We start from the raw sequence: 55,008 nt of genomic DNA on the forward strand, positions 1-55,008 counted from the left end.
ACAGGTGACCGCGCACGCGGCACACTTCACCACCACGTGCTGGTTCCCCGGGAAGGTGAGGGCGGGTAAGGGGTTTTCCGTGTCAGGGCACCGCCAGGCGGTCGGGTGCCGCGATTCGGTTCCACGGTCATCTGACTCCTCTTCAGGGACGGGGCTACGCATGGTGGCGGCCTCGGCGACGCGGCATGGTGCATGGATCAGCGACTCCCCGAGGGAAGGCAGGGCTTCTCCAGCTGCCCTCCCCGGCTACAACTGCCGTGTCATACGTCGATCTGCTCGAAGATGTGCGGGTACGACACGATGTCGTCGGGGAACTCGGCCGCCATGCGCTGGAATTCCGGGCTGCCGAACGCCTTGGCGAGGGCATCGGTCGACTCCCAGACCGCGACGTTCATCAGAAGCTGGCTGTCCGCCGTTCCCTTGTGCATCTGCAAGGAGACGAAACCCGGCTGAGCCTTCATGAACTCCGCCTGCCTCCGAAAGAGGGCCAGGAACGCTTCAACCCCCTTCTTCGGAACCAAGAAGGTGTTGGCCAGGACGATGGGCCCGCGGGCTCAGGTGAGAGCCGCGACCAGCAGGGTGAAGGCGGCGATGATGATGGCGACGCGGACGTAGTGGTAGCGGTCCCAGCGGTTCATCTGCTTCTTCCAGTCGGCGGGCCGGTTGTCAGGGGTCCACGTCTTGCCCCGGTTGTTGATCGGGACGAGCAGCAGCAGCGACATGACCACGCTCACGATCAGCAGCGCGGCGGCGATGACGACGAGGCCGGTTCCAGGGTGCTGCCATCCGGCAATGGCCCAGACCGCGCTCAGGACCAGCGAGCCGATGTACCAGAACGGCATGAGCGCGCCGAGCATCCGGCCCCCGTGGGAGCGGGCGGCCTGGTTGCTGTCGTCGGGGAGTCCGCTGAAGATCCGGTTCATGACGAAGGCGACGGAGAACTCCACCCCCACCATCACCCCGACCACCACGATGGTGACGACCTCGAGCGTGCCGAGCATGATGTCCCTCCAGAAATCTAGTGTTGCTAGCTGTTGAGGCAACGCTAGTACTACTGCCGCTCGGTTGTCTAGCGGTGCTAGACTCCAACCATGTCGGTACAGGAACGCAAGCAGCGCGAACGGGCGGACCGCGAACGCCTCATCGTGGCGACGGCCCGCGAACTCGCCGAGCAGCAGGGCTGGGACGCGGTCACCACCCGCCTGCTCGCCGAGCGCATCGAGTACAGCCAGCCCGTCCTCTACAGCCATTTCCGCGGCAAGCGCGAGATCATCGGCGCCGTCGCCCTCGAGGGGGCCACCGAGATGGCCGCGGCGCTGCGGGCCGCGACCTCCGCCGCGGACGGCCCGCGCGCCCGGGTCACCGCACTCGCCCGCGCCTACCTCGACTTCGCCGAGCGCAACCCGGCGGTCTACGACTCCATGTTCCAGCTCGACGGCGGCCTGATGTTCGCGAACGAGGACACCCCGGAGCCGCTGAAGGACGCCTTCGCCGCCCTGCTGGAGACTCTCGGCGAGGTCGCCGGGGACGGCGTCCACCCTGGACTGTTCACCGAGGTGTTCTGGGCGGCTCTGCACGGGCTGGCCACCCTGAGTCGAGCGGGACGGCTGCCGCCGGAGGACACCGAGCCGAGGGTGGAACTGCTGGTGGACCGGCTCGCCATGCTCTGACACACCGTCCCGGCGGACGGGCGGCCGGGTGGTAAGTCCCCGCAGGAATCGCGGCTTGCCTGTGCCACGTCTTCCGGATCACTCCTGCAGTACGAAGTCGGACAACCCGACGACGTACCACGCTGATCAGGCTCCGCTCGGCCAAGCGTTGTATTTTCGGCGCCTGCTACCGGAAGGCCGAACGGGTGTGGTGGTCACTTGCTCTCCAGCCGACCGATCGCGTCGAGGCGCGCGAACGCGGCCGTTGCCGCCGGCCACGCCGAGGTGTCGGACGTGAGGGTGTCGCGCAGGAATGCCCAGCTCATCCGCTGGATCACGGCCACGCGTTCCGGATCCTCGTCGGTTGTCTCGACGGTGTCGTAGCCGGTGACGCCGCCGAGCATGTGCTCGCCACCGTGCAGGGTGAGCAGCGACTTCGGTCCGGGCGCCTGGTGGTAGGCGTCGGCGTGGTAGTCCGGCCCTCGGTCGGTGAGCTCGGGCGAGTCGTCCTGGTCGCCGACGATCACGAGCGTGGGCGTCGTCATTTCCTCGAACCCGGCCGTCCGCAGTGCGGTGAACCGCTTCGCCAAGTCCGTGAGGTGATCGTCCCCGGCGCCTGTCGATGCGAGGAGGACGCCCGCCTTGACCCGGTCGTCAAACGCGCGGACGGTGTCGCCGTCCTCCACCACGCGTGCGCCGAGGAGCATGCTCGCCGTCTGCCCGCCCATCGAGTGCCCGGCGACGGCGACCCGGCCGCGGTCGACGCGCCCGGCCAGCCCCGGTACGGCGGCCTCGACGAGGTCGAAGTGGTCCAGGACGGCGGTAAGGTCCTGTACGCGCGACTCCCAATACGCGCGTGCGTCGGGCGCGGACCGTGGCAGCCCCAGGGACTTCCAGCTGAGGTGGGTGGGCTGCACGACCACGAACCCGTGGGCCGCCCAGAAGTCCGACAGCGGCGCCAGTCCGCGGTTCGATGAGACGTAGTTCGTGACCCCTCCGCCGTGGGAGAGCAGCACGACCGGCAACCGGTCTCCCGAGGTGGGTGCGGAGACGCGGACCTGCAGCGGGGTGGGCCGTCCGGGTGCCGGGAGCACGACCGGGCTCACCGACAGGAAGGGCGTCGAGCCGGAGACCGGAATCGTGCGTGCCCGGCCGACGAGCGCGTCGGCGCGGTCCCAGAGGTCGTCGTGCACGGCGGTGCCGTCAGTCATCTGCTGTCCCGTCGGCTAGATGGAATCGGATTCCGGTTGTCACTTCGCTACTATATGGAATCAGATTCCGCTTGGCAAAAGAGGTGCCCATGACCAGCAGGAACGACGCCGTGCCGCAGGCGCCCCTTCGTGCGGACGCCCGGCGCAACGTCGAGGCGCTCATCGAGGGCGCCCGCGCCGTATTCGCCCGCGACGGCGTCGACGCGCACGTGAAGGACATAGCCCTGGAGGCCGGAGTCGGAGTCGCGACCCTGTACCGCCACTTCCCCAAGCGGACCGATCTCGTAATCGCAGTGCTGCGGCATGACGTCGACGAGTGCGTCGAAACGGCCCAGGAGCTCGCCGCGGCTCACCCGCCGATGGATGCCCTCACACTGTGGCTCGACCGCTATTGTGCATTCGTCCTCACAAAACACGGTCTCGCAGTGGCGCTGCAGTCGGGCGAAGCGACCTTCGCCGGACTCGGCGCACAACTGCTGGAACGGCTCGAGCCGGCACTCGACGAGCTTTTGCAGGGCGCGCGAGTCACGGGGGCGATCGGGGACGGAGCGAGCGCGATGGATCTCCTCCGCGCAGTCGCACACCTGTGCACGCCCGGCCCGTCGCACATCGACTACACCCGGCGCATGATCACACTGTTGCTCACCGGACTGCGGCAGGACCCGGCGACACAACGGGCCAAAAGGAGTATCTCTGAGCCTCACCGACGTACCCGCGATTGATTCGAGGGCTCGTCGGCCGCCGTGCGCCTGGCCGCCTTGTACTCGCACGCGGCAGGGAAACACCTCAGCTCTTGATGAACTCCAAGATATCGGCGTTGAGTTGTTCAGCGTGGGTGACGTACAGGCCGTGCCCGGCAGAGGGATATTCCCGGTAGACGGCATGGGGCACCAGCTTCCGGGTACGACGGCCGGTGACGTCGATGGGTGCGGACTGGTCGGCCACTCCGTGCACAACCAGCGTCGGAATGGTGATGTGACGCAGGTCAGGGCGGAAATCGGTGTGGAAGTTCGAGTGGAACATCGCGGCCGTCGCGAACGGCGATGGCGACAGGCAGCGCCGGACCTCGTGCTCGATCAGTGCCGGTGAGACGTCGTTGCCCAGATGCGTGGCGAAATAACCCTGCGCTCGATCGGCGAACCACTTCGGCCGGTCCTTGCGCAATTGTGCCAGCGTTGCCTCGTTGACCGCCTCGGGAATTCCTTCGGGATTGTCCTCGGACAGTTTGAGGTACGGCAACGTCGACGCCAGGAACGCGACGCGGGAGACCCGCTCCTCACCGTGCCGGGACAGATAGCGTGCGGCCTCGCCACCGCCGGCCGAGTGGGCGACCAGCGTGATGCCACGGAGGTCCAGATGCTCGATCAACGCGGCCAGATCATCGGCGCTGGTGTCCGCGTCGTAACCGGAGGAGGGGCGGTCCGAGCGGCCGTGCCCCCGCCGGTCCAGCAGGACACACCGGAATCCCTGCTCGACGAAGAACGGGACCTGATATTCCCACATTTCGGCGTTCAGCACCCAACTGGAGACGAACACCATCGGCGCGCCCGCACCGTAATCCTCATACGACAAACGCGTCCCGCCACCGACCTCGAAGAAAGGCATTTTCAGCTCCTCACCATTGTGTTATGACCCAATATTCGCTGAAGCCGAGAGGCCAGTCGATTACCTGTCAGGTAATGAGTCCTGCGGCTGATCGCGGGCGAGCGCGCGGGCCTGGCGAGTACTGCGGGGTCGGTCGAGCGGCTGCAACGGGCCAAGGCCGCCCGCGCCGGAATCGGTCGGGCGGTTTTCTGCTTACGCTCGGCCTGGTTTGAGTGGGGTGAGCTGCTCGATGTCGTGGCGGATCCGCAGCGCTGCGATGGCGGGCTGATCGGGAGGCCCGTCGGCGGTGAGCAGCTCGGCGAGTTCGCGCAGGTACCGCTCGTGGCCGGCCGGCGTAACGAGGAAGAGCATCCTGGCTGGTGCCGCGCAGGGGTTGGCGAAGGCGTGCGGACAGCCGGCGGGCACGTACATCAGGCTGCCCGGACCGCCCCGAACGACCCGTTGACCGCCGGCGGACTCCCAGCGTTGCCAATCGCCGGCGGTGCGCATTCGCGGCTCGAATGCGAGCAGGTCGAGTTCGCCCTCGATGATGTAGAACAGCTCTTCAGCCTCACCGTGCCGGTGTGCGCCCACGTCGAACCCCGGCCCAACGTCCGCTTCGAACACCGACCACCGGGCCGACCGGTCGGCACCGACTTTGAGTGTCATCCCAGCGGAAGTGATCGACTGCCCGGATCCGGGTAGCAGTACCAGTCCATCCGTCATCTCGTCTCCCCCCACCCCTGGAAACGTCGAGGTCGCACGCCTGCTTCGCGCTAGCCGCCCGACCGTACGGAGTCGGCAAAGACAGCGCCGTCGTTACGCCACCACTTACAACGCACTCCTGCGCTGTGCCCTCGGCACCAACCTCCCGGTGACCAGCAAAATCTCCAAAGCCGGGGTCATGCACGACGCATGACAGCCCACCAGCCAGTCGAATTCACGAGCCTGCCCGCGCCCGGCGGCCGCGATCGCTGGGCCGGGTTCCTTGATCCTTCTCCGTGGCAACGGCGGAAGCGGAAATGAGCGTCGCGGCGGCGAGGCTGCCCCAGAGGGCGGCCGAGCCGTGGGAGGCCAGCGCGGTGATCGCCGCAGGGGAGACGGCGAGGCCGAAGCCCGTGGAGAGCTGGAAGCGGGCGAGGGCGCGTCCCAGGACAGGGGCCGGGGTGAGGGCGGTGACCAGCGCGGTGGCGCTGCCGGCATAGCTGATCTCGCCGATGGTGTAGACCACGGACACCGCGGCGATGGCAGGGGCACCCCAGCCGTGTCCCAGTGAGGTGGCGGCGAGGAAGCCGAGGTAGGACGCGGTGAGTACCGCGCCGGCGAGAGCCAGCACGGTCCGCCGGGGAAAGCGGGACAGCAGGACGGTGACCGGAACCTGCAGGGCGACCACCAGCACCGTGTTGGCCACGAAGATGGCTGCCGACCACACCGGGGATGCGTGCAGCTGGGTCACCAGAACCAGCGGCAGCGCGATTTCGGGGACGTTGAGACAGAAGACGTAGACCACGTTGGCGGCCAGCAACGCGCGCATCCGAGGTGCGGGCTCGTCGGCTCTGTCCTCGGCCGGAACAGCGGCCGGATGCGTACGAAGGTGGACCGACCACGCCAAGGCCGCCGCGGCGAGATAGGCGAGCCCGGTGGCGGCTGCCAGCGCCTGCAGTGCGGTGGTACCGCCCGTCAGGCATGCGGTGGCGAGGAGGCCACCCACGCCCAGGCCGGCGTTGCGCAGAGCGCGGCCTCCCGCGAGCGCCGCGTCCCGTTCCCGGCCGTGGGCGACCGTGGCCACCAGGGCCGCATGGGCGGCCGGCCACGCCTGGTTGCCGATGCCGAGGAAGAGCGCCGCCGTCGCGAACAGCCCGACGTGCCCTGCCGGGGCGGCCGGCAGCAGCGCCACGCCCAGCACCCGCACCAGCATCGACGCTGCCACGACCGTGCTGCGTGCGCCCCGGTCCAGCCAACGGCCGACAGCGGGCATGCACACCAGACCCGCGACGGCGCCGACCGTCATGGCGATCCCGGTGACCGGCGGGGAAAGCCTGAGCACCGTCACCCCGTAGAGAAGGAGAAAGGGCCGCAGCAAGCCGGTGCCGAGCGCGTCCACGGCCAGGGCGACGGCATAGCGCGGCCCTCCTGAAGCCCGGACGAGGGCACGCGGCTGGATCTTGGTGGTGGTTCCCATGGCGTCAACGGTGCGTCGCGTCTCCCAGCTCGCCACGTCGGTTGACGGACACCGTCAATCGACGCTGTCGTCGGCCATCCGACCAGCGATGATGGGGGGATGACGTTGAGGATCGACATCGGTGGTCTGCCGTCCGGGCGACTGCGGTTCGCTGCCTCCCCGTTGGCCGAGCTGACCGCGATGCTCCACGTGCTGGCCGAACCCGGGCATCACCCGCGGCTCGCCGGCTGGGCCGGGGACGTCTGGGCCGGGCTGCGGCCGGAGCTGGCCGAGCGGCTCAGGGAGGCGGAATTCCTCTGGCGTTCCTCACGAGCCGACTTCCTGGTCCCCGCCCGCCCCCGGCCGACCCTCGCCGAGGAGTTGGACGAGGTGGACCGGATCGACGACGAAACCTATGTGACCGCCGCGCTCATCACCACGTGCGGCAGCAACCGGGTCCACTTTGCCGCGCCGTCACCGCTTGCCGACGCGACGGCGCGACGGCAAGCCCTGGACCGCGCCCAGGCCCGCGGCGCGCTCCAAGAAGCCTTCGCGGAACGGCTTCTCGCGGACCCCGCAGCCGTTCGGGCGCGGGTGCGTCACACCCTCGAACAGTGCGGCGAGGCCTTCTTCGACGCCGCCTGGGCGGGCATCACCGCGCGGCTCGCCACCGACCTGCGCCTGAAGAACGACCTGCTGAAGCGCCAGGGCATCGGGGCGGCACTCGCGGCGGTCTCCGGCGCCGTGACCTTGGCCCCGGACGGCACCTGCATCATCGTGGACAAACTGCAGGACAAGACGACCACCGCCCACGGCACCGGGGTCACCTTCCTCCCCAGCGTCTTCGGCCGCCCGCACCTGGTGGCGATCCACGCGCCCGGGTGGCAGCCGGTGGTGCAGTACCCCGTGGCCGAGGCGAGCCCATCGGAGCCGGTGTCGCTGGAAACGGTCACGCTACGGCTGGAGGCACTCGCGCATCCGGTACGGCTACGGCTGCTGCGCACCCTGGCCCGCGGCCCGCACACCACCGGCGAGCTGGCCCACGCCTGGGAACTGTCACCCCCGGAGGTCTCCCGCCACCTCGCTGTCCTGCGCCGCGCGGGCCTGCTCACGACCCGCCGGCACGGTCGTTACGTCCGCTACACCCTCAACCTGCACGACCTGACGGCGCTGGGGGCCGACCTGCTGGCGGCCGTGCTGCGCTGAGCAACCGAGGTGCGGGAGCTCGAAGTCGAGGAGCCGGAAGCCTCCACAAAGGATGGTCAGGGCACGAGTTCCGCGTCATGGCCGTAGATCCAAGCGTTGGCGGCCAGCGGATCCTGACCGGACAGCGACGCGTCGCGGGCTTGCTGGTCCGGCCCGTCGGGCAGGTGGTTGAGGTGCGCGCGCTCGTGCGACACCGTCTGGAGCCGGGCGGTGCGGGTACGGCGGGCGGACTCGTAGCGGCGCAGCGCGCGGGCCGGCGCGGTGGCGTCGGCAGCCAGGTAGAGCGCGAGAGCGGCCGCGTCTTCGACCGCCTGCGCGGCGCCCTGGGCGAAGAACGGGAACATCGGGTGCGCGGCGTCGCCGAGCAGGGTCACGGAGCCGTGGCTCCACTGCGCGAGCGGGGCGCGGTCCAGCAGTGCCCAGCGGCCCGGGGCGCCGGCCGCGTCGATCAGCTCTCGCAGCCGCGGGTCCCAGCCCTCGAACTCGGCGGCGAACTCCGCGTGGGTCGCGGTGGCACTCCAGGATTCGACGACGTCCTCGCCGGCCGGGGCGAACGCGACGATGTTGATCAGCCCGCCCGCCGAGATCGGGTAGTGGACGAGGTGGTGGTCGGGGCCGAGCCAGAGCGTGTGGGCGTTGCGCAGCGCGAACGCGGGCGCGTCGGCGGCCGGCACGAGGGCACGGAAGGCGCACAGGCCCGAGAACGTCGCGGGTGACGGCCCGAGCAGGGCGTTGCGGATGGTCGAGTGCACGCCGTCGGCACCGATCACGACGTCGGCGGTCGTGGTGGTGCCGTCGGCGAAGGACAGGACCGCGCCGTCGTCGGTGATCTCGACGCCCGCGCACTTCGCGCCGAGCCGCAGCGCGTCCGTCGGCACCGCGGCCTGGACGACGCTCACCAAGTCGGCACGGTGCACGGTGTATGTGCGCTCGCCGTAGAGCCGTTCGCACGACTCGGCGAGGTTCTCCGCCGACAGTACGGTCCCGTCCGCCCAGCGGCGGAACTCCCACCCGACGTCGATCGCCACGGCTCGCGCGAGCAGTTCGTCCAGGACACCGAGGCGGCGCAGCAGGCGCACGAGGTTCGGGCCGGCGACGAGCCCCGCCCCGACCTCGCCGAGCTCGGCGGCCTGCTCGTAGACCGTGCACGCGAGCCCCGCCCGGCCGAGGAACGCGGCGGCGGCCAGTCCCCCGATTCCTCCGCCGACGATGGCGATCCGCAGTTCGGACATCGGCGTTCCCCCTTCGTTTCGGGTGCCGGGAGCATGGCCGCCCGCGCGGCCGGTCAGGAACATCGATGTTCATCCAATGGACACCGACGTAGGCTGCGCGCACCATGCCCCGCACGAACGAACCCGGCCGCAGCGTCAGCTCGCGGCTGTTGCGGGTGCTGTTCACGTTCACGCCCGAGGACAGCGCCCTGACCCTCGCCGACCTGACCCGCCGCACCGGGCTCCCGCACGCGACGGTCCGGCGGCTCGTCCACGAGCTCCTCGCCGCGGGCGCGCTCGACCGCACTCCGGACGGCCGGTTCACCGTCGGCCTGCGCCTGTGGCAGCTGGGCACGCTCGCGCCGCTGTCGGTTCCGCGGCGCACGGTCGCGCTGCCGTTCCTGGAGGACCTGCACGCCGCGCTCCACCAGCACGTGCAGCTCGCCGTCCTCGAAGGGCACGAGGCCGTGGTGATCGAGCGCTTCTCCGCGCGCGACGCCGTCGACCTGGCCTCCCACGTCGGCGGGCGGCTGCCGCTGCACAGCTCGGCCGTCGGCAAGGTATTGCTCGCGCACGCCGGCCGGACGCTGATCGAGGCCTACCTCGCGGCCGGGCCGGCGCGGTTCACCGCACGGACCGTGACCGACCCGGCGGACCTGCGGGCCGAGCTGACGGCGTGCCGGCGGTCCGGCACCGCCACGGTGCGCGGCGAGATGACCGAGGGCGCGGACTCGGTGGGCGCCCGCATCACCGATGGCCACGGCCGGGTCGTCGCGGCGCTTTCGGTCGTCGTGCGCACGGGCTCGCTCGACCTGGCCACGGTCGTCGCACCGGTGCTCTCCAGCGCGTTCAGCATCTCGCGCCGCCTGGGCTGGCGGCCCGGGATCGGCCTGCGCGACGCCGACCTACCCCTGCCGGGCGCCGGGCAGCCGGCCCTTCGAGACGCCGATCAGCAACCCGGTACCGTGCCGTACCGATGACCGCCAACCTCGCCCGTCCGGTGCTGTCCGGCAGCCGTGCCGCTGTGCGTGAGAACTGGGCCGGCCGGCAGGTGCGGTTGCGCGAGATCCGCCCCGACGACCGGCGAGCCCTGGTCGGGTTCGATCGCGACGGTGGCGGTGGTTACCGGCACTGGGCGACGCACCGGGCGGAGGTGGCCGGGTCCGGCGGGGATCGCCACCTGGCGATCGAGACGCTGCACGGCCGGACGCTCGTCGGGTCGATCTGGGTCCGGACGGATCCCGCGGCGAGCCGGTTCAGCTACGGCGTCGGGATCGGCGCGCAGCACCGGCGGTGCGGGTACGCCGAAGACGCCGTCACGACGCTGCTCGCCGTGATGTTCGGGCCGGCCGGCTACCGCAAGTGCGAGGTCAGTGTGCACGGCCGCAACTTCGCCTCGCTCGCGTTGCACGCCAGGCTCGGGTTCCGCGAGGAAGGCCGGGTGCGCGACACCGAGGCGCTTCACGGACAGATCACGTACCCGGTGCTGATGGGTCTCGGCGCGGACGCCTTCGCCGCCCGGCGCCTGGACGTCGCCGACAGCCCGTGGACCGGGCGACACTCGCGACCGCGGCGACGCGGGCGGCACTGGCGTACTCGCGTCCGGCACTGATCCCGGCCGCAGACCGGGCCGCCGGGAAACTCGACTCACACCGAGTAATCGCATCTCGTCAGAACCACAAGTGAACCCCTCTCCTCGCTCGGCGAGGACGACGTGGCCGGCCCGGCCGCCGTCGGACGGCGGCCGGGCCGGCAATCACGTCAGCGGCCGCCCGTGTCCGCGAGGTAAATCTGCTGCGTGGTGTCGCGTTGGCCTCGAACAGCGTCACGGTCCGTGACGAAAGCCACGAGGCCGGCGGACACCGCGGGGTAGGTCGCGTTGCCCGTTTTCGTGAGCTGCACCGGAGCCGACCAGCCGGCCGGCGTGAGGCGCGCCGTGAAGACCTTCCAGCGCCAGTCAGTGGCGCGCGAGTCGTACCAGACGGCGCGGACGGTGCCGTCCGGGTCGTGGCTCAGGCGGGGGCGCTGGCTCATCGCCGCCGGCTCGAGAGCGAACGGCGTGCCGGCCGACCAGGTGCGGCCGTCGGCGGAGCGGGCCGAGCGCAGGGACAGGTTCACGCCCGAGCTCTGGAGGGCGCCGCTGTCCCAGGCGACGACGAAGGCGCCCGAGTGGTCGACGGCCGCGCTCGGGTGGCGGTCGGCTCGGTCGGTGGCGGCGCTGACCTGGGCCGAAGCACCCCAGCCGCCGCGGGTGCCCGCGCGGGTGGTGGCGAGGATCTGCCAGTTGTCCGGGTCCGTGCCGCCGGACGCGGCCTGGCCGGCGGGCGGGGTGTGGCCCGTCCACAGTGGATCCGGGTCGAAGCGGTCGTCCTGCCATGCAACGAGAATGCGGTCGCCGTGGCCCACCGCGACGGTCGGGAACACCGAGGCCGGGTAGCGCGGCGAGCGGGCGTCGACGGCGCGGTTGCCGGCGCTGACCGTCTTGCCGGCGGCCGAGAGGTTGACCGGCTTGCGGTCGACGCCGACCACCTGGGCGAATACGTCGAACGCGCCGACGGTGTTGTCAGCCCAGGTGACGACAGGCTGTCCGCCGGACAGCAGCGCGATCGCCGGGTGCACGGCGCGGCCGGTACCGGCGTCGAGCCGCACGGCAGGGCCGAAGAGCAGGCCGCCGGTGCTGCTGTGGCGCAGGTAGATCGCGGGACGGTGGGGCTGCTCGTGGCCGCGCTCGTCCTGCCAGACCACCCACACGTCGCGCCCGGAAGCGGCGACCCGCGGCGCCGTGGCCGTGCCCGAACCGCTGGAGAGCTCGACCTCGAAGAGACCGAAGCCGCGCCGGTCCACGCGCTTGTAAACGACCCTGCTGCGGCCGTCGGAATGCCGCTGCGCGACCACGTGCACGTCGTTGCCGGTGACCGCGACGTCGGCGAACCCCGTGAACTCACCGGTCCCGCCCAGCACCGCCGTCGCGTTGTCGTGCCCGGACTGCATGGCGGGCAACGGGATCTCCGGCGCGGGCGTGGCCACGCGGCCGACGGAGACGAACACGGGTGACGTCGCCGCGCGCAGCTGGTCGGGCAGCGTCGGGTCGGCGTCGGCGCCGGACGCGCTGCCGGGCGAGCGCACTTCGGCGCGGAACCACACGTGGTCGCCGGACAAGGTCAACGGCAGGGTGCGGGTGTCGTCGTTGCCGCGCACGGTGGTGTCCAGCAGGGCCTTGGCCGAGCGGCCCGGCGTGCCGTACACGAGCAGGCGCGTCCCGGCGCCCTGGCGGACCCGCACGCGCAGCGCCGCGCGCCGCGGCAGTTTCCGCGAACCGACCACCGTCTCGTCGCCGCCGATGGACTCGAACCGGCCGTCGCCGTCGAGGTCGGCCTCGATCGTCACGAACGGTCCCGACACGCCGGAGGACACCGTGGTCCGGCCGGCCTTCAGCGCGTCGAGGATCGAGCGGACGCTGCGGTCGCCGGCGAACACGCGCGTGGCCGGCTGGCCGGGGCCCGCGATGTCCCACAGCTCACGGAAGTGGCAGTCGCTCGCAGCGGTGACGCCGGTGACGTAACCGCGGTTCCAGCGCGTCTCGGCGAAGTCCATCTGCGCGTCGGGGTTCGTCGAGACGTTGAGCACCTCGATGTTGTGGATGCCCTGCACGCTGGCGTTGTCGTTGGGCCCGGCCTCGCGGGTGTACTCACCGTCGTCGGGGTGCGCGATGTGCCACACCGCGTCCTGCGAACGAGCGTCCCAAATGGACTGCTGGACGTGCCGGAACGCCGCCGAGCCGGGCGGGTTCGCGCCGTCGACGACGTTGTCCACCGCGCCGAGCACGATCGCGTGCGGCGAGCCGTTGGCCTCTTCACCGGGGATCAGCAGCAGCCGGTCCGACGTCCACTGTGGATCCCAGTGCTGGTCGTACGTGCGGTGGTCGGTCAGCGGCAGGAAGTCCAGCCCGGTCTTCTCGGCCTGGCCGATCTGGTCGCCGACGGGCAAATTGCCCGGCAGCGCCTGCTTCGACGTCTGGCGTGGCAGGCTGCCGTCGGCCGAGTGGTCGTCGTGCACGTGCGTGTCGCCGACGAGCCACTGGCCCTTCGGTTCACCGCTGCCGCCGAAGGGAAACCCGCCGAGCGGGAGTCCCTGGGCCGCGGCGACGGCCGGCGTGGCCACGAGGCCGGACGCCGCGATCGCGCCGCCGGCCGCCATGAACTGTCTGCGAGTGAGGCCCATCTCTGTCCTTCTTCCGGGCACCGGCGCCGGTGACTCGGCGCGGTGGAACTCAGGGGAACTCAGGGGAGGGAAATGCCGTGGACGACACCGTTCTGGTCGCCGACCACGAGCGTGCGGCCGTCGATCACGGGCCGGCCGAACGTGTAGACCAGGCTCTGCTGCAGCCAGCCCAGCCGGGCGCCGTCGGAGAGCCGCACACCGATCACCTTGCCGTCGACGGTCAGCACCCACGCCGTGCCGTCGCTGATCGCGACCCCCGCGTTGAACACGCGCAGTGCGAGATTGGTGTTCCACAACGGTTTCCCGGTGGCGAGGTCCACGAGCGTCAGCACACCCCACTCGGTGGTCAGCAGCACGCTGGAGCCCACGATCAAGGCGGGCGCGTACATCGCGCTGCCGGCGACGGTCCAGCGCAGGGCGCCGGTGGCGCGGTCCAGCGCGATCGCACTCGACACGGTGGCGACGATGACCACGTCACCGCCGAGCGCCACCACGGTGTCCCACCCGCTGTACAGCGCGATCCGGTGCTCGACGCCGGTCACCATCTGGTAGGCCCACACCTGCGCACCCGTGCGCGCGTCGTGCGCCCGGGTGTAACCGTCGGCGGCGGCCGTGTAGACGCGTTCACCGTCGCTCGCGGCCTGTCCGGACGAGAACCCGCGGCCGGGCACGGACCACCGACGGCGGCCGTCGGCGCCGACCGCGAACAACGCCTGCCCCGCCGAGAACACCACCTGCGGATGTCCGTCCACAGTGGATACCAGCGGCGCGCTCACGACCGGGGCCTTGGCATCGAACGTCCACACCCGCCGGCCATCGCGGACATCCAGCGCGTACAGGTGGTGGTCGGCCGAGGGAACGAAAGCCAGCGTCCCGTTCACCGCCGGACGCCGGTACACCGGGCCGAGCTGCGTGCGCCACTCGCGGTGGCCGCCGCGCCGCAGCGCGGTCACCTCGCCGGCCGACGAAGCGGCGAGCACCAGTCCGCTGTGCACGTCCGCGAGGGTCACGCCGCCCTGCACCGAACCCGAGAGCTGCTCCTGCCACCGGTCGACGGGGTCGCCGGCCACCGCGGGCACGGTGAACAGCACGACCTGCTCCCACCAGCTGCCGTCCGGCGAGTTCACGCGCACCTGCAGCCGCTGCCGGCCCGGCGCCAGTGCCGAGACGTCGACGCTGCCGGTCCAGCGGTCCCCCGAACCCACGAGCGGCTGCCACGCGGCCGGGCTCGTGCCGCCGAACACGGCCTGCGGGTACGGCTGCACGCCGACCAGCTGCGCGCCCGACGCCCGCACCTCGACCGGCAGCGAGCCACCGGAAACCTTGCCCGCGTGGACATACCGCGGCCGCTGTTCGCGCCCCTGCCCCTCGCCGGTGAGCGGCACGGTCGCGAACGGCGCCTCGGTGTCGGACCCGTCCGCGGCCACGGTGACCCGCCGCACGTCCAGCACCGCGGTGCCGTCGGCGGCGGTGGTTTTCTCGGCCCAGTAGTAGGCCGGGCCGTTGAGCACGGCGTTCAGCGTCACCTGGGTGAGGCCGTTGAACCGCGTGACGTCCTCGCGGTGCACGTGGCCGGCGATGACCCCGCGCAGGTTGTGCCCGGCGAGCACGTCGAGCACCGCCGGCTGGTCGTCGACGTAGTAGAACTGGTTGCCGAAGGGGAAGTGCTGGAACAGCACCACCGGCGTGCCCCGCTGCACGCGGCGCAGGTCTCGCTCGAGCCAGTCGAGGCCGGCGGGCCCGTAGTGCCCGGGCTCCTGCAGCACCTGCGTCGGGTCGAAGCCGACGAAGTGGACACCGCCGGCGTCGAACGAGTACGGCGTCGGGCCGAAGTGGCTGTGGAACTCCTCCTTGGCCGAAGGGTCCCACCGCGTCTCGTGGTTGCCCGGCGAGTAGTGGATCTTCCCGCGCAGCGAGGCGGGCAGCACCTTGCCGTACTGCTCGTACTCGTCGGGCAGGCCGGTGTCGGTGATGTCGCCGCAGTGCAGCACGAGGTCCGGGTCGCGGCGCGCGATCGAGGCATACACCTGGGTGAGCCACGTGGTCGACTGCAGGCTCGTGGTGTTCACGTGGGTGTCCGAGATGGCGGCGAACTTCAAGCCGCGCCCCGGCCGCCCCGGCGTGGCGTCCGCCGGCGCGGCGCCGAGCAGCGTGGCCAGCGCCGGAGCCGCCACCGCCCCCGCGGCGAGCCCGAAGAACGCCCTTCGGTGCAGTCCGTCGTGGCGGCAGGGCTCGTCGGCCATCGGGTTCCTCCATTCGAGAAGCTGAACCCTCAGACCTTCACCCGTTCGGGTAACGCCGATCTGACGCACGGACATGGGGAGGCTGAACGCCGGACCAAGCTCTGCCGGGCTCGCAGCCGTTACGTGAGACTGATCGCGTTTTTCGCGCGATCCACCGACTCCTCGGCCGCCGGACCGCCGGGGTTCTCCGTCGCCAGCGCCTGGTTCGCGGCGACGAACGGCCGCAACCGGGTCTCATAGGCGGAGAACGCGGCGGCGTGATCGTCGTGGCGGGCGAGCTCGTCGGCGAGCACGTACGCGCCGACGAGGGCGAGGCTGGTGCCCTGGCCCGAGAGCGGCGACGCGCAGTAGCCCGCGTCCCCGAGCAGCGTCACCCGGCCGGCGCTCCAGGAGTCGAGGTGGATCTGCTGCATCGCGTCGAAGTAGAAGTGGGGCGCACCGGCCATTTCAGACAGCAGACGCGGCACCTCCCAGCCCGCGCCGGCCAGCTGCTTCGCCACGATTTCCTTCTGCGCCAGGACATCGCGGTAGTCGTACGTCAGCGGCGATGACGCAAAACCCAGCGTGACCCGCAGTTCGGTGTTGTCTCGCACCGGATAGACGGCGCCGCCGGTCTCCGCGTCGCGGAACCAGACCTGCCAGTTGTCGAGGCCGAGGACGTTGGGCGCCGGGAAGATCGCCAGGTACTGCCCGAGGTGCTGCGCGAACCGCTCCTCCGGGCCGAACGCCAGCCGCCGGACGGCGGAGTGCAGACCGTCGGCGCCGACGACGAGGTCGAACGTGCGGAAGCCGCCGCGCTCGAACTCCACCCGCACGCCGTGCTCGTCCTGGCCCAAGGCGGTGACGGAATCGTCGAAGACGTACTCGACGTCGTGCTCGGTTGCCTTGTACAGCAGGGAAACCAGGTCATCGCGGACCAGCTCCACGTCGGGGCTGTCCAGGCGGCCACTGCTGTAAGTGTGCTCCTCCGAGCGGAACAGCTCGGTGCCGGAACCGTCCACCACGGACATTCCGCGCATCCGCGTCCGCATCGCGCGCACCTGCTCGCCGAGCCCCATCCGGTCGACGACGTCGAGCGCCACCCCTCGCACGTCGACCGCCTGCCCGCCCTCCCGCAGGCCGGGCGAGCGCTCGACCACGGTCACCGAGAACCCGGCCCGGTGGAGCCAGTAGGCCAGCGTCGGGCCACCGATGCCGGCGCCGGAGACGAGGACGTTGCGCATGGTTTCCTCCAGGTGTTCGTCGTACCCTTACGGACCACACACTGGCTTCGGCCAGGCAACCATGCCAAAATTGACCTAGTACAGATGGTCAGCTGTACTGGTACAGATCGGAGCCGGGGATGGCCGAGCAGCGCTACCTGGAGATCGCTGCGGACCTGCGCCGCCGGATCACCGACGGGGAGCTCGTGCCGGGGGCGAAGGTGCCGTCGACGCGCCGGATCGCCGTCGAGTGGGGCGTCGCGACGGCCACCGCGGCCAAGGCGCTCGCCGCGCTCGGCCAGGAAGGGCTGGTGCGAGCCGAACCGCGGTCCGGCACCGTCGTCGCAGGCCGGAAGGCCGAGCCGAAGGCCCGCCCGCGGCCGCCGGGCCTCTCGCGGGAGCGGATCGTGCGGACGGCCATCACGATCGCCGACGAGGAGGGGCTGGCCGCGCTGTCCATGCGAGGAGTGGCGGCGCGGCTCGGTGTCGCGGCGATGGCGCCGTACCGCTACGTCGCCGGGCGCGACGAGCTGGTGCTGCTCATGGCCGACGCGGCGTTCGGCGAACGCGGTTACCCCGCGCGCCTTTCAGGCGACTGGCGGGCGCGGCTCGAACTCACCGGTCGCACACTGTGGTCGCTGTACCGGCGCCACCCGTGGCTCGCGCAGCTGTCGCCGATCACGCGCCCGTTGCCGCTGGCCAACCTGGCCACGCACGCGGAGCAGGCGCTTTCGGCGCTCGACGGCTTCGGCCTGTCGGCGAAGCAGCTGTGCGACCTGCACGTGCTGTTCTTCAGCTACATCCAGGGCATCGCCATCCACCTGGAACGCGAGCGGCACGCGGCCGGCACGTCCGGGCTGACCGAGGACGAGTGGCTGGCCACCCAGGCGCCGGGCCACACGGCGATCATGGCCGGCGGCCGCCACCCCGTCTTCACTCGGATGCTGACGACGCTGGAAGAGGACGGCTACGACCTGGATCTCGACGAGCTTTTCGAGCTCGGCCTGCGCTCGCTGCTCGACGGCGTCTCACTGCGGCTGGCCTGAGAAGGCCGGCATGGGAAACGCGCCCACCCCCGGGGGAAGAGTGGGCGCGTTTCCGGCCGAGGCGTCAGTCCGCGATCTTGAGCACGACGCGGATGTTGGCCTTCGGCATGTGCTGGTAGGCCTCCTCGGCCTTCTCCAGCGGGAAGACCTCGTACACCGGCCGGATGCCGCGCAGCACAGCGAAGTTCAGCGTGTCCTCGCTGTCGCGGGCGACGCCGCTGTACCAGCCGGAGAGGTTCAGCCGGTAGTCCGCCAGCGTGTGGCCGGTGACCTGGATCGGGTTCTGGCCTTCGAGCACGATCACCTGACCGTTGGGGCGAATGCCGTTCATCAGCTCCGACTGCATCTCGGCGCGGTCGACGGTGCCGAGGATCACCGACGCGCCACCCATCTTCTTCAGGGACTCGCCGACACTGCCTTCGTTGCTGTCGATGTACTCGTCCGCGCCGAGCTTGCGGGCCAGCTCTTCCTTGGTGCGGCCGCGGTTGATCGCGACGGTGCGGAAGCCCATCTTGTTGGCGAACTGGACGGCGAGGTGGCCGACGCCGCCCACACCCTGCACGGCGACGAGATCGCCGGGGCCGGCTTTGGCGTGGCGCAACGCGTTGAAGGCGGTGATGCCGGCACACATCAGCGGCGAGGCCTCGGCGAACGTCAGGCCTTCGGGGATACGGGCGACCGCGTCCTCGGGGGCGACCATGTACTCGGCGTAACCGCCGTCGAAGGACGTGCCCGTGATCGTGCGGCTGTCACAGTTGACGAAGTCACCGCGGCGGCAGTACTCACACGTGAAGTCGACGCCACCGGACCAGCCGACTCCGACCTTGTCGCCGACCTTCCACAGGGTCACGGCGTCGCCGACCGCGTCGACGACACCCGCGATCTCGTGCCCGGGCACGCGCGGCAGCTTGGTGCCGAACAGGGCCATGCGGGGGATGATCTCGCCGCCGCACACGCCGCACGTGTGCACCTTCACCCGCACCTGGTTGGGCTTCGGCTCGGGGATCGGCAGTTCGACCTGCACGAACGGGCCGCCCGCTTGCTGAACCTGAACCGCGCGCATTGTCCCTGTCATTTTCTCACAATTCCTTTCGGTGGTCAGTGCATTCCGCCGTCGCAGACGAGCTGCTGTCCGGTGATCAACGCAGCTTCGTCTCCGGCGAGAAATGCCGTCACACCCGCGACGTCTTCCGTGGTGCCCAGTCGCCCGATCGGGACCATTTCGATCAAACTGCGCTTGTATTCGTCGTTGGCCGGGTCGGTGAAAATCCCGGCGCCGTCGATCGGCCCGGGCACCACCGTGTTCACGGTGACGCGGCGCGGGCCGAGCTCCATCGCGAGCACCTTCACGAGGTAACCGGTGGCCACCTTGCTGGTGCCGTAGAGGCCGACGCCCAGCTGCGGAACCGTCGTGGTGTTCGACGAGATGGTGATGATGCGGCCACCGTCGGCGATGCGGCGAGCAGCCTCGCGCAGCACGAAGTACGGACCCTTGGTGTTCACCCGGAAGAGGAGGTCGAAGTCCTCTTCGGTGACGTCCGTGACGGGGATGTTGACCTTTTCCATGCCCGCGTTGGCCACGACGATGTCGATCTTGCCGAACTCGGCGACGGCCGCGTCGTAAAGGTCGACGATACCGTCCACCTGAGACACATCGGCCGCGTGCACCAGTGCCTTCACACCGTGGGCCTCGGCGGCCTTTTTCACCTCTTCGGCGGCGGACGCGTCGCGGGAGTAGTTGATGACCACGTCGGCGCCCTGTTCCGCCAGCCGCAGCACGATGGCCCTGCCCAGGCCTTTCGACGATCCCGTGACGAGGGCCACTTTACCGCTGAGATTCATAGGTGCTCCCCTGTGTCAATACAGCTATGGTCCGGCCGGGGTGCGGGAAAGGGAAACACCGGATCCTTGTGGTTGCCACAACGAACCGTTGTGGCGAGGATCGAGCGGTGGACCTGAATCTGCGCCTGCTCAAAGCCCTCGAAGCCGTGGCCGACGAGGGCAGCATGACCCGCGCGGCCGGGCGGCTCATGATGACCCAGCAGGCGGTCAGCGGGCAGATCCGGCAGCTCGAGCGCGTGGCCGGCACCCCGCTGGTCCGGCGCCGGTCCTCCGGCGTCGAGCTCACCGCGGCGGGGCAGGTGTTCCTGAAACAAGGGCGCGAACTGCTCACCGCGTGTTCGGCGATGGTCTCGGAGGCGCGGCTCGTGGGCTCGGGGCTGTCCGGGCGGCTGCGGATCGCGTTCAAGGCGCAGAGCACCGCGCACTTCCTGCCGGACGTCGAGTCGTCGCTGCGCCGGGTCGCACCCGACGTGGAGGTCGACGCCCTCGCGGTCCACACCCTGCCCGACGAGCTCGACGCCCTCGCCGCGGGCACCGCCGACGCCGCGTTCCTGTGGCTGCCGATCGGCGACGACCGCCGCTTCGTCACGCACTGGCTGCTCGACGAGCCACGCTGGGTCGCGCTGCCGCCCGGGCACCACCTCGCCACGCGGACGTCGCTGAAGGTCGCCGACCTGGCGTGCGAGCCGATCGTCGGGCCGCGCGACGGGATGCCCGAGGCGGTGGTGAAGTTCTGGTTCATCGACCCTCGGCCGGACGGCACCCGCGCGGTCTACGGGCCGCAGGGTCGGACGCCGGAGGAGTGCCTGCACCACGTGGCGGCCGGGCACGGGTCGTGGATCGCGCCCGCGTCGACGGCCGCGTACTTCCCGTACCCGCGGCTGGTGTGGCGGCCGTTGGAGGACGCGACGCCGTTGGGGCTGGCGTTGATCTGGCTGCGGGAGAACTCGAACCCGCTGCTGGATCTGCTGCTGGAGGAGAGCAAGCGGGTGACGCGCCCGACGCCGGTGTGAGTCAGCCGGCCAGGACGGCGAAACTCAGCGCCCCCAGTGCGACGATCGCGGCCGCCAGCCTTGTCGCGATCGCGGTCGGTCCTTTTCGGACTGTGTTGCCCACCCAGCCTCTCAGGCGATGACCTTGCCACATCAGGAGTGCCGACACGACGAGGCCGGCGAACAGGAGCACGAACCAGCGTGGGGCGCCGGCCCAGTCGATGCCGTCTTCGCCGGCGAGGAGGACCGTCGCCGTCGAGGTACCGGTGTCGCGCACTTCTTCGCGGACGGCGTTGACGCCGCCGACGACGACCATGACGACGATGGCGAGCGCGGTCAGCCGTTGGAGGATCTTGGTGGCCCGGCTTTTGCGTCGGTGCTTCTCGGGGATTTTCGCGACGTCGGCGATGAGGGCGCCGGTGACAGTCAGGAGGACGAGACCGCCCAGGAGCCCCCACCACCTCACGGCGAGGCCCCAGAGGTGCGCCTCGCGCAGACCCGGGCCGCCGTCGGCCCACCACGCCCAGGCGCCGGCGAGGTCGATCTGCATCGGCGCCCTTCCGGTCGGTTCTCGCCCAGCGTAGGGACGTCTTCCGGGCGTCCGCCGTGGCCGCGGCGAGAGTTCTCCCGGCCGCGACCGCGTCGTGATCGCGCTGGATTGTCGGGGGTGGTCTTTATGCTGTGCGTGTCCGGTTGATGACGGAGGGGGATCGGGCGTGGTTCATTCACCGACGCCCCAGGGGCGCGTGCTGGCATGCGTGCTCGCGGGTGTTGCCGGGGTGTGCGAAGTGCTGCTGGTGTGGAACGAGGTCGAGGAGCTGAGCCGGCGTTTCGATCTGAATCCCGGCCCGTACTTCCACCTGGTGATCGCTTTGCTCGGCCTCGGGGTGCTCGTCGGCGCGGCACTGCTGGCCGCGCGACGGCCACGGGTCGCGCGGGTGTTGATGCTGGGTGCGGTTGTGCAGATGGTCCTCGCGGTGCCCGGGTCAATGCGGATCTTGGGGATTCGGCGGTCGAGTGCTTTCGAGGACGTGTTCCTGCCGGCCGGCTTGGCAGCTGTGATCGCGGTGCTGCTGTGGCTGCCCGCGGTGGCGGTGGCTTTGCCGGAGGTGATGCCGCGGTTCACCGGTGGGCCGGGTTGGCAGCCGGGGTACGGCGGGCCGGCCGGTTGGCAGGGCGCTGGGATCCCTGGGTCTGCTCCTGGTCAACAGTGGCAGGGGGTTCCTGGGCAGGCCGTGCCCGGGCCGGTTCCTGGTCAGCAGTGGCCGGGCGCTGGCGGGGCCGGCCAAGCCTGGCCGGGCGCGGTTCCGGGACAGATTCCCGGAGCCGCGATGCCGGGCCCGGCTCCCGGACAGCAGTGGCCGGCTGCCGGTGATCCCGGCCAAGCGTGGCAGGGCGCCGCGGTTCCGGAGCAGGTTCCTGGACAGGTGATGCGCGGGTCCACTCCCGGACAGCAATGGCCGAGCGCCGGCGAACCCGGCCAAGCCTGGCAATCCGGCGCAGTGCCAGGACAGGCTCCTGGACAGGCGATGCCAGGGCCCACTCCCGGACAGCAATGGGCGAGCGCCTGCGAACCCGGCCAAGCTTGGCAATCCGGCGCAGCGCCGTCCGGGCCGGCGTCGCAGGGGTCTGTCGCGCCCGGTCAGGCGTGGTCCGGTGCCGTCCCGGCACAGGGTCAGCCCGGAGAGCCTTGGGCGGGTTCGGTGCCGCCGGGACAGCCGATGCCGGGTTCCGGCGCGCCGGGGGCTCCGCAGCAGCAGTACCTGCCGGCAGCGCCGTATCCCCCTGCGCCCCACTGAGCGATGTCCGGTCGTGGGCGGGAAAACCGGGGTTCGCCAAGCGGGGTGAGGCTTTATGGTTCAGGACATGGGTCAGGTGCTGCCGGTCGAATTCAGTGACCGCGAGGTGCGGGAGATCGAGCGGCAGGCGGCCGCCGAGGGGCGGAGCCTTCAGGAGTACGTGCGGGAGACGCTGATGACCGCCGTGACTTCGCGGGCCCAGCAGCGCGCAACGGTGCTCGACCACGTGCTGGAAGCGAGCGCCGGCCTCAACGAGCGGCTGGCGCGATGACCGAGTACCTGACGATCCACGACTTGATGGTCGTCGCGCGCCGGGTGGTGCGGGGCGAGCTCGCGGTGCGCGACACGGGCATCCTCGCGGCGGCCGCGGCGCGCCCGCGCACGTCGGTCTTCGGGGAGGACGCCTACCCCGGCGTGTGGGAGAAGGCGGCCGCGCTCATGGAGTCGCTCGGCCGTGGCCACCCTCTCATCGACGGCAACAAACGCCTCGCCTGGACCGCCACCTGGTTCTTCCTCGGCCTCAACGACAAACCCCTCCGCACACCCCTCGACGAGGACGCCGCCGAGCCCTTCGTCTACGACGTCGTCCAGGGCCACCTCGACCTGCCTCGCATCGCCGCGCGCCTGGCCGACTTCGCCTAACCGCCCGGCAACCTCTCGCCGGGCAAGTCACCGACGCCGCCCAGCGGCCCGAAGGCAGGAACGCCGCCGAAAGGCAAGCACGAAGCAGCCCGTGCCCGCCTCTTGAGCGGGACCGAACCCTCGCGATCGAACGAAACCATGCCCCGCAACCAGGCGGATTCGCGGAAGTCTCACCGCGAGACCGGCCCCCACTGTGCCGACTGGGCGTCGACCAGAGCCGTCAAGTCGCCCAACGTCAGCGAGAAGTCGTCGACGTGGAGGCCGAGGCCGCCGCTTTTCGGAGGGCCCACCAAGGCGTCGCCGCCGGAGAGCTGGAGCGAGGACGCGGTACCGCCGGGGACGGTGCGGAACTCGCACGCGCCGGTGAACTCGCCGGGGTAGCGGGCGAAGCCGGTGGGGAACACCGGCAGCGAGGTATCGAGAAGGACGGCGGTGAGGTGGCCGTCGGGGAGAAGAGCGCTGCCCTGTACCAAAGTCCGGGTGGGGAGCCGGGGGTCGAGCGGGGTCGTCGCGTCGGGGGCGGCGCCGGTCAGCAGGGCGGCCGGGTTGGTGCAGAGGATGCGGTGGCCGGGCGTCGAAGAGAGGCCGAAGGCGGAGCCGGGCGGTGGGACCGTTCCGGCCGGTTGCTTGTACGACGAGTAACCGGCCACGCAGCCGAACGGCACGGGCGCCGCGGCCGAAGCGCGACCGCACACGGGCAGGTACTGGAAAGCCGCGTCCGGATCGGAGCCGCCGCCGGCCGGGCGGTCGGTGGGGACCTGGACGTTGCCGCCGAGAAGCAGCGCACTCACCAAGGAGGGCTGCACGTCGGGATGACCGTCCACGCGGTCGCGCAAGAGGGAGGCCGCGTCCGCGGCGCCCTGCGAGTGGCCGATCACGACCACCCCGCGGCGACGGTGCGTGACCGGGTCGATGTTGTAGTCGCGCCAGTACGTGTCCCACGCCTGTTCGACGTCTTCGAGGCCCAGCGCGTAGTCGGGTGCCGTGCCGGTGAGCACGCCGACGATGTGCGCGGCCAGCGGCGCCTGCCGGTACGCGGGCACGAACACGCGGCAGTGGCTGAGCAGCGGACCGACCTGGGCGTAGGTCACGGCGGCCGCGGCGTCGTCCGGGCCGGGTGGCAGCGAGCCGATCTGCAGCGCCGGATTCGAGACCAGGTCGACGGTCGGGTACACGTAAAAGCAGTCCACCGGAGGGGTGGCCGGCGGCTCGAACGGTTCCACCACACTCGCGCCCGACTCCACTCGAGTGGTGTCGAACGTCACCCGGCCAGGCGATGCGGGGTAGCCGACGGTGAAGCTCCCACCGGGCGTCGCGATCTGCGGGTCACCCGCCAGGTTCTGGTTGCACGGGTTCGCGGCCATGCCGGGCAGGCACACCCACACCGGGTGGTCGAGCGGCGCCGTGCCCGGCGGGGCGGCACCAGACGCGGCGGCGGCCGGAACTGCCACCGCGAGGCCGAACACGGTCGTGAGAGCCAGCAGGATCACGCTTTTCCGCACGCTCGACGCTCCTTCACCGGGTGGGCGAGTCCCCCGTAGGCTGGCAGGAGCGAAGCCGATCCGGGAGGTGAGTCGTGCCGTCACGCAATCCGCTGCGCCTGCTGCGCAAGTGGACGGACTGGTTCGAAAACCGCGGTGTGTACATCCCGGGCGAGGAGAGCCGCGCGGTCGACCCGGTGCGTGACTTCGGGTGGCTGATGGTCGCGTGGGGCGCCGGCGTGGCGATCTTCATCCTCTTGTTCGCCTTCGCCGTTTAAGTGGCACATCGGTGACGACTGTCACCCGGAGTGCCCTTTCGGTCACGGATCGGCCACGGCTGTACACCAGGTCCGCGTCTTCGTGCGCGCGCACGTGCACATGCAGGGACAGTGGAGCGGGTCGACCTCGGTCACTACGCCGAACGGCCTGAGCCCCCGCCCCGACTGGAGTAACCGAGATGGCGCCCGCGCGCACCCCCAAGCTGTTGCTTTCCGCCTGTTTGCTGATGGCGGTGGCGGCCTGCGGGGTCGACGCGCAGGAAGGGACGGCGGCGCTCGGTGGTGGCGGCGGCCCCGCGAAGGCCGCGGCCGCGCAGACGTCGCGTGACCTGCAGTTCGGCGCGGAACACCGGTTCGCCAGCGGCATCACGATCTCGGTTTCCGCCCCGCAGTCGTTCCAGCCCAGCCCCGCGGCGTACCCGCGCAGCTCGCGCGCGGCGTCGTTCGGCATCGAGATCACCAACAACGGCGCGGATTCCTACCGGCTTTCCGGCTTCACAGTCGCGGCGATGATCGACGGACACCCGACCAAACAGGTCGTCGACGCCACCCAGGGCCTCGGCGGCATCACCGACGCGGGCAAAGACCTGCAGCAGGGCCGCTCCGCGCAGCTGACACTCGCGTTCGCCGTGCCCGACCGCACCACGCAGCTCACGGTGCAGCTGCGACCCAGCGCGAGCGAGCCCGCCGTGGCCACGTACTGCGGGGCCGTCTGAAGTACCAATCCGGCCAAGAGCAAGCCGACCCCCCGCGGCACGTAACCGTTGCTACGAAGCCATTCGGCCGTGACTGTGGTCGGATTGGTAACGATCGGCCCTGAATTACCAATCCGGCCAAAAGCAGGCCGACCCCCACGCGGCACGCAACCGTTGCTACGAAGCCATTCGGCCGTGACTGTGGTCGGATTGGTAACGTTCGGCACAGTACGCTGCGTTCATGACCGAGCAGCGACTCTCCCCCGGCGACGCCGCCCCCGACTTCACCCTGCCCGACAGCACGGGCAAGAGCGTCTCCCTCAGCGACTTCCGCGGCCAGGCCGTCGTCGTGTACTTCTACCCGGCCGCCGGCACTCCCGGCTGCACCAAGCAGGCCTGCGACTTCCGCGACAGCCTCGCCCAGCTCAACGACGCCGGCTACCAGGTCCTCGGCATCTCCCCGGACAAGCCGGCGAAGCTCGTGAAGTTCGTCGAGAACGAGCAGCTGACCTTCCCCCTGCTCTCCGACGAGGACAAGCACGTCCTCACCGCGTGGGGCGCCTTCGGCGAGAAGAAGAACTACGGCCGCGTCTACCAGGGCGTCATCCGCTCGACCTTCATCGTCGACCCGGAGGGCAAAATCGCGAACGCCTTCTACAACGTCCGCGCGACCGGGCACGTCGCGAAGCTCATCCGCGATCTCGGCATCGCCGCCTGAGCCGCAAAGCCCGCCTCGGCCGTGACCCTGGGGCGGGACTCAGCTCCACGACCGGCAGCTCACCGCGAAAACCGCACCGCGCGAAAGCACGCACCACCGCGACGCGGCGGGACCGACCACACGCGATCGCGGCCACCATGCGGACAACACGAGCGACACCCGCCGTCCGCGCGACCGGGCACGTCGCGAAACTCATCCGCGACCTCGGCATCCCGCCTGAGCCGCAAAGCCCGCCGCCCGGGTGAGCGGTTCACTCGGGCGGGCCGGCGGCGGGGAGGCGCAGCGTGAACGTCGAGCCCTCGCCGAGCGTGCTGCGCACCGAGACCGTGCCGCCGTGGGCGGCCGCCAGGTTGCGGACGATGGCGAGGCCCAGGCCGCTGCCGCCGCTCGCGCCGCGGGTGCGGGCCTTGTCCGCGCGCCAGAAGCGGTCGAAGACGTGGGGCAGGTCGTCGGCGGGGATGCCGACGCCGGTGTCGGCCACGGAGAACACGACGTCCGAATCGACACGCGTGGCGCTGACCGTGACGGAGCCGCCGCGGGGGGTGTGGCGGACGGCGTTGGACACGAGGTTGTCGATGGCCTGCCGCAGGCGCACGGGGTCCGCCGTGACGGTCGGGTCGGCCATCGACCGCACCACCAGCTGAACGCCCGCCGCGTCGTCGCGGGCGGTGTGGGCCGCGGCGAGCTGGGTGAGCAGGGAGTTGGCGTCGATGGGCTCGGGGTGCACGCGCAGCGCGCCGGCGTCGGCGAGGGCGAGGTCCTGCAGGTCGTCGACGATGTGCTGCAGGTGCAGAGCTTCTTCGAGCAGCGACGCGACGAGCTCGTCGTCGAGCCGGCTCACGCCGTCCTGCGTGGCCTCCAGCCAGCCGCGGATGTTGGACAGCGGCGTGCGCAGCTCGTGTGCGATGTCGCTGACCATGGCCTTGCGCGCGGTCTCCAGCTTCTCGCGCGCCTCGGACATGTCGTTGAACGCCCGCGCCAGCCGCGCGATCTCGTCCTTGCCCTTAACCTTCACGCGCGCGCCGGCTTCGCCCGCCTCCATACGCTGCGCGGCGCCCGTGAGCGCGTGCAGCGGCCGGATGAGCCGGATCGACGCGAGCCCGGTGGCCACGACCGTGAGCACGAGGATCGCGCCCGCCACCTCGGCCAGGCGCACCTGGTTGTCCGACGACAGCGTGAACCCGCTCGGCGGCTGGTCGCTGCCCTTCTCCGTGATGTAGAGCCACGCGGGGGGCGCGACGTACGACGCCAGCTGCTCATGACGCGCGGACGTCACGCAGCTCTGCGCCGTCGTGTCCGTGGCGTCCGTCGCGCCGGTCTCGGGCCCGATGAACGTCCACGACAGCGACAGCTGCGCCGCCGGAGCGCTCTGCGCGCTGCGGCCGAGGCAGGCGTTCACGAGGTCCTGCAGCTTGTCGAGCGCCGCCTGTTCGGTGTCGGTGGGCTGCTCGAGGCTCGTGCCGTTGCACCGCGTCAGCGCGAACGGGTCATCGGCCACCACTCGCGGGTGCCCGCCGGGCGACACCTCGATGCTGCCGACGCCCCCGCGCTCTTGCACGCACCGCAGCACCCGCTGCGCGACGGCCGTCAGCGTCGCCTTTTCGTCCTGCGGCAGCTTGTACGGCCCCACCGCCTCCGGGTCGATCCGGTCCGGTGTGGACTGCACGCCCAGCCCCGGGTCGACCGACAACGGGTCGACCACCACCGAAGGCTGCGGCGGCAACCGTCCGGGGTCGGGGTCGGAGCTCGCGATCACCTTGCCCTGCGGTGTCGCCAGCACCACGCGGCGGCCGGTGCTCCCGGCGTAGGCGGTCACCTCCTTGCCGACGCCGTCCCAGTTCGGGTGCGTGGCCGCGTAGCGGAGCAAGCCCTGGTAGATGGTGCCGTCATCGGCGAAGACCTGGCCCTGCTCCTGCCGGATCGCGCCCGTGGTGGTGCGCGCGGCGAGCCACGCCGTGGCCGCGATCGCACACACCGCGACCAGCGCCGACACCGCGATCAGCCGGACCAGCAGGCTACGCCGCATCGGGCGGCCCGGCCGTGAGCTTGTAGCCGACGCCGTACACGGTCAGCAGCCGCTTGGGTTTCCGCGGCGCCGCCTCGATCTTCTTGCGCAGGTTCATCACGTGGACGTCGATCGCGCGCTGGGTGATGTAGCGGTCGAAGCCGTGCAGGTGCTCCAGCAGCTGCCCGCGCGTGAACACCTGGTCCGGGTGCGCGGCCATCACCTCGAGCAGCCGGAACTCGCCCGGAGTGGTCTCGACCAGCCGGCCGGACACGGCCACCTCGTGCCGGCCGACGTCCACGGTCAGCACGCCGACGCGCAGCGGTCCACCCTGAGGAACGGAAGTTTTGGTGCGGCGCAACAATGTCCGCACCCGAGCCATCAGTTCGCGGGGGCTGTACGGTTTGGTGATGTAGTCGTCGGCTCCGAGGTCCAGACCACGGAGCATATCGTCCTCTGTGGACCGTGCGGTCAGCATCAGCACGGGCACGTCGGACTCCGCGCGCAGGATCCGGCACACCTCGAGCCCGTCCATGCCGGGCAGCATGACGTCGAGCACGAGCAGGTCCGGCGGGCGGCGGCGGACGAGGTCGAGCGTCTCGCGGCCGTCGGGCACGACCACCACCGAGTGGCGTTCCCGCTCGAGGTAGCGGCGGACGAGCTCCGCTTGCTTCGGGTCGTCCTCCGCGAGCACGATTTCTGCGCACATGCTGCGAGCATAAGGATCTCCGCCGACGCGGGCGACCCAGCGCCGCGGGAACACCGGATCAGCACCGCTTCCTGACGGCTTCCTGACAATTCGCCGCGATAGTGGCCTCCGGACCCACCGGCTCAGTCCACTTCGGACGCGCCGGGTGATGGAAGCGGAGAAGCGATGATGGAGGCCGTCAGTGGCCGGTAAGTCCCGGCGGCGCGCGATCGCCGTCTCAGCCTCGGCCGCCGTTGTGGTGCTGCTCGGCGTCGGCGCGTACGTGGCCATCGACCACGGCCGCGACACGGCGGAAGCCGCGGCTCCCCCGCCCGCCGTGACCACCGTCGCCGTGGCCGAGACCGACCTGTCGAACACGCGGACGTTCACCGGCACCCTCGGTTTCGGCACGCCCGAGCCGCTCAAGGGCGCGGGCGCCGGCGTGGTCACGCGGCTGCCGGACGTCGGCACCGTGGCCCAGCGCGGGAAGCCGCTGTACTCCGTGAACGGCGTGGGAGTGCCGGTGTTCTTCGGTGACACGCCGCTGTTCCGCAAGCTCGACAACCCCGGCCTGACCGGCCCGGACGTCGCCACGGTGGCCGAGAACCTCGCCCGCCTCGGCTACTCCGTCGGCACGCGCGCGAAGGATCCGCAGAAGGCGAAGTTCACGTTCGCCGACGCGCTGAAGAAGTGGGAGAAGAAGGCCGGCCTGCCGGACACGGGCACGCTCGATGTCGGCCAGGTCGTGGTGCTGCCCGGCGAGGCGCGCGTGAACAGCGTGACGGCCCAGCTCGGCGACCCCGCCGCGGGCCCGCTGCTCACCACGACGCCGACGGCGAAGGTCGTGATCGCGCCCGTGGACGCGGCGGAGGTCGGCTCGGTGAAGACCGGCATGGACGTGACGATGGTGCGCCCGGACGGCAAGGAGATCCCGGCGAAGGTCACGTCGGTGAGCACCGCCGTGACCGGCGGCGATCCGTCTGGCGGCGACCCGGCGCAGGGGCTGCCGAAGATCAACGTGACCGTGGTGCCCGCGAACGCCTCCGACGTCGGTGACCTCGACTCGGCGTCGGTGCAGGTCAAGGTGGCCACCGAGACCCACGCCGGCGTGCTGGCCGTGCCGCTCGGCGCGCTGGTCGCGTTGCGCGAAGGCGGCTACGCCGTGCAGCTGCAGGGCGGGAAGCTCGTGCCGGTGAAGACGGGCATGTTCGCCCGCGACCAGGTGGAGATCAGCGGCCCGGGCATCACCGAGGGCCTGCGGGTGGTGACGACCAGGTGACGCCGGTGCTGGCCCTGCGCGTGGTGAGCAAGCACTACGCCGGGGGTGTGAAGGCGCTCGACGACGTGTCGCTAGCCGTCGCCGAGGGTGAGCTGCTGGCGATCGTGGGACCGTCCGGTTCGGGCAAGTCGACGCTGCTGAACATCGTCGGCACGCTCGACCTGCCGACCTCCGGCACCGTCGAGCTCGGCGGCCAGGATGTGACGCAGCTGAGCGACCGGCGGCTGTCCGCGCTGCGCGGCCGATGGCTCGGGTTCGTGTTCCAGCAGTTCCACCTCACCGACGGCCTCAGCGCGGCGGAGAACGTGGCCACCGGCCTGCTCTACGCCGGGGTGCCGCGCAAGCAACGTCGTTCGCTCGCTCTGGAGGCCTTGGGCCGGGTCGGGCTCGCGCACCGCGTAGGCCACCGGCCGCACGAGCTTTCCGGTGGTGAACGCCAGCGGGTCGCGATCGCGCGGGCCGTGGTCAACGACCCCGCGCTCGTGCTCGCCGACGAGCCGACGGGCGCGCTCGACACCGCCAACGGCCGCGCCGTGCTGGAGCTGCTCCACGGCCTCAACGCCGAGGGAACGACCATCGCGATCATCACGCACGACCGCGACATCGCGGCGAGCCTGCCGCGGCGCATCGAGTTCCGCGACGGCCGGATCGTGCAGGACCTCGTGGTGAGTGCCGCGTGAGCACAGCACTCGACACGCGCCCGGTGCGCCTGGGCCTGCGCGACGTCCTGCGTCTCGGCCTGCTCGGCATCAGCACCCGGCGGCTGCGCGCGGCGCTGTCGGCGCTCGGGATTTCACTCGGCATCGCGACGATGATCGTGGTCACGGGCATTCCCGCCTCCAGCCAGGCCGCGCTGCTGGACAAGCTGACAGCGCTGGGCACGAACATGCTGCGCGCCGAACCGCAGCCGAACCAGACGCCGCCGGTGCTGCTGCCGGAGTCGTCCGTCGGCAGCGTCGCGCGGATCGGCCCGGTCACCACGGCGGCGGCCGTCGCGAACACGCACCAGACCGTGCGGCGCTCCGATCTGACCGACCCGCTGGACGGCTCGGGTCTCGCCGTGCTGGCGAGCAGCCCGGACCTGCTGTCCGCGCTCAACGGCACCGTGCAGAGCGGCAAGTTCCTCGACGCGGCAACGCAGAACCTGCCCGCGGTCGTGCTCGGGTACGTCGCGGCGTCGCGGCTCGGCATTCCCGCGGTGACGCCCGGGCGGCCCGCGCCGATCGTGATGATCGGCAAGCAGTGGTACACCGTGACGGGCGTGCTGGCGCCGATGCCGCTCGCGCCGGACATCGAGCGCGCGGTGCTCGTCGGCTGGGGTTCGGCGAAGCAGTTCCTCGGCTTCGACGGCCACCCGACGGTGATCTACGTGAAGGCGCGCGAAGACGCGATTCCCGACGTACGCGCGGTGCTGCCCGCGACGCTGTACCCGCAGCTGCCGGGGTTGGTTTCGGTGAGCCGGCCGTCGGACGCGCTGGCGGCCAAGCAGGCGAGCCAGACGACGTTCTCCGCGCTGTTCCTCGGGCTGGCGGGGGTTGCGCTGCTGGTCGGTGGGGTCGGCGTGGCCAACACGATGTTCATCTCGGTGCTGGAACGCCGTCGCGAGATCGGCCTGCGGCGCGCGCTGGGGGCGACTAGGGGGCAGATCCGCGGGCAGTTCCTCACTGAGGCGGTGGCCCTTTCCGGTCTCGGCGGGTTGGCGGGGACGGTGCTGGGGATCGTGGTGACGCTGCTTTACACGACGTACCAAGGGTGGCCGCCCGTGATCCCGCCACTGTCCGTGGCCGGTGGCGTGGCGGGCGCACTGGTGGTGGGTGCGCTGGCGGGGATCCATCCGTCGATCCGCGCATCTCGGCTCACCCCGACGCAGGCGCTGGCAACGACATGAGGGAGCTTCAAATGTCCAAAGTGGTCTGGCTCGCGGGGCTGGCGCTGGTTCTCGCGGCGTGTTCGTCGCCCGCGCCTTCCAGCCCTCAGGTCGCTTCGCTGGGCACGCCGTCGGTGACCGCGTCGTCCTCGGCGCCTGCCTCGACCGACGCCGACGGCGGCCGCCGCCGCCACCGCGTCGACGAATCGCCGGAAGACTCCCAGCGGCTCATCGAACCGTGGCGCACCTGCATGAAGGACCACGACGCGGACGTCGACCAGCAGCCCCACAGCATCGCGGGCGCCGAACAGTGGTCCAAGGACCACCAGGCCGCCGGCGACGCGTGCCGGTCCAAGCTGCCCCTGCTGCCGTGGGGCGAGGACCCGGCGAACCCGGCGTACAAGGACAACCTGCACCGCTGGGTCGAATGCATGACGTCGCAGGGCATGCACGTCGCCGAAGACCCGGATGACGACGAGTCTCCGTGGCACTACACGAGCAACAGCCAGCCGCCGAACTCGGACAAGATCGAGCAGGGGTGCGAAGTCCAGGTGATGGGACCGAGCGACAAGTAGCCGGCCGCGCCGATGTGGCGTTCGGTGCGTTCAGTGCACCGAATGCCACATCGGGGTACTCGGGGAAGGGCCAGACGCGACCGGAATCAGCCGGGCCGAGGCGGTCCCGCAGCGCCGGCAACAGCGGCCCGGCACGAAGCAGTGTCCTATCGGACGGTATCAGTGCCGGCAAACAGCAGGACTCGCCGTCCGGGGCGGTCACCAAGCCGCAACCGAGCTCAGCCGCCGCCCGGCCAAGGTGCGCCGGCCTCGACCCGCACGTCGAGGCCGGCTGCATAACCAGCGGCCGCGTCAGGCCTTGGCGAGGTCGCGCAGCGCCGGCAGCAGCGCCCGCAACGCGCGGCCCCGGTGGGAGGCCGCGTCCTTTTCGGACGGTTCCAGTTCCGCCGACGAACGGGACTCGCCGTCCGGGACGAAGATGGGGTCGTAGCCGAAGCCGTTAGTGCCGCGGCGTTCGCGCAGCAGGGTGCCGCGCCATTCGCCGCGGACGATGGTTTCCTCGCCGGACGGGAGGACGAGGGCGGCGGCGCAGACGAAGGCCGCACCGCGGCGGTCGCCGGGGGTGTCGGTGAGCTGGGCGAGCACCAGGTCGAGGTTGGCGTCGTCGTCGCCGTGGCGGCCGGACCAGCGGGCGGAGAGGATGCCGGGCATGCCGTTCAGCGCGTCGACCGCCAGGCCGGAGTCGTCGGCGACGGCGGGCAAACCCGTGGCCGCGACGGCGTCGCGGGCCTTCGCGACGGCGTTGCCCTCGAAGTCCGGCGCGGTTTCCGGGGCCTCGGGGAACTCGTCGACGTCGGCGAGGCCCAGCACCTCGATGCCGGAGATGCCCTCGGCCTCGAGGATGCGCCGCAGCTCGCCGAGCTTCTTCTGGTTGCGCGTGGCCAGCAGCAGCTTCGTCACTTGGCGCCCTTCTTCTTGTCCGGGCGCGGCTGCGGCAGCTCGCCCGGGTACGGCAGCGCCAGCGCTTCGTTCTGCAGCTGCGTGAGCGTCGCGCAGCCGGCGAGCGCCAGGTCGAGCATGGTGTCCAAAGTGGACCGTGCGAAGGTGGCGCCCTCGCCCGTGCCCTGCACCTCGATGAGCGTGCCGGCGTCGGTGGCGACGACGTTCATGTCGACCTCCGCGCGCGAGTCCTCCTCGTACGGCAGGTCCAAGCGCACGCGCCCGTCGACCACGCCGACACTCACCGCGGCGACCGAGGACGACAGCGGCTGCGGGTCGTTGAGCCGGTTGGCCGCGCCGAGCCACGTGATGGCGTCGCGCAGGGCGACGTAGCCGCCGGTGACCGCGGCGGTGCGGGTGCCGCCGTCGGCCTGGATCACGTCGCAGTCGATCACGATCGTGTTCTCGCCCAGCGCCGCGAGGTCGATGCACGCGCGCAGCGACCGGCCGATCAGCCGGGAGATCTCGTGGGTGCGGCCGCCGATGCGGCCCTTCACGGCTTCGCGGTCGCCGCGGGTGTTGGTGGCCGACGGGAGCATCGCGTACTCCGCCGTGACCCAGCCGAGCCCGGAGCCCGCCCGCCAGCGCGGCACGCCTTCAGTGACGCTGGCCGCGCACAGCACGCGCGTGTTGCCGAACTCGATGAGCACCGAACCGGCAGGCCACTTCTGGAACCCGCGGGTGATCTTGATGTCGCGGAGCTGGTCGTCGTTCCTGCCATCTTTCCTCGTCACGCCTGAGAAGATACTGCGTGGCCTGCCACTCCGTTGAGGGCGGTGGAGGGGAGGAAGGCGGAGTTCAGAGCTTGCGCCCGACAGCCCGCCGGTCAGATGTCGTAGACGGCGCCCTGCGTCACGAGCTCGCTGTCCGGGAACACCGCCGTCGCCTCCGCGAGCACCGCGCGGCTGTCGGTCCACGGCGCGACGTGGGTGAGCAGCAACCGCCCGACGCCGGCGTCCTTCGCCAGCTCACCGGCCTGTTTTCCGGACAGGTGCACGCCGTCGGGCCGGTCGGCCGCGTCCGTCCAGGAAGCCTCGGACAGCAGTACGTCCACGCCGTCGGCCAGCTCGCCCAGCGCGGCGCACGGGCCGGTGTCGCCGGTGTAGGCGAGGAGGGCGCCGCCATAGGAGATCCGCAGGCCGAACGCCGGCGTCGGGTGCTGCACCACGGCTGCCGTCACGTCGAACGGCCCGATCCGCACGGTTTCCTCACGCAGCGTGTGGAAGGCGTAGACGTCGGACAGGTCCACGGCGGCGCGCTCGTCGGCGTCGGCGGCGTACGCGTGGGCCAGCCGCGCAGGCGCGTCCGCCGGGGCGTAGAGCGGCAGCTGCCGCGGCCGGGCCGGGTACGGCGGCGCCGGGTGGTAGCGGCGCAGCACCGTGAGGGAGTTGACGTCGGCGCAGTGGTCCGAGTGCAGGTGCGACAGGAGGAGCGCGTCGAGGTCGAACGGATCGAGCACTGTCTGCAGCTGCGCGAACGCGCCGTTGCCGAGCTCGAGGCCCAGGCGGAACCCCTCCGCTTCCAGCAGATACCCGGACGCGGCGGCGTTCGGGCCGGGGACGCTGCCCGAGCAGCCGAGGATCGTCAGTCGCACAGGGTTCAGCCTAGGCGCTGGTCGGCGCGAGGACACCCGGCGCAAATCCCATGAACCGCGCCGCCAGCCGCGTGAACGGCTCCGGCGATCCCGTGGCCAGGAACTCGTGCTGCGGCGGCCTGTCGCGATCGGCCAGCAGGTCGAGCTCGGTGAGCACGCGGTAGAGGTCCTTGGCCGTCTCGTCCGCGCTGGACACGAGCGTGACGTCCTGGCCCATCACGATCTGGAGCACGCCGGAAAGCAGCGGGTAGTGCGTGCAGCCGAGCACGAGGGTGTCGACCTCGGCTTCGAGCAGCGGCTGCAGATAACCCTGCGCGAGGCCCAGGATCTGGCGCCCGCACGTGATACCGCGCTCCACGAAGTCGACGAACCGGTGGCAAGCGACGCTCGTGAGCTGCACGTCGGGCGCCGCGGCGAAAGCGTCGTCGTACGCCCGTGAGCGAACGGTCCCCTCGGTCCCGATCACCCCCACCCGGCCACTGTGCGTGACCGACGCGGCGCGGCGAGCGGCGGGCAGGACGACCTCGATGACGGGGACGTCGTAGCGTTCGCGGGCGTCGCGCAGGCAGGCGGCCGAGGCCGTGTTGCACGCGATGACCAGGGCTTTCACACCACCTTCGACGAGGTCGTCGAGGGCTTCGAGGGCGTACTGGCGGGCCGTCGCGATGGGGAGGGGGCCGTACGGGTTGCGTGCCGTGTCGCCGACGTAGCGCAGCTGCTCGGCCGGCAGCAGCTCGAGGATCGACCGGGCGACGGTGAGACCGCCGACGCCGGAATCGAAAACCCCGATGGGCGCGTCGGCGGTCGGGGTGCTCACACCTCGAGGCTACCGGCCGCCTTCTTCTTGGGACGGTCGCCCCGCGCCGTCAGCCAGGCCGCGAGAACACCGGCGAGCGCACCGAACAGGTGGCCCTGCCAGGAGATGCCGGGGTTGCCCGGCAGCAGGCCCCACAGCATCCCGCTCCACACGCCCAGCAGCACGATCGCCACCACGATCTGCCCGAACGCCCGGTTGAAGATGCCGCGGACCAGCAAGAACGCCAGCCACCCGAACGCCAGCCCGGACGCGCCGACCGTGTAGGCGTTCGACGGCCCGACCAGCCAGACCCCCAGGCCCGACACGATCCAGATGATCGCCGTGACCACCGCCCAGCGCCCGATCCCCGCTGCCATCGCCAGGAACGACAGCACGAGCACCGGCACGGTGTTCGAGAAAAGGTGCCCCCACCCGGCGTGCAGCAGCGGCGCCCACAGGATCCCGTCGAGCCCCGACAGCTGCCTCGACACGATGCCCCCGTGGTCGAGGTTCGCGGGCAGGATCACGTCCAGCAGCTCCACCAGGTAGAGCACGAGCGTGAACCCCACCGCGACGATCGCCGCCGCCTTGGGGTTGGGCGGCAGGATGCGCTTCGCCACGTCGGTGGCCTTCGCCTTGTCCGCCGGCTGGTCCCCGAACGGCATGGGCTGCGGTGGGAGTGTGCTCACGGGTTCCAGGCTACGTCCGTCCGGTCCGGGTGGCCTCGGGTGAATTCCCTGATGTTCGAGTTCAGGGCCGTGCTCGCGGCCGCCGCGAAGGTGCCGGGGCCGGCTCGCCAAACCACTACGCCACGCGCATACACGGCCGGGCGGCCTCGACCCGGCGGCATCCGGCCTGCCCTGGCCGGCAAGCGTTGCGGCACGGTGGCCCACCTACCGGCCCCAGCCGCGCCGCACGCAGACACGGCCGCCACGGCCGGTCCGGGCAGGGTGGCCCATCGTCCGACCCCGGGCCGACGCCTCCACCCGAACCGGGCGCGACCTAGGTGATCGTCCCGTTGGCCCGCGCCCGCCACAGAACCGTCCGGGCTTCGCGGGTGTCCAGCCGCTCCAGCCCCCGAAGCGCCCAGGAGCGCAAAGCTTCGTCGTGGCTGTCGAGCTGCGCGGCGAAGACGGGCAGCGCCTCGGGCGCCGCCGCCTCGCCGAGCAGCTCCAGCAGCCAGCGGCGCAAGCCGATGTCCTGGGTTGCCCGCTCGAACTCCGCGATCAGCTCCTTGACGTGGTCCTCGACCTCGGCGAGCAGGAGCTGAAAACCCTCTTCCTGCGTGTGCGGGTCGTGGCGCCGCATCATCCGCAGGGCGGTCTCGAAGGTGTCGGGCACGGCTTCGAGGCTAACGCCGAGATTCGAAGGGGCTCTCGCCCGCGTTCAGTTCGGAGAAGATCTTGATCATGTTTTCCGTGGCGGACTCCTCGGACTGCCCGGCCATCGCCTCCTCGAACTCGGCGCTGGTGACCGCGATTTCGGTGCTGCGCGGGAACATCGTCGCCTCGTACGCGGCGAGCGCGGTCTCGACGTCGGCCGGGTGGGCGGCAAGGGCCTGGGCGAGCTCCGCGGCGTCGAGCATGGCTAGGTTGGCGCCTTCGCCGTTGGGCGGCATGAGGTGGGCCGCGTCGCCGACGAGGGTGACACCCGGGACGCGGGCCCAGCGGTGCTCGAGCGGCAGGACGTAGTGCGGGCGCAGTACCGGCGGGGTGTCGCCGTCGGTGATCAGCGCGGTGATTTCCGGGGCCCAGCCGGCGAATTCCTCGGCGACACGGGCAGCGGACACCGCGGGATCGGTGAAGTCGATCGCCTCGAACCAGTCCAGCGAACGCGTCAGCGACACGTACGTGTGAAGCGTGTCCCCGCTTTCGCGGTGGGCCATGATCCCCTTGTCCGACCCCATCGCGCCCAGCGAGCCGCCGCCGACGACCGCGGCGGTGGCGGGGTGGCGGGTGTCGGCCTCGAACAGGTAGGTCTCGACCATTGCCGTGCCCGCATACGTCGGGACGGCGGACGAAAGCAGCGGGCGGACGCGGGACCACGCGCCGTCCGCACCGACCAGCAGGTCGGCGAGCACGACACTGCCGTCGGCGAACGTCACCTCGTGGCGGCCGTCCGCGAGCGTGCGGGCCGAGGTGACCTTGTGACCCCAGCGCACGGTGCCGGCGGGAAGTGAGTCAAGCAGCAGCTGCCGCAGCTCCCCGCGTTGCACTTCAGGGCGGCCTCCGGTGCCGTCGTCGGCCTTGTCGAGCAGCACGGTCCCGTGCTTGTCGAGGATCCGCATCTGCTGACGGCCATCGAGAATGAGGCCGGTGAACTCGTCCGTCAGGCCGCAAGCCGCGACGGCGATCTGGCCGTTGTAGTCGTGGATGTCGAGCATCCCGCCCTGCGCCCGCGCACCCGCGGACGCCTCGGCTTCGTAGACGGTCGCGGGAATGCCGTGGACGTGCAGGGCGCGGGCGAGGGTGAGGCCGCCGAGGCCGGCGCCGATGATCGTGACGGTGTTCATGGTGGCTCCTTCGAGTTCGACAGCGGCGCGGAAAGCCGCTCGAACCCAAGGCTGCCGTGATCCACTGGCACGGCGCGCACACCGCGCTGCCACCCACCTGGCACGCCCTGCCAGCACGCTGCCAGAAGCTCAGGCCGGAGCCGGCGGCAGCTCCCGAAGCCCCAACGCCCAGTCCACCGCGGCCTCCGCGTGCAGCCGTGTGGTCGGGAAGACCGGAACCGAGCTGTCGGACTGGTCGACCAGCAGCTCGATCTCCGTGCAGCCGTAGATCACGCCCCGCGCGCCGCCCTCGACCAGCCGCGCGATCACCTCGCGATAAGCCGCCCGCGAAGACGGCCGGACAACACCGTGCACCAGCTCGTCGTAGATCACCCGGTGCACCAGCTCCTGGTCCACTTCGGACGGAACCAGCACCGAGAGTCCGTGCGCCGCAAGGCGTTCACGGTAGAACGGCTGGCTCATCGTGAACGCCGTCCCCAGCAGGCCCACTGAGGAAATCCCGGCGAACAACACCGCCGCGGCCGTCGTGTCCCCCAGGTGCAGGAACGGCACCCGCAGCCGCAAGGCCGAAGCAACCTTGTGCATCGTGTTGGTGCACAACACGATCACGTCCGCGCCGGCCGCTTCCAAGGCCGAAGCGGCGGCGGCCAGCAACTCCCCCGCCGCCGCCCAGTCACCCGAAGCCTGCAGCGCTTCGATCTCCGCGAAGTCCACGGAGTACAGCACCACCCGCGCGGAGTGGAACCCGCCCAGCGCCGACCGCACGCGCTCGTTCACCAGGCGGTAGTACTCCGCCGAAGACTCCCAGCTCATGCCGCCCAGGAGCCCGATCGTCTTCACGCCCAGAGCTGCCCGTCCAGCCGCGCGGCGGCTTCGTCGAGCGAACCCGCGTACGCGCCCGTGGACAGGTACTTCCAGCCGGCGTCCGCCACGACGAAGGCGACGTCCGCGGCCTCCCCGCGAGCGGCGGCCTTCTCGGCGACGGCCAACGCCGCGTGCAGGACCGCACCCGTGGAAATACCCGCGAAGATGCCCTCGTTCTCCAGCAGCTCACGCGTCCGCCGAAGCGCGTCGTACGCGCCGACGGAGTAGCGCCCGTTCAGCACGCTGGGGTCGTACAGCTCCGGCACGAACCCCTCGTCGAGGTTGCGCAGGCCGTACACGAGCTCGCCGTAACGGGGCTCGGCCGCGATGATCTGCACGCCGGGCTTCGCCTCGTGCAGGTACCGCCCGACACCCACCAAGGTGCCCGTGGTGCCGAGGCCGCCGACGAAGTGGGTGATCGTCGGCAGGTCCTTCAGCAGCTCAGGGCCCGTCCCGCGGTAGTGCGCGTCGGCGTTCGCCGGGTTGCCGTACTGGTAGAGCATCACCCAGTCGGGGTTCTGCTCGGCCAGGTCCTTGGCCCGCCGCACGGCTTCGTTCGAGCCGCCCGCCGCCGGCGAGAACACGATCCGCGCGCCGTAGGCCTGCAGCAGCTGCTTGCGCTCGGTGGAGGTGTTCTCCGGCATCACGCACACCAGGCCGTAGCCCTTGAGCTTCGCGGCCATGGCGAGCGAGATACCGGTGTTGCCCGAGGTCGGCTCGAGGATCGTCGAGCCACGCCGCAGGCGGCCCTCACGCTCGGCGGCCTCGATCATGGCCAGCGCCGGCCGGTCCTTGATCGAACCGGTCGGGTTGCGGTCCTCGAGTTTCGCCCACAACCGCACGTCGTGGGTGGGCGAAAGCCGGGGCAGCCCCACGAGCGGCGTGCCGCCGAGCGCGTCGAGGAGGGACTCGTAGCGGGCCATGGGTTTAGCGCGCGCCGCCGGCCACGGCGGGCAGGATGGTCAGCGTGTCGCCGTCCTTCACCTCGGCCGCGAGGCCGCCGGCGAAGCGCACGTCCTCGTCGTTGACGTAGACGTTGATGAAGCGGTGCAGCTTCTCCTCCTTGACCAGGCGCGCCTTCAGCCCGGAGTGGCGCGACTCGACGTCGTCGATCACCTCGAGGACGGTCTTGCCCGCCGCCTCGACGGACTTCTCGCCGCCGGTGTGCGTGCGCAGGATGGTCGGGATGGAGACGGTCACGGCCATGGTTTTCTACCTCCGAAGTGGGTTCTGTGAAGCTGACGCGCGGGACGCAGCCCTTATTCCGGCAGCTCAGTCGACGATCTCGACCGGCTCCTCGGTGATCTCGGCGTCCACGATCCGGTACGAGCGGAACTCGTGCGAATCGGGGTCTTTCGTGGAGACGAGCACGTAGTGCGCGTCGGGTTCGGCGGCGATGTTCGCGTCGGTGCGCGACGGGTAGGCCTCCGTCGCGGTGTGCGAGTGGTAGATCACCACGGGCACCTCGTCGTTGGCGTCCATCTCGCGGTAGAGCTTGAGCAGGTCACCCGAGTCGAACTCGTAGAACGTCGGTGACCGCGCCGCGTTCAGCATCGGGATGAACCGTTCGGGGCTGTCGGAGCCCACGGGACCGGCGATCACCCCACACGCCTCGTCGGGGTGGTCATGGCGGGCGTGGGCGACGATCTCGTCGACGAATTCACGGCGGATCCGGAGCACATTCGACATCTTAGGTGGTGGACCCACCCTGTCCAGACTGTGAGACCTTCCGCTCACGCACCTGGTCGGGGACAATTTCAGGCGTGCCTGTACCGACGAAGGTCCGCGACCGTTGCCTGCCGTTCCTGCCCGACGGCGACCGGATCCAGTACGTGTTCCCCGGCAACTCGCTCTACCTCAACGGGATGGCGGCGCTCTACGGCTTCCTGGTGGTGGTCACCGACCGCCGCGTGGTCGTGCTCGCCTGCGGCCGCTTCAGGCGGCTGCGGCCGAAGGCGGTGTGGGAGGTGCTGCCGCGCTCCACCGAGCTGGGGCCGGTTGAGGAGCACCCCTCGCTGGGTCCGACGGTCTCGTTCGCGGACCTCGTGCTGGAGATCGACGAGGCCGACATCGTCGCGATCCGGGCCGCCGACCTCGAACGCGACGGCGTGTGGGCCCCGCGGGACCCGCTGCCGGACCTCTAACCCTCGAACGCCTCGGGCCACACGTCCCGGTACGCCGCAACCCCACCGGCCGCGGTGGCCGTGAGCAGCCCGTGGACCATCGCGCGGGCGAACACCCGCGCGGCGGCCGAGCACAACGCGTCGAGCGCCGCCGCGCGCTGCCCGTCGGCGAACGTGCCGACGCCGGCGGGCAACTCGCGAGCCCCCGTGGCCAGTGCGAAGACCGTGTCGCCGTCGAACATCGTGTGGGCCGGGCGCACGGCGCGGGCCAGGCCGTCCTGCGCCGCCACCGCGAGCCGGCGCGCCTCGGCTTTCGACAGCGCCGCGTCGCACGCGACCACGCCGATCGTGGTGTTCAGGTCGGTCCGCGCCGGTGGCACCTCGCCCGGCCGCGAAGGCCAGCGGACGTCGAACTCGCCCGCGACCTCGTGGTCCGCGGCGAACGCGCGCCCGGTCGCGAAGTCCACGGCCTCGCCGCCGGCGTTCACGGCCGCCAGCGCCCCGACGGTCACGCCGTCGACCACCTCACTCGCCGAGCCGATGCCGCCCTTGAGCGACCCGACCACGGCCCCGGTGCCGGCGCCGACCGTGCCCGAGGCGAACGTCTTCGAGGCCGCTTCGCAAGCGGCGTAACCGAAAGCCGCGTCCGGCCGGTTGCCCCAGTCGCTGCGGGGAAGATCGAACAGCACCGCGCCGGGCACGATGGGCACGACCTCGTGCGGCTGGAGCCCGACGGGGAAGCCCAGGTTCCGCTCCGAAAGCCAGCGCATCACGCCGTCGGCCGCGGCCAGCCCGTACGCGCTGCCGCCCGACAGGCACACGGCGTTCACGCGCTGCACCAGGTTCTCCGGCTCCAGCAGGTTGGTCTCGCGCGTGCCGGGCGCGCCACCACGCTGGTCGACCGCGCCCGTCGCGCCGTCCGGTACGAGGACCACGGTGGTGCCGGTGGCCCAGCCGTCGCCGAGGCGGTGGTGGTGCCCGACGAGGACACCGGGAACGTCGGTGATCACGCGGTCAGCGCCTGGATCAGCGTCTCCTGCACCCAGGTCAGCCAGTGGTACACGCCAAGGTGCGGGGCGCGCGGGTCGTCGTCGGGCAGCTCGTCGGGCATGTCCTCGGTGACGTCGAGCGCCGTGCCCAGCGCGAGGCGCACGTCGTTGAGCGCGCCCAGCCACGCGTCGGCCTGCTCGACGTCCAAGTGCACGTCGCCGCCGTCGCGCGGCAGCGTGTCGAGCACGACCTTCGCCACGCCGACCTTCGTCTCCAGCAGCTCGGGCTCGTGCAGCGAGCGCATGGCCGCCGCGGAGTCGAGGTCCTCGCGCGAGGGGTTGTCGGGGTCGAGCTTGTGAAAATCGGGCAGCAGCCGCGAGAGCACCGGGTCGTCGGGCGACTCCGACGGGCCGGTGCGGATGCCGGTGAGCTCGGAAAGCTCGTCCTGCGGCGCCTCGTCCCCTCGCGCGCGCAGCATGTCCTCGAGCTGGCTGACCAGGCCGCGCAGCACGGCGGCCTCCTGCTGCTCGAACCCCGCGAGGATCACGTCGCCCTTGCGGCGCCACGCCTTCACGAGGGCTGCTCCATCGTCGCCCACAGCCCGGCGGCGTGCAGCTTCGCCACGTCCGTCTCCACCTTCTCCTTGGACCCCGACGACACGATCGCCTTGCCCTTGTGGTGCACGTCGAGCATCAGTTTCGTGGCGTGGTCCCGGCTGTAGCCGAACAGCTTCTGGAACACGTACGTCACGTACGACATCAGGTTGACCGGATCGTTCCACACGACGGTCCGCCAGGGCTTGTCCTCCTCGGCGACCTCTGCCCCGAGTGGATCAACCTGCGTCTGTTCGGATGCGACAGGCGTGGACATGCACCCCATGGTGTCACGGGGGTCACGGGGTACGCCGCGCCAGGTCCGGCCATGTGGGTGAATAGGCTGGCCCCATGGGTGCACCCGAGCCGGTCACCAGCGCCAGCACGGCGCTGCTCACCGACCACTACGAGCTGACCATGCTGGGCAGCGCGCTGGCCGACGGGACCGCGGAGCGGCCCTGCGTGTTCGAGGTCTTCGCGCGCCGGCTGCCCGACGGGCGGCGCTACGGCGTCGTCGCCGGAACCGCGCGCGTCCTCGACGCGATCGCCGACTTCCGGTTCACCGACGCCGAACTGACCGTCCTGGAGCAGACGGCGGTGGTCGACGACGCGACGCTGTCGTGGCTGGCCGGCTACGAGTTCTCCGGCGACATCGAGGGCTACCCCGAGGGTGAGCTGTACTTCCCGGGCTCGCCGATCCTCACCGTGAGCGGCACGTTCGCCGAGGCCGTGGTGCTGGAGACGCTGGCGCTGTCGATCCTCAACCACGACAGCGCCATCGCCTCCGCGGCCGCCCGCATGGCCGGCGCCGCGCACGGGCGTCCGATCATCGAGATGGGCGGGCGCCGCACCCACGAGTACGCCGCCGTCGCCGCCGCGCGCGCCGCATACATCGCGGGCTTCGCGACCACGTCGAACCTCGAGGCCGGGCGCCGCTACGGCATTCCCACGCGCGGCACCGTCGCCCACGCCTTCATGCTGCTGCACGACAGCGAGGAGCAGGCCTTCCGCGCCCAGGTGGACAAGATGGGCCCGGACACGACCCTGCTCGTGGACACCTACGACATCACCGCCGGCATCGAGACCGCCGTCCACGTGGCCGGGTCCGAGCTCGGCGCGATCCGGATCGACTCGGGGGACGTCGGCCCACTCGCGCGCAAGGCCCGTGACCAGCTCGACTCCCTGGGTGCGCGGGACACCCGCATCGTGGTGTCCGGCGACCTCGACGAGCACGCCATCGCGGCGCTGCGCGCGGAGCCGGTGGACGCGTACGGCGTGGGCACCTCCGTGGTCACCGGCTCGGGCGCGCCGACCGCCGGCATGGTCTACAAGCTGGTGGAGGTCGACGGCCGGCCCGTCGCGAAACGCAGCGCGCACAAGGAATCCCGCGGTGGGCGCAAGCACTCGCTGCGGCGGCACCGCTCCACCGGCACGGCCGTGGAAGAGGTCGTGTGGACGGAGGCCTCGGGCCGCCCGAAGCCCGAGGAACACGATCTTGACCTGCAGATCCCCCTGGTGCGCGGCGGCCGCGCGGTGGATGATCTGCCCACGCTGGACGACGCGCGCGCCCGGTTGCGGCGCGCACAGATCAGCCTGCCGTGGGAAGGGCTCAAGCTCTCGCACGGCGAGCCCGCGATACCGACGACGTTTCTGTAGAGGGAGCCGAGAAATGGGAACCGCGCTGATCGTGGTGGACGTGCAAAACGACTTCTGTGAGGGCGGCTCGCTGGGCTTGCCCGGCGGCGCGGCCGCCGCCGAGGCCATCTCGCGCAAAGCCGCCGAAGGGGGCTATGACCACGTGGTCGCCACCCGCGACCACCACATCGACCCGGGTGACCACTTCAGCGACACGCCGAACTTCTCCACGAGCTGGCCGCGCCACTGCGTCGCGGGCACCGCGGGCGCGTCGTTCCACCCGTCGCTCGACGTCGTGCCGATCACGGCCGTGTTCTCGAAGGGCGAGTACACCGCGGCGTACTCCGGCTTCGAGGGCAAGTCCGGCGACGGCCGGTCGCTCGAGGAGTGGCTGCGCGCCAACGACGTGACCGACGTCGAGGTCGTCGGCATCGCCACGGACTTCTGCGTGCGCGCCACGGCGCTGGACGCCGCGCAGGCCGGGTTCGGTGTGAAGGTGCTGCTGGACCTCACCGTCGGCGGTTCGCAGCCGACCGTGGACGCGACGCTGGCCGACTTCGACAAGGCCGGTGTCACCTACTCCGGCACCGCGGTGGTGCCTGCCGCGTCCTGAGTGGACGCTCAGCGCGCTCAGGCCGGCGGCTGCGGCGCGCCGCCCTTGCCGAACGGGTTGCAGGCAGCGGTGCCGAGGTAGATGTCACCGCTGGCCGGGCCGCCCTGCGGGAACAGCTGGATGTGCACGGCGTGCGTCACGAGGCTGCCGTCGGCGGGCTGCGGGGTCACGGCCTCGTTGATCGTGACCGCCGCCAGCGCCGTGCCCGCCTCGCCGCCGGGGATCAGCACGCGATAGTTCGCGGGGATCGACGACGGCACGGTGAACCCGCCGACTTCGCCGATCGAGACCGTGCCACTGCTGCCGTTCTTGGTGGTCGAGCAGCCCGCGGAGTAGGTGCGGACGGTGATCGCCGGGCCGCCGAAGCGCTTGAGCACGTCGGCCTCGAACCGCTGACCGCCCGTCGCCACGGTGACCACGGCGCCGTGGCGGCCGCAGGTGGTGGCGCCGAGGCCGAACACCGCGACGTCGCCGGTGTCGCCACCCGTGGTGCGCGCGGTGGTGGGACCGTCGGCGTCGCAGCGGGCGAGGTCGCCGGTGACCACGTGCTGGTTGTCGACCAGCACGTCGACGCTGCCCGACGAGCCCCAGCCGGTGGAGGTGGGGCCGTCGGCGAGCGCCGGGGCCGGTAGTCCCGCCGCGGCCGCGCCCACCAGTGCCGTCGCCGTGACCAAGACCCGTCCGCGCATCACCCGTGCTCCCTTCGACCTGTGGTTGCATCCTCGGCAGCAGGGCACCCCCGCGAAACGTCACAACCCCTACACCACCCGGACGAGTGGTGTGGTGAGGAACGCAACTTGTGGGAGAAACCCGGGGTAACGAGCGTTAACCTCCTCGGACGTCCGTTTTCGATCGTGGGAGGTCTCCGTGTCGTCGCTGTCCCTCACCGGCCGCCGCCAGGTGCTGGCCGACCTCGTGCCCGGCGCCCTGGTGCGCGACCTGACGCTGGTCGCCGGCGGCGCCCTGCTCACCGGCGTGGCCGCGCAGCTGGTCATCCCCGTCCCGGGCAGCCCGGTGCCGATGACCGGCCAGACGTTCGCCGCGCTGCTCGTGGGCGCTTCGCTCGGCATGCGCCGCGGCGCCGCCTCGATGCTGCTGTACCTGCTCGTCGGCGCGGCCGGCGTGCCGTGGTTCCAGGGTGCGACGTCGGGGCTGTCCGGTGCTTCGGCCGGGTACGTCGTCGGGTTCGTGTTCGCCGGTGCGCTCGTGGGCGCGCTCGCCCGCCGCGGTGGTGACCGCACTCCGCTGCGCACGGTGGGGACCATGGTGCTCGGCAACGTCGTGATCTACGCGTTCGGCGTGCCGTGGCTGATGGCCGCCGCCGGCTTCGACTTCTCGACGGCGTTCGCCAAGGGCGTGGTGCCGTTCCTGATCGGCGACGCGCTGAAGATCGTGGTGGCGGCGGGTGTCCTGCCGCTCGCGTGGGCCGCGGTGGCGCGGCTGCACAAGGAAGACTGAGTGCGCGGCGCTCCGGCACGAACGGCCCGATCGCGGGCGGAGCGCCGAACCTGTCGGCCCCGGCGGCTATCGTGTATCGCTGTGCCCGCTCGAACTGATTTTCCCGGCGTCCTCGAACTCCTCACCCACGCTGTGGAGTCCGTGGGCGGAGCCGAGCGGCCGGGCCAGGTGAAGATGGCCGACGCCGTCGGCCACGCCATCCGCACCGGTGAACACCTCGCCGTGCAGGCGGGTACGGGAACCGGGAAGTCGCTGGCGTACCTGGTGCCCGCGATCCGCCACGCGGTGGAGAAGGAAGCCACCGTCGTGGTCTCCACGGCCACGATCGCGCTGCAACGTCAATTGGTCGACCGCGACCTGCCGCGCCTGGCGAAGGCGCTGAAGAAGCCGCTGGGGCGCGAACCGACCTTCGCGATCCTCAAGGGCCGCCGCAACTACCTGTGCCTGCACCGGCTCGACACGGGCGCGCCCGACGAGCCCGAAGACGCGCAGCTGTTCGACCCGTTCGCCGTTTCCCGGCTGGGCAAGGAGGTCACGCGGCTGCACGAGTGGTCTTCCGACACCGAGACCGGTGACCGCGACGAGCTCGTGCCGGGTGTCTCCGACCAGGCGTGGCGCCAGGTTTCCGTCACCGCCAGGGAATGTCTCGGCGCGGCGCGCTGCCCGATCGGCACCGACTGCTTCGCCGAGCGCGCGCGGGCCGAGGCCGGGCGCGCGGATGTGGTCGTGACCAACCACGCGCTGCTGGCCATCGACGCGCTGCAGGGCTACCAGGTGCTGCCCGACCACGACCTCGTGATCATCGACGAGGCCCACGACCTGGTCGACCGCGTCACGTCCGTCGCCACAGGCGAGCTGACCAGTGCCATGGTGTCCGCCGCCGCGCGCCGCTGCGGGCGGCTGATCGACGCCGACGTCGCCGACCGCCTGCTGGAAGCCAGCGACGGCCTCGCGTTGATCCTCGACGATCTCCCGGCCGGGCGGCTGGATTCGCTGCCGCAGGCGCTGACCGGCGCGATTCCCGCGGTGCGCGACGCGGCGAAGGGCTGCCTGACGGCGCTGGGTTCCGACCGCAAGGAAGACGTCGACGGGGCCACCGCGCGCAAGCTGGCGCGCTCGCTGCTCGAAGAGGTGCACGACACGGCCGCGCGCCTGCTCGACGCGTACGACGAGGATCTGGCCCACCAGCGCGACGTCGTGTGGCTCACGGGCGACCGCTACTCGGCGAACCCGAGGCCGCCGGCGTTGAAGGTGGCACCGCTGGGCGTCGCGGGGCTGCTGCGCGAGCGCGTGTTCAACCTCAACACCACCGTGCTCACCTCTGCGACGCTGACCCTGGGCGGCGAGTTCGACACCATGGCGCGGCAGTGGGGCCTGCCGCCGGGCGGCGCGCGTGTCACGAAGGCACCCGGTGCGGCCACGGACAAGGAAGCGCCGGCCGACGAGGACAAGGGACCGAAGTGGACGGGCCTCGACGTCGGGTCGCCCTTCGACCACCGGCGCAACGGGATCCTCTACCTCGCCAAGCACCTGCCGCCGCCGGGCCGCGACGGGCTGGCGGAGTCCACAATGGACGAACTCGCCGGATTGGTCGAGGCCGCGGGCGGGCGCACACTCGGGTTGTTCTCGTCGATGCGTGCGGCCAAGCAGGCGGCGGAGGCGATGCGCGAGCGGCTCGACTACCCGATCCTGTGCCAGGGCGACGACTCGATGCCCACGCTGGTGCGCCAGTTCACCGACGAGCCGCGCACGTGCTTGTTCGGCACGCTCACGCTGTGGCAGGGCGTCGACGTGCCGGGGCCGTCGCTGCAGCTGGTGGTGGTGGACCGGATCCCGTTCCCGCGCCCCGACGACCCGGTGCTGTCGGCACGCCAGCGGGCCGTGGAAGCCCGTGGTGGCAACGGGTTCCTCACGGTCGCGGCCACGCACGCGGCGCTGCTGCTCGCGCAGGGCACGGGCCGGCTGCACCGCTCGATGACCGACCGTGGCGTGGTCGCGGTGCTGGACTCGCGCCTGGCAACCGCGCGGTACGGCGGTTTCGTGCGCGCGTCGCTGCCACCCTTCTGGCCCACCACGGATCCCCAGGTCGCACGCGACGCGCTCAAGCGGCTCGACGCGGCGGCGCCCGCGTGACGGCGCGCACAACCCGGGCGGGTACGGTGAAGAGAACGAACACGACAGGGAGCACCGGTTGACCCAGGATTCGTCCAGCGCACGATCCCGGACCGTCAGTGTCGACGACACCGGGGTGCGGCGCCGTCTCGCCGATGGCAGCGAAGAGGCCGTCCAGTGGGCGGAGCTCTCGTCCGTGATGGTCAGAGTGATCCCGGACGGCCCGTGGAACGAGGACGTGTTCTTCATGCTCGTCGGCAACGACGGCAAGGGCACGGCCGTCCCCAGTGGAGACCCTGCGGCCGACGCCCTCATCGAGCGCCTCCAGTCGCTGCCCGGCTTCGACAACGAGAAGTTCATCGAGGCCATGACCACGGACGCCGACCAGGCATACGTGGTCTGGCAGAGCTGACCTTTCCCGCACAGAGCAGCGCCGAGGCCCTCGCGTGGGGCCTCGGCTCTCGCTGCGTCAGGCGGTCGGGAAGGACTCCGTGACGGGAATGGCCTTCTTGAGCGTCCGGCTCACGGTGCACAGGCGGTCGATCGCGCGGTCCACCGCGGTCGCGAGGGCTTCGCGCTGATCCGCGTCGAGGGAAGACACGTCGACGTCGAAGGTCACGTGCACGCCGTCGAGCTCCGAAGCACCTTCGCGGCGATCAGCCGTGACGCCGACGCTGAACTTCGAGTCCTCGCCGATGCGGCGCGTGATCAGGTTCTCCGCGGTCACGGCGGAGCAGCCCGCGGTCGCGATCTGCAGCAGCTCGGCCGGCGAGAACGAGCCTTCCGCGCCCTTGCGCCCGATCCGCACCTCCGCGCCGCGCTCGTTGCGTCCCACGAACTGGTGCTCGCCTTCGCGCTGCACTTCCAGGGTCATCGCCCGCTCCTCACGACATCGTCTACTGATCAAAACCGCAAGCGGCACACCGGTGTTCCGCGTGGAGACGCACCGCACTCACGCCGGGTACTGCGCCAGCACCGTGATCGTGCCGGGATCGACCTCGGTGAACCCCGCGTCCCGGACGGCGATCACGCGGTCCTCGCGCCAGCCGGCCTCGGGGTCGTCCACGGGGCACAGTTCCTTCCACCGTGCGGGCGACGCCGCCCGCACGGCCACGCGGTAGTCCTGCGCCGCCCATGCCGCCAGCTCGGCTTCCGACAGCAGGGAGGCCAGAATCATCGTCGCGTGCCCGACCTGCGCGGAGGCCTTGCCGACGGTCATCGGCACCTCCGGGTTGAGCAGCAGCAGCGGCACGCCCTCGGGTGCCGGACCCGGGGTGTCGGGCGGCAGCTCGCTACCGGAGATCTGCAGGCGCGACACCTCCTTCGGCGTCTCGCTGACCAGTCCGGGCACGAGCGCCCGTACCTCGGCGCCGTCGACCTCGACGGTGATGCCCGGCAGGTCCAGCACGGCCTGCCAGTGCGTGCCCCGGGCCCGCCGCGCGACCTTGCGGATGCGGTTGTCCAGCCACGCGTGCATTGGCTCGGCCCATTCGCCGCCGGGCCTGGAGCGTTCGTCGAGGCACACGGCCAGCGCCGCGGAGGCCGCCGCCTCCAGCAGGGGCGTGCGGCCGGGCGGCTCGGCGCGTTCGATGCGCAGGATGACCGGCATCGCGCGCACCTGGGCCGGGTCCTCGTCCGAGGTGTCGGACGTGTCCTGGGCGGGCAGCCCCAGCCAGTAGGCGTAGCGGCTGCCCAGCGGCTCCAGCACGTGGTTCACGGCCTGACCAGCTCCAGCCCGTCGGCGGCGTCGGCCGCCTCGACCTCGGCGCGCGTGACGCCCAGGACGAACAGCACCGCGTCCAGGTAGGGGTGCGAAAGCGCGGTGTCGGCGACCTCGCGCAGCGCGGGCTTCGCGTTGAACGCCACGCCCATGCCCGCGGCCGCGAGCATGTCGATGTCGTTGGCCCCGTCGCCGACGGCGACGCACTGGCCCAGCGGGATGCCGTACTCGTCGGCGAAGCGGCGAAGCGCCTTCGCCTTGCCCGCGCGGTCCACGACCTCGCCGACGACGCGGCCGGTGAGCTTGCCGTCGACGATCTCCAGCTCGTTGGCCGCCGCGAAGTCGAGGCCGAGTTCGTCCACGAGGTGGTCGATGACCTGCGTGAACCCACCCGAGACCACGCCGCAGCGGAAGCCCATGCGCTTGAGCGTGCGCACGGTCGTGCGTGCGCCCGGCGTGAGCTCGATCGAGGCCGCGACCTCGTCAAGCACCGTCGCGGGCAGCCCGGCCAGCAGCGAGACGCGCTGTTCGAGGGACTCGGTGAAGTTCAGCTCGCCGCGCATCGCGGCCTCGGTGATCTCGCGCACCTGCGGCTCGACGCCGGCGTGGGCGCCGAGCATCTCGATGACCTCGCCCTGCACCAGCGTGGAGTCGACGTCGAACACCACCAGCCGCTTCGCGCGCCGGCTGATGCCCGCGCGCTCCACCGCGACGTCGACAGCAGCGGTCGAGGCGGCGTCGGCCAGCACCGACCGCAGCTCGGCGTCGGCGGCGTCGGTGTCCTCGCGGACCGAGACGTAGAGCTCCAGCCCGGTCACCGGGTAGTCGGCGACGCTGCGGATCGAGTCGATGTTCGCGCCGAGCGCGGCCAGCCGGGCCGCGACCTCGGAGAACGACCGCGCCGTCACCGGCCGGCCCAGCATCACCAGCACGTGGGACGAGTCCTGCTTGCCGAGGGCGAACGGGTCGGCGCCGATCGCGTCGCCGATCTTCACCTCCACCTGCATGCCCACAGTCGCCATCGCCTGCTCCACGGACTCCTGCAGGCCCTCCGGGTCGCGGTAGACGCCGGCGAGAACCCCCAGCACGAGCTGTCCGCGGATCACGACCTGCTCGACGTCGAGCACATCGACGTCGTGGCGGGTGAGCACGGCGAACAACACGGAGGAGACACCGGGCTTGTCGGGACCGGTCGTGGTGATCAGGACGGGCGTCTGGGTCACTGGGCTTTATCCCTCGTTCGGCGCTGTGCGAGCACGCCCAGTCTGGCGCGGAAGGCCGGGCGCAAAAAGGCTGCGTGCCCGGCTTCACACAAGCCGGGCACGAACGAGGGACGCGACCGGGAGCGGGGGCGCACTCCGCCAACGCCGCCAACCCGCCCCCCTCGCCGATACCGGAGCGCGAAATTGTGTTGAATCCCCAGCGTAGAGTCCGAAAAGTGTAGCGATCCCAGGCCGGCTGAGACGGCATGGAAACCAGTCCTGGACAGGTGTTGTGGCGCACGGCTGGGTGTGATGCCGGACAGAACGCTCGGTGTCGGCATGGAGGACGAAGGCAGATTCACCCTGGAGGAGTCCGGCTACGTGCCGATGTGGCCGTTCCTCGAGAGAAGCCTCGAGGCGTCCCTCGACGCCTTCACGCGCTTCTGGGCGGGCACGGAGTTTCCAGTCCTCAGCAGCTGGTCGAACTGACCGTGGCCTCCGCGTGCCGGCGCCGCCGGCCGTACTGGATGGCGCCGGCCGTGCCGTGGTTGATCCGCATGGCGAACATGCCGGGCTTCGACGCTCGCCATGTCCGCGACCTGCTGGAGCTGGCGGCGGTGGCCGAGGAGCTCCCAGCCGAGCTGCGCGACCAGGCCCGGGCGGCATGGGCTGAGGCTCACGAATAGCTCAAGACCAACAAAAAGGCGCGTGCCCGGCTTCACACGGAAGCCGGGCACGCGCCCTGGTCGTTCAGCCGGGCCTTACTGCTCGCCCGAGTTGTCGTTGCTGTGGTCACCCGGCATCGTCGCGTCGACCAGCTTCTGCGACGGCGCGGCCTGGTGGCGCGGCTTGCCGAAGAAGCCGATCTCACCTTCGGCGTGCATGCGCTCCACCATGTGCGGGTAGTGCAGCTCGAACGCCGGACGCTCGGACCGGATCCGGGGCAGCTCGGTGAAGTTGTGCCGCGGCGGCGGGCAGGACGTGGCCCATTCGAGGGAGTTGCCGTAGCCCCACGGGTCGTCGACCGTGACGATCTCGCCGTAGCGGTAGCTCTTGAACACGTTCCAGATGAACGGCAGCGTGGACGCACCGAGGATGTACGCGCCGATCGTGGAGATCGTGTTCAGCGTGGTGAATCCGTCGCTGGCCAGGTAGTCGGCGTAGCGGCGGGGCATGCCTTCGGCGCCGAGCCAGTGCTGGACCAGGAACGTGCCGTGGAAGCCGATGAACGTGGTCCAGAAGTGCCACTTGCCCAGCTTCTCGTCCATCATCCGGCCCGTGATCTTCGGGAACCAGAAGTAGATCCCGGCGAAGGTCGCGAACACGATCGTGCCGTAGAGCACGTAGTGGAAGTGCGCCACCACGAAGTAGCTGTCCGACACGTGGAAGTCGATGGCCGGCGCGGCCAGCAGGATGCCGGTCAGACCGCCGAAGAGGAACGTGACGATGAAGCCCATCGAAAAGATCATCGGCGTCTCGAAGGACAGCTGTCCCTTCCACATCGTGCCGATCCAGTTGAAGAACTTGACACCGGTCGGGACCGCGATCAGGAAGGTCATGAAGGAGAAGAACGGCAGCAGCACGGCACCGGTGGCGTACATGTGGTGCGCCCACACCGCCACGGACAGGGCCGCGATCGCCAGCGTCGCGAAGACCAGGCCCTTGTAACCGAACACCGGCTTGCGGCTGAAGACCGGGAAGATCTCTGACACGATCCCGAAGAACGGTAGGGCGACGATGTACACCTCTGGGTGACCGAAGAACCAGAACAGGTGTTGCCAGAGGATCACCCCGCCGTTGGCCGGGTCGAACACGTGCGCCCCTAGGTGCCGGTCTGCCAGCAGGCCGAACAGGGCCGCGGTCAGGATCGGGAACGCGAGCAGGATCAGGATGCTCGTGACCAGGATGTTCCAGGTGAAGATGGGCATCCGGTACATCGTCATGCCCGGCGCGCGCAGACAGACCACGGTGGTGACCATGTTGACCGCACCGAGGATCGTGCCCAGACCGGAGACGATCAGGCCGGAGATCCAGAGGTCGGCGCCGACGCCCGGCGAGTGGATCGCGTCCGACAGCGGCGTGTAGGCGAACCAGCCGAAGTCGGCGGCGCCACCCGGCGTCAGGAATCCGGAAAGGACGATCAGCCCACCGAAGAGGTAGAGCCAGTACGAGAACGCGTTGAGCCGCGGGAACGCGACGTCGGGCGAACCGATCTGCAGCGGCAGCACGAAGTTGGCGAACCCGAAGAGGATCGGGGTCGCGTACAGCAGCAGCATCACCGTGCCGTGCATGGTGAAGAGCTGGTTGTACTGCTCCTGCGACAGGAACTGCTGGCCCGGGCGGGCCAGCTCCGTGCGGATCAGCATGGCCATCGCTCCGCCCGCCATGAAGAAGGCGAACGAGGTGACCAGGTACATGATGCCGATCTGCTTGTGGTCCGTCGTGCGGAACAACCGCAGCAGGTACGAACCCTTAACCGTCTCGCGCGCGGGGTATGGGCGCGTTGCGATCGGCTTGGGGGCTACGGCCGTCACTCCTGCCTCCAACACTGAAACCTTGTGGTGGTCATCGTCCGGGTCGCCGAGGGTCGGGACGAGCCCGATCCGACGGCTAGAGGGATGGTAGCCCTCGCTACCCACCGTCGCTCGCACCGGCTGGTTAGATCACCGCATGGCCGACCCGTACACGGCTTCCGCGCTCCACGCGGCCCTCTCGGTGGCCCGCCGCCTCGGCCTCGCGACGGGGTCGGCCGAGGTCCTGCACGAACGCTCGAACGTGCTGGTGAGACTGGGTTCCGTCGTCGCGCGGGTGCCCGGGACGACGCGCCTGCTGCGGCCCGACGCGACGGCCTGGCTCGAGCGCGACGTAGCCGTTTCCCGCCACCTCACGCAGAGTGGTGTGCTCGTCGTCTCACCCACCACGGATCCCCCGGCCGGGCCCCATTTCGCCGACGGGCTGCCGGTGACGCTCTGGCACTGGACACCGCACGATCCGGACCATCGGCACAGCCCGGGCGAAGTCGCGAGTTCACTCGCGACCGTCCACGCGGCACTGAGTGCCTATCCGGGTGAACTTCCCGTGCGCGGGCCCGTCGACGAACTACTGAGCGCGCTCGACCGGCACGGCGCCACGATGGACGGTGCCGCGGATTCCCTGCGCGCCGAGGCGTTGCGGCTCGCGGCCGCGCTGCCGGCGGACCGGATCCAGGCCCTGCACGGCGATGCGCACCCGGGCAACGTCATCGCGACCGCGGAAGGGCCGT

The 55,008-nt window shown here is 71.0% G+C and carries 60 protein-coding genes (1 of these 60 only partly in view); 25 read left to right on the top strand and 35 right to left on the bottom strand.

Annotated features, from left to right (window positions below):
• Positions 1 to 260 precede the first annotated feature (260 nt).
• Both AB0383_RS45675 and AB0383_RS45680 read right to left on the bottom strand, forming a co-directional pair.
• Positions 261 to 542, bottom strand: coding sequence for an antibiotic biosynthesis monooxygenase family protein (locus tag AB0383_RS45675; protein WP_366190783.1), 282 nt, complete (start codon positions 540 to 542; stop codon positions 261 to 263).
• A 12-nt stretch (positions 543 to 554) separates the two neighbouring features.
• Positions 555 to 1,001: a DUF1772 domain-containing protein gene (locus AB0383_RS45680; RefSeq protein WP_364187244.1), complete on the bottom strand. Its 447-nt coding sequence runs from the start codon at positions 999 to 1,001 to the stop codon at positions 555 to 557.
• Positions 1,002 to 1,091: 90 nt separating this feature from the next.
• Between AB0383_RS45680 and AB0383_RS45685 the strand changes: the two genes are divergently transcribed.
• A complete protein-coding gene (locus tag AB0383_RS45685; RefSeq protein WP_364187241.1) occupies positions 1,092 to 1,670 on the top strand; it encodes a TetR/AcrR family transcriptional regulator in 579 nt (192 codons plus the stop codon).
• A gap of 194 nt (positions 1,671 to 1,864) precedes the next feature.
• Here AB0383_RS45685 and AB0383_RS45690 read toward each other — a convergent pair whose 3' ends face one another.
• A complete protein-coding gene (locus tag AB0383_RS45690) occupies positions 1,865 to 2,860 on the bottom strand; it encodes an alpha/beta fold hydrolase (RefSeq protein WP_366190714.1) in 996 nt (331 codons plus the stop codon).
• 71 nt (positions 2,861 to 2,931) lie between these two features.
• Between AB0383_RS45690 and AB0383_RS45695 the strand changes: the two genes are divergently transcribed.
• Positions 2,932 to 3,582 carry a helix-turn-helix domain-containing protein gene (locus AB0383_RS45695; protein ID WP_364187235.1) on the top strand — a complete coding sequence of 217 codons (651 nt, stop codon included), beginning with the start codon at positions 2,932 to 2,934 and terminating at the stop codon, positions 3,580 to 3,582.
• A 64-nt stretch (positions 3,583 to 3,646) separates the two neighbouring features.
• On the opposite strand, the gene AB0383_RS45700 is transcribed toward AB0383_RS45695, so the two are convergent.
• The 3 genes from AB0383_RS45700 to AB0383_RS45710 form a co-directional block, all read right to left on the bottom strand.
• Positions 3,647 to 4,465 carry an alpha/beta hydrolase gene (locus AB0383_RS45700; RefSeq protein ID WP_364187232.1) on the bottom strand — a complete coding sequence of 273 codons (819 nt, stop codon included), beginning with the start codon at positions 4,463 to 4,465 and terminating at the stop codon, positions 3,647 to 3,649.
• A 192-nt stretch (positions 4,466 to 4,657) separates the two neighbouring features.
• Positions 4,658 to 5,170 carry a cupin domain-containing protein gene (locus AB0383_RS45705; protein WP_364187229.1) on the bottom strand — a complete coding sequence of 171 codons (513 nt, stop codon included), beginning with the start codon at positions 5,168 to 5,170 and terminating at the stop codon, positions 4,658 to 4,660.
• Positions 5,171 to 5,384: 214 nt separating this feature from the next.
• Complete coding sequence (locus AB0383_RS45710; RefSeq protein ID WP_364187226.1) at positions 5,385 to 6,626, bottom strand: MFS transporter; 1,242 nt, start codon at positions 6,624 to 6,626, stop codon at positions 5,385 to 5,387.
• Positions 6,627 to 6,725: 99 nt separating this feature from the next.
• On the opposite strand from AB0383_RS45710, the gene AB0383_RS45715 reads away from it, so the two are divergent.
• Complete coding sequence (locus AB0383_RS45715; protein ID WP_366190718.1) at positions 6,726 to 7,811, top strand: helix-turn-helix domain-containing protein; 1,086 nt, start codon at positions 6,726 to 6,728, stop codon at positions 7,809 to 7,811.
• Between the two features lie 56 nt (positions 7,812 to 7,867).
• On the opposite strand, the gene AB0383_RS45720 is transcribed toward AB0383_RS45715, so the two are convergent.
• Complete coding sequence (locus AB0383_RS45720; protein ID WP_364187220.1) at positions 7,868 to 9,043, bottom strand: FAD-dependent monooxygenase; 1,176 nt, start codon at positions 9,041 to 9,043, stop codon at positions 7,868 to 7,870.
• Positions 9,044 to 9,147: 104 nt separating this feature from the next.
• Here AB0383_RS45720 and AB0383_RS45725 point away from each other — a divergent pair, with 104 nt between their 5' ends.
• A complete protein-coding gene (locus AB0383_RS45725; protein ID WP_364187217.1) occupies positions 9,148 to 10,002 on the top strand; it encodes an IclR family transcriptional regulator in 855 nt (284 codons plus the stop codon).
• A gap of 71 nt (positions 10,003 to 10,073) precedes the next feature.
• On the top strand, positions 10,074 to 10,634 hold the full coding sequence (locus AB0383_RS45730) for a GNAT family protein (protein ID WP_366190785.1): 561 nt from the start codon (positions 10,074 to 10,076) through the stop codon (positions 10,632 to 10,634).
• Between the two features lie 149 nt (positions 10,635 to 10,783).
• Here the strand turns inward: AB0383_RS45730 and AB0383_RS45735 are convergent, their stop codons facing one another.
• The 3 genes from AB0383_RS45735 to AB0383_RS45745 all read right to left on the bottom strand — a co-directional run bounded on the left by AB0383_RS45735 (position 10,784) and on the right by AB0383_RS45745 (position 16,709).
• On the bottom strand, positions 10,784 to 13,243 hold the full coding sequence (locus AB0383_RS45735) for a CehA/McbA family metallohydrolase (RefSeq protein WP_366190721.1): 2,460 nt from the start codon (positions 13,241 to 13,243) through the stop codon (positions 10,784 to 10,786).
• A 59-nt stretch (positions 13,244 to 13,302) separates the two neighbouring features.
• Entirely contained in the window at positions 13,303 to 15,486 is a 2,184-nt protein-coding gene (locus tag AB0383_RS45740; protein ID WP_364187211.1) for a PQQ-binding-like beta-propeller repeat protein, read from the bottom strand.
• Positions 15,487 to 15,605: 119 nt separating this feature from the next.
• Positions 15,606 to 16,709, bottom strand: a complete 1,104-nt coding sequence (locus tag AB0383_RS45745; RefSeq protein ID WP_364187208.1) for an FAD-dependent monooxygenase — start codon at positions 16,707 to 16,709, stop codon at positions 15,606 to 15,608.
• Positions 16,710 to 16,828: 119 nt separating this feature from the next.
• Between AB0383_RS45745 and AB0383_RS45750 the strand changes: the two genes are divergently transcribed.
• Entirely contained in the window at positions 16,829 to 17,734 is a 906-nt protein-coding gene (locus tag AB0383_RS45750; protein ID WP_364187205.1) for a TetR/AcrR family transcriptional regulator C-terminal domain-containing protein, read from the top strand.
• 64 nt (positions 17,735 to 17,798) lie between these two features.
• On the opposite strand, the gene AB0383_RS45755 is transcribed toward AB0383_RS45750, so the two are convergent.
• A complete protein-coding gene (locus AB0383_RS45755) occupies positions 17,799 to 18,809 on the bottom strand; it encodes an alcohol dehydrogenase catalytic domain-containing protein (RefSeq protein WP_364187203.1) in 1,011 nt (336 codons plus the stop codon).
• 23 nt (positions 18,810 to 18,832) lie between these two features.
• Positions 18,833 to 19,576 (bottom strand): SDR family oxidoreductase, encoded by a 744-nt coding sequence (locus AB0383_RS45760; RefSeq protein WP_354872452.1) that lies wholly within the window; start codon positions 19,574 to 19,576, stop codon positions 18,833 to 18,835.
• Positions 19,577 to 19,683: 107 nt separating this feature from the next.
• Here AB0383_RS45760 and AB0383_RS45765 point away from each other — a divergent pair, with 107 nt between their 5' ends.
• Entirely contained in the window at positions 19,684 to 20,589 is a 906-nt protein-coding gene (locus AB0383_RS45765; protein WP_364187200.1) for a LysR family transcriptional regulator, read from the top strand.
• Position 20,590: 1 nt separating this feature from the next.
• Here the strand turns inward: AB0383_RS45765 and AB0383_RS45770 are convergent, their stop codons facing one another.
• Positions 20,591 to 21,118 (bottom strand): hypothetical protein, encoded by a 528-nt coding sequence (locus AB0383_RS45770; protein ID WP_366190725.1) that lies wholly within the window; start codon positions 21,116 to 21,118, stop codon positions 20,591 to 20,593.
• A gap of 1,316 nt (positions 21,119 to 22,434) precedes the next feature.
• Here AB0383_RS45770 and AB0383_RS45775 point away from each other — a divergent pair.
• Positions 22,435 to 22,638, top strand: a complete 204-nt coding sequence (locus AB0383_RS45775; protein ID WP_366190727.1) for a hypothetical protein — start codon at positions 22,435 to 22,437, stop codon at positions 22,636 to 22,638.
• The gene (locus AB0383_RS45780) at positions 22,635 to 23,009 is read left to right on the top strand and encodes a Fic family protein (protein WP_366190729.1); all 375 of its coding nucleotides are present in this window, start codon (positions 22,635 to 22,637) and stop codon (positions 23,007 to 23,009) included. The genes AB0383_RS45775 and AB0383_RS45780 overlap by 4 nt, the downstream gene beginning before the upstream one ends.
• 170 nt (positions 23,010 to 23,179) lie before the next feature.
• Here AB0383_RS45780 and AB0383_RS45785 read toward each other — a convergent pair whose 3' ends face one another.
• Complete coding sequence (locus AB0383_RS45785; protein WP_366190731.1) at positions 23,180 to 24,511, bottom strand: DUF3089 domain-containing protein; 1,332 nt, start codon at positions 24,509 to 24,511, stop codon at positions 23,180 to 23,182.
• A gap of 74 nt (positions 24,512 to 24,585) precedes the next feature.
• Between AB0383_RS45785 and AB0383_RS45790 the strand changes: the two genes are divergently transcribed.
• From AB0383_RS45790 to bcp, 3 genes are all read left to right on the top strand, one after another.
• Positions 24,586 to 24,768: a hypothetical protein gene (locus AB0383_RS45790; RefSeq protein ID WP_220243744.1), complete on the top strand. Its 183-nt coding sequence runs from the start codon at positions 24,586 to 24,588 to the stop codon at positions 24,766 to 24,768.
• 179 nt (positions 24,769 to 24,947) lie between these two features.
• The gene (locus AB0383_RS45795; RefSeq protein ID WP_364187188.1) at positions 24,948 to 25,484 is read left to right on the top strand and encodes a hypothetical protein; all 537 of its coding nucleotides are present in this window, start codon (positions 24,948 to 24,950) and stop codon (positions 25,482 to 25,484) included.
• 220 nt (positions 25,485 to 25,704) lie between these two features.
• Positions 25,705 to 26,181, top strand: coding sequence for a thioredoxin-dependent thiol peroxidase (gene bcp / locus AB0383_RS45800; protein WP_364187185.1), 477 nt, complete (start codon positions 25,705 to 25,707; stop codon positions 26,179 to 26,181).
• Between the two features lie 250 nt (positions 26,182 to 26,431).
• Here the strand turns inward: bcp and AB0383_RS45805 are convergent, their stop codons facing one another.
• Complete coding sequence (locus tag AB0383_RS45805; protein WP_364187182.1) at positions 26,432 to 28,207, bottom strand: HAMP domain-containing sensor histidine kinase; 1,776 nt, start codon at positions 28,205 to 28,207, stop codon at positions 26,432 to 26,434.
• Positions 28,197 to 28,895, bottom strand: coding sequence for a response regulator transcription factor (locus AB0383_RS45810; RefSeq protein WP_364187179.1), 699 nt, complete (start codon positions 28,893 to 28,895; stop codon positions 28,197 to 28,199). Before AB0383_RS45810 ends, AB0383_RS45805 begins: the two co-directional genes overlap by 11 nt.
• 181 nt (positions 28,896 to 29,076) lie before the next feature.
• Between AB0383_RS45810 and AB0383_RS45815 the strand changes: the two genes are divergently transcribed.
• From AB0383_RS45815 to AB0383_RS45830, 4 genes are read left to right on the top strand one after another with little or no spacing between them, the layout of a single operon-like run.
• Positions 29,077 to 30,153: an HlyD family efflux transporter periplasmic adaptor subunit gene (locus AB0383_RS45815; RefSeq protein ID WP_364187177.1), complete on the top strand. Its 1,077-nt coding sequence runs from the start codon at positions 29,077 to 29,079 to the stop codon at positions 30,151 to 30,153.
• On the top strand, positions 30,150 to 30,833 hold the full coding sequence (locus AB0383_RS45820) for an ABC transporter ATP-binding protein (protein WP_364187174.1): 684 nt from the start codon (positions 30,150 to 30,152) through the stop codon (positions 30,831 to 30,833). Before AB0383_RS45815 ends, AB0383_RS45820 begins: the two co-directional genes overlap by 4 nt.
• A complete protein-coding gene (locus AB0383_RS45825) occupies positions 30,830 to 32,041 on the top strand; it encodes an ABC transporter permease (protein ID WP_364187171.1) in 1,212 nt (403 codons plus the stop codon). Before AB0383_RS45820 ends, AB0383_RS45825 begins: the two co-directional genes overlap by 4 nt.
• 11 nt (positions 32,042 to 32,052) lie before the next feature.
• Positions 32,053 to 32,595, top strand: coding sequence for a hypothetical protein (locus AB0383_RS45830; RefSeq protein WP_364187168.1), 543 nt, complete (start codon positions 32,053 to 32,055; stop codon positions 32,593 to 32,595).
• 291 nt (positions 32,596 to 32,886) lie between these two features.
• Here AB0383_RS45830 and rdgB read toward each other — a convergent pair whose 3' ends face one another.
• The 11 genes from rdgB to AB0383_RS45885 form a co-directional block, all read right to left on the bottom strand.
• On the bottom strand, positions 32,887 to 33,495 hold the full coding sequence (gene rdgB / locus AB0383_RS45835; protein ID WP_364187165.1) for an RdgB/HAM1 family non-canonical purine NTP pyrophosphatase: 609 nt from the start codon (positions 33,493 to 33,495) through the stop codon (positions 32,887 to 32,889).
• Positions 33,492 to 34,268 (bottom strand): ribonuclease PH, encoded by a 777-nt coding sequence (gene rph, locus AB0383_RS45840; protein ID WP_285972903.1) that lies wholly within the window; start codon positions 34,266 to 34,268, stop codon positions 33,492 to 33,494. Before rph ends, rdgB begins: the two co-directional genes overlap by 4 nt.
• 92 nt (positions 34,269 to 34,360) lie before the next feature.
• Positions 34,361 to 35,128: an MBL fold metallo-hydrolase gene (locus AB0383_RS45845; RefSeq protein WP_364187162.1), complete on the bottom strand. Its 768-nt coding sequence runs from the start codon at positions 35,126 to 35,128 to the stop codon at positions 34,361 to 34,363.
• A 10-nt stretch (positions 35,129 to 35,138) separates the two neighbouring features.
• Positions 35,139 to 35,945, bottom strand: a complete 807-nt coding sequence (murI, locus tag AB0383_RS45850; RefSeq protein WP_364187159.1) for a glutamate racemase — start codon at positions 35,943 to 35,945, stop codon at positions 35,139 to 35,141.
• Positions 35,942 to 36,589: a rhomboid family intramembrane serine protease gene (locus AB0383_RS45855; protein ID WP_364187270.1), complete on the bottom strand. Its 648-nt coding sequence runs from the start codon at positions 36,587 to 36,589 to the stop codon at positions 35,942 to 35,944. Before AB0383_RS45855 ends, murI begins: the two co-directional genes overlap by 4 nt.
• A gap of 337 nt (positions 36,590 to 36,926) precedes the next feature.
• Positions 36,927 to 37,265: a HEAT repeat domain-containing protein gene (locus AB0383_RS45860; RefSeq protein ID WP_364187156.1), complete on the bottom strand. Its 339-nt coding sequence runs from the start codon at positions 37,263 to 37,265 to the stop codon at positions 36,927 to 36,929.
• Between the two features lie 10 nt (positions 37,266 to 37,275).
• Positions 37,276 to 38,436, bottom strand: coding sequence for an NAD(P)/FAD-dependent oxidoreductase (locus tag AB0383_RS45865; protein ID WP_364187153.1), 1,161 nt, complete (start codon positions 38,434 to 38,436; stop codon positions 37,276 to 37,278).
• Positions 38,437 to 38,565: 129 nt separating this feature from the next.
• Complete coding sequence (locus AB0383_RS45870) at positions 38,566 to 39,276, bottom strand: aspartate/glutamate racemase family protein (protein ID WP_364187151.1); 711 nt, start codon at positions 39,274 to 39,276, stop codon at positions 38,566 to 38,568.
• On the bottom strand, positions 39,273 to 40,223 hold the full coding sequence (locus AB0383_RS45875; protein ID WP_364187149.1) for a cysteine synthase: 951 nt from the start codon (positions 40,221 to 40,223) through the stop codon (positions 39,273 to 39,275). Before AB0383_RS45875 ends, AB0383_RS45870 begins: the two co-directional genes overlap by 4 nt.
• A 4-nt stretch (positions 40,224 to 40,227) precedes the next feature.
• On the bottom strand, positions 40,228 to 40,506 hold the full coding sequence (locus AB0383_RS45880; RefSeq protein ID WP_220243760.1) for a MoaD/ThiS family protein: 279 nt from the start codon (positions 40,504 to 40,506) through the stop codon (positions 40,228 to 40,230).
• Between the two features lie 66 nt (positions 40,507 to 40,572).
• Positions 40,573 to 40,989 carry a M67 family metallopeptidase gene (locus AB0383_RS45885; RefSeq protein ID WP_364187146.1) on the bottom strand — a complete coding sequence of 139 codons (417 nt, stop codon included), beginning with the start codon at positions 40,987 to 40,989 and terminating at the stop codon, positions 40,573 to 40,575.
• A 74-nt stretch (positions 40,990 to 41,063) separates the two neighbouring features.
• On the opposite strand from AB0383_RS45885, the gene AB0383_RS45890 reads away from it, so the two are divergent.
• On the top strand, positions 41,064 to 41,444 hold the full coding sequence (locus tag AB0383_RS45890; protein ID WP_364187143.1) for a hypothetical protein: 381 nt from the start codon (positions 41,064 to 41,066) through the stop codon (positions 41,442 to 41,444).
• Here AB0383_RS45890 and AB0383_RS45895 read toward each other — a convergent pair.
• From AB0383_RS45895 to clpS, 3 genes are read right to left on the bottom strand one after another with little or no spacing between them, the layout of a single operon-like run.
• Positions 41,441 to 42,433 (bottom strand): P1 family peptidase, encoded by a 993-nt coding sequence (locus AB0383_RS45895; RefSeq protein WP_364187141.1) that lies wholly within the window; start codon positions 42,431 to 42,433, stop codon positions 41,441 to 41,443. The genes AB0383_RS45890 and AB0383_RS45895 overlap by 4 nt on opposite strands.
• Entirely contained in the window at positions 42,430 to 42,987 is a 558-nt protein-coding gene (locus AB0383_RS45900) for a DUF2017 domain-containing protein (RefSeq protein WP_364187139.1), read from the bottom strand. The genes AB0383_RS45895 and AB0383_RS45900 overlap by 4 nt, the downstream gene beginning before the upstream one ends.
• On the bottom strand, positions 42,984 to 43,283 hold the full coding sequence (clpS, locus tag AB0383_RS45905; protein WP_220243765.1) for an ATP-dependent Clp protease adapter ClpS: 300 nt from the start codon (positions 43,281 to 43,283) through the stop codon (positions 42,984 to 42,986). Before clpS ends, AB0383_RS45900 begins: the two co-directional genes overlap by 4 nt.
• Positions 43,284 to 43,357: 74 nt before the next feature.
• On the opposite strand from clpS, the gene AB0383_RS45910 reads away from it, so the two are divergent.
• On the top strand, positions 43,358 to 44,662 hold the full coding sequence (locus tag AB0383_RS45910; RefSeq protein ID WP_366190742.1) for a nicotinate phosphoribosyltransferase: 1,305 nt from the start codon (positions 43,358 to 43,360) through the stop codon (positions 44,660 to 44,662).
• Positions 44,663 to 44,675: 13 nt separating this feature from the next.
• The gene (locus AB0383_RS45915) at positions 44,676 to 45,254 is read left to right on the top strand and encodes an isochorismatase family protein (protein ID WP_364187134.1); all 579 of its coding nucleotides are present in this window, start codon (positions 44,676 to 44,678) and stop codon (positions 45,252 to 45,254) included.
• 17 nt (positions 45,255 to 45,271) lie between these two features.
• Here AB0383_RS45915 and AB0383_RS45920 read toward each other — a convergent pair whose 3' ends face one another.
• Complete coding sequence (locus AB0383_RS45920; protein ID WP_366190744.1) at positions 45,272 to 45,943, bottom strand: hypothetical protein; 672 nt, start codon at positions 45,941 to 45,943, stop codon at positions 45,272 to 45,274.
• A 178-nt stretch (positions 45,944 to 46,121) separates the two neighbouring features.
• On the opposite strand from AB0383_RS45920, the gene AB0383_RS45925 reads away from it, so the two are divergent.
• The 3 genes from AB0383_RS45925 to AB0383_RS45935 all read left to right on the top strand — a co-directional run bounded on the left by AB0383_RS45925 (position 46,122) and on the right by AB0383_RS45935 (position 49,236).
• Complete coding sequence (locus AB0383_RS45925) at positions 46,122 to 46,712, top strand: biotin transporter BioY (RefSeq protein WP_220243769.1); 591 nt, start codon at positions 46,122 to 46,124, stop codon at positions 46,710 to 46,712.
• A gap of 81 nt (positions 46,713 to 46,793) precedes the next feature.
• Positions 46,794 to 48,845 (top strand): ATP-dependent DNA helicase, encoded by a 2,052-nt coding sequence (locus tag AB0383_RS45930; RefSeq protein ID WP_364187129.1) that lies wholly within the window; start codon positions 46,794 to 46,796, stop codon positions 48,843 to 48,845.
• 58 nt (positions 48,846 to 48,903) lie between these two features.
• Positions 48,904 to 49,236 (top strand): hypothetical protein, encoded by a 333-nt coding sequence (locus AB0383_RS45935; protein WP_354885329.1) that lies wholly within the window; start codon positions 48,904 to 48,906, stop codon positions 49,234 to 49,236.
• Between the two features lie 57 nt (positions 49,237 to 49,293).
• Here AB0383_RS45935 and AB0383_RS45940 read toward each other — a convergent pair whose 3' ends face one another.
• The 3 genes from AB0383_RS45940 to serB form a co-directional block, all read right to left on the bottom strand.
• Positions 49,294 to 49,698, bottom strand: a complete 405-nt coding sequence (locus AB0383_RS45940; RefSeq protein WP_364187126.1) for an OsmC family protein — start codon at positions 49,696 to 49,698, stop codon at positions 49,294 to 49,296.
• 78 nt (positions 49,699 to 49,776) lie between these two features.
• A complete protein-coding gene (locus AB0383_RS45945) occupies positions 49,777 to 50,541 on the bottom strand; it encodes a peptidyl-tRNA hydrolase (protein WP_364187123.1) in 765 nt (254 codons plus the stop codon).
• Positions 50,538 to 51,767 carry a phosphoserine phosphatase SerB gene (serB, locus tag AB0383_RS45950; RefSeq protein ID WP_364187120.1) on the bottom strand — a complete coding sequence of 410 codons (1,230 nt, stop codon included), beginning with the start codon at positions 51,765 to 51,767 and terminating at the stop codon, positions 50,538 to 50,540. Before serB ends, AB0383_RS45945 begins: the two co-directional genes overlap by 4 nt.
• Before the next feature lie 291 nt (positions 51,768 to 52,058).
• Between serB and AB0383_RS45955 the strand changes: the two genes are divergently transcribed.
• Together AB0383_RS45955 and AB0383_RS45960 are read left to right on the top strand one after the other, a co-directional pair.
• Complete coding sequence (locus tag AB0383_RS45955; protein WP_364187117.1) at positions 52,059 to 52,235, top strand: hypothetical protein; 177 nt, start codon at positions 52,059 to 52,061, stop codon at positions 52,233 to 52,235.
• A 50-nt stretch (positions 52,236 to 52,285) separates the two neighbouring features.
• The gene (locus AB0383_RS45960) at positions 52,286 to 52,432 is read left to right on the top strand and encodes a hypothetical protein (protein WP_364187114.1); all 147 of its coding nucleotides are present in this window, start codon (positions 52,286 to 52,288) and stop codon (positions 52,430 to 52,432) included.
• 75 nt (positions 52,433 to 52,507) lie between these two features.
• Here the strand turns inward: AB0383_RS45960 and ctaD are convergent, their stop codons facing one another.
• Positions 52,508 to 54,280, bottom strand: coding sequence for a cytochrome c oxidase subunit I (gene ctaD, locus AB0383_RS45965; RefSeq protein ID WP_360594725.1), 1,773 nt, complete (start codon positions 54,278 to 54,280; stop codon positions 52,508 to 52,510).
• A 136-nt stretch (positions 54,281 to 54,416) separates the two neighbouring features.
• On the opposite strand from ctaD, the gene AB0383_RS45970 reads away from it, so the two are divergent.
• Positions 54,417 to 55,008: the 5' portion of a phosphotransferase gene (locus AB0383_RS45970; RefSeq protein WP_364187112.1), read on the top strand. The gene runs 236 nt beyond the window's last position; 592 of the gene's 828 nt are visible here — the first part of the coding sequence; its start codon is at positions 54,417 to 54,419; its stop codon lies off the right edge, out of view.

The sequence above is a fragment of the Amycolatopsis sp. NPDC051373 genome (assembly GCF_040689465.1).
GTDB lineage: Bacteria > Actinomycetota > Actinomycetes > Mycobacteriales > Pseudonocardiaceae > Amycolatopsis.

Coding starts and splice junctions, on each gene's coding strand:
- AB0383_RS45760 (WP_354872452.1), bottom strand. CDS start 19,576: ATGAATCTCAGCGGTAAAGTGGCCCTCGTCACGGGATCGTCGAAAGGC.
- AB0383_RS45710 (WP_364187226.1), bottom strand. CDS start 6,626: ATGGGAACCACCACCAAGATCCAGCCGCGTGCCCTCGTCCGGGCTTCA.
- AB0383_RS45830 (WP_364187168.1), top strand. CDS start 32,053: ATGTCCAAAGTGGTCTGGCTCGCGGGGCTGGCGCTGGTTCTCGCGGCG.
- AB0383_RS45910 (WP_366190742.1), top strand. CDS start 43,358: ATGGGTGCACCCGAGCCGGTCACCAGCGCCAGCACGGCGCTGCTCACC.
- AB0383_RS45865 (WP_364187153.1), bottom strand. CDS start 38,436: ATGAACACCGTCACGATCATCGGCGCCGGCCTCGGCGGCCTCACCCTC.
- AB0383_RS45725 (WP_364187217.1), top strand. CDS start 9,148: ATGCCCCGCACGAACGAACCCGGCCGCAGCGTCAGCTCGCGGCTGTTG.
- AB0383_RS45955 (WP_364187117.1), top strand. CDS start 52,059: ATGCCGGACAGAACGCTCGGTGTCGGCATGGAGGACGAAGGCAGATTC.
- AB0383_RS45715 (WP_366190718.1), top strand. CDS start 6,726: ATGACGTTGAGGATCGACATCGGTGGTCTGCCGTCCGGGCGACTGCGG.
- AB0383_RS45915 (WP_364187134.1), top strand. CDS start 44,676: ATGGGAACCGCGCTGATCGTGGTGGACGTGCAAAACGACTTCTGTGAG.
- AB0383_RS45920 (WP_366190744.1), bottom strand. CDS start 45,943: ATGCGCGGACGGGTCTTGGTCACGGCGACGGCACTGGTGGGCGCGGCC.
- AB0383_RS45775 (WP_366190727.1), top strand. CDS start 22,435: ATGGGTCAGGTGCTGCCGGTCGAATTCAGTGACCGCGAGGTGCGGGAG.
- AB0383_RS45810 (WP_364187179.1), bottom strand. CDS start 28,895: ATGTGCGCAGAAATCGTGCTCGCGGAGGACGACCCGAAGCAAGCGGAG.
- clpS (WP_220243765.1), bottom strand. CDS start 43,283: ATGTCCACGCCTGTCGCATCCGAACAGACGCAGGTTGATCCACTCGGG.
- AB0383_RS45720 (WP_364187220.1), bottom strand. CDS start 9,043: ATGTCCGAACTGCGGATCGCCATCGTCGGCGGAGGAATCGGGGGACTG.
- AB0383_RS45795 (WP_364187188.1), top strand. CDS start 24,948: ATGGCGCCCGCGCGCACCCCCAAGCTGTTGCTTTCCGCCTGTTTGCTG.
- AB0383_RS45755 (WP_364187203.1), bottom strand. CDS start 18,809: ATGACAGGGACAATGCGCGCGGTTCAGGTTCAGCAAGCGGGCGGCCCG.
- AB0383_RS45855 (WP_364187270.1), bottom strand. CDS start 36,589: ATGCCGTTCGGGGACCAGCCGGCGGACAAGGCGAAGGCCACCGACGTG.
- AB0383_RS45750 (WP_364187205.1), top strand. CDS start 16,829: ATGGCCGAGCAGCGCTACCTGGAGATCGCTGCGGACCTGCGCCGCCGG.
- AB0383_RS45880 (WP_220243760.1), bottom strand. CDS start 40,506: ATGGCCGTGACCGTCTCCATCCCGACCATCCTGCGCACGCACACCGGC.
- AB0383_RS45700 (WP_364187232.1), bottom strand. CDS start 4,465: ATGCCTTTCTTCGAGGTCGGTGGCGGGACGCGTTTGTCGTATGAGGAT.
- AB0383_RS45685 (WP_364187241.1), top strand. CDS start 1,092: ATGTCGGTACAGGAACGCAAGCAGCGCGAACGGGCGGACCGCGAACGC.
- AB0383_RS45680 (WP_364187244.1), bottom strand. CDS start 1,001: ATGCTCGGCACGCTCGAGGTCGTCACCATCGTGGTGGTCGGGGTGATG.
- bcp (WP_364187185.1), top strand. CDS start 25,705: ATGACCGAGCAGCGACTCTCCCCCGGCGACGCCGCCCCCGACTTCACC.
- AB0383_RS45875 (WP_364187149.1), bottom strand. CDS start 40,223: ATGGCCCGCTACGAGTCCCTCCTCGACGCGCTCGGCGGCACGCCGCTC.
- AB0383_RS45705 (WP_364187229.1), bottom strand. CDS start 5,170: ATGACGGATGGACTGGTACTGCTACCCGGATCCGGGCAGTCGATCACT.
- AB0383_RS45885 (WP_364187146.1), bottom strand. CDS start 40,989: ATGTCGAATGTGCTCCGGATCCGCCGTGAATTCGTCGACGAGATCGTC.
- AB0383_RS45735 (WP_366190721.1), bottom strand. CDS start 13,243: ATGGGCCTCACTCGCAGACAGTTCATGGCGGCCGGCGGCGCGATCGCG.
- AB0383_RS45740 (WP_364187211.1), bottom strand. CDS start 15,486: ATGGCCGACGAGCCCTGCCGCCACGACGGACTGCACCGAAGGGCGTTC.
- AB0383_RS45940 (WP_364187126.1), bottom strand. CDS start 49,698: ATGACCCTGGAAGTGCAGCGCGAAGGCGAGCACCAGTTCGTGGGACGC.
- AB0383_RS45770 (WP_366190725.1), bottom strand. CDS start 21,118: ATGCAGATCGACCTCGCCGGCGCCTGGGCGTGGTGGGCCGACGGCGGC.
- AB0383_RS45745 (WP_364187208.1), bottom strand. CDS start 16,709: ATGCGCAACGTCCTCGTCTCCGGCGCCGGCATCGGTGGCCCGACGCTG.
- AB0383_RS45690 (WP_366190714.1), bottom strand. CDS start 2,860: ATGACTGACGGCACCGCCGTGCACGACGACCTCTGGGACCGCGCCGAC.
- AB0383_RS45780 (WP_366190729.1), top strand. CDS start 22,635: ATGACCGAGTACCTGACGATCCACGACTTGATGGTCGTCGCGCGCCGG.
- AB0383_RS45805 (WP_364187182.1), bottom strand. CDS start 28,207: ATGCGGCGTAGCCTGCTGGTCCGGCTGATCGCGGTGTCGGCGCTGGTC.